General features: G+C 45.1%; 63 protein-coding genes and 1 other annotated feature (1 of these 64 running past the window's edge). Of the genes, 14 read left to right on the top strand and 49 right to left on the bottom strand.

The features are described from left to right. The first annotated feature begins 320 nt into the window (after positions 1–320). Together def and KNO96_RS04140 are read left to right on the top strand one after the other, a co-directional pair. On the top strand, positions 321–860 hold the full coding sequence (gene def, locus KNO96_RS04135; protein ID WP_026826371.1) for a peptide deformylase: 540 nt from the start codon (positions 321–323) through the stop codon (positions 858–860). A 1-nt stretch (position 861) separates the two neighbouring features. Beyond that, complete coding sequence (locus KNO96_RS04140) at positions 862–2,487, top strand: alpha/beta hydrolase (protein WP_214702304.1); 1,626 nt, start codon at positions 862–864, stop codon at positions 2,485–2,487. Between the two features lie 44 nt (positions 2,488–2,531). On the opposite strand, the gene KNO96_RS04145 is transcribed toward KNO96_RS04140, so the two are convergent. Further along, positions 2,532–3,989: a phospholipase D family protein gene (locus KNO96_RS04145; protein ID WP_214702305.1), complete on the bottom strand. Its 1,458-nt coding sequence runs from the start codon at positions 3,987–3,989 to the stop codon at positions 2,532–2,534. A 62-nt stretch (positions 3,990–4,051) separates the two neighbouring features. Next, on the bottom strand, positions 4,052–5,719 hold the full coding sequence (rnjA, locus tag KNO96_RS04150) for a ribonuclease J1 (protein ID WP_026826374.1): 1,668 nt from the start codon (positions 5,717–5,719) through the stop codon (positions 4,052–4,054). 199 nt (positions 5,720–5,918) lie between these two features. Between rnjA and KNO96_RS04155 the strand changes: the two genes are divergently transcribed. Further along, complete coding sequence (locus tag KNO96_RS04155; protein WP_200868284.1) at positions 5,919–6,707, top strand: Cof-type HAD-IIB family hydrolase; 789 nt, start codon at positions 5,919–5,921, stop codon at positions 6,705–6,707. A 78-nt stretch (positions 6,708–6,785) separates the two neighbouring features. Here KNO96_RS04155 and KNO96_RS04160 read toward each other — a convergent pair whose 3' ends face one another. From KNO96_RS04160 to KNO96_RS04180, 5 genes are all read right to left on the bottom strand, one after another. Beyond that, positions 6,786–7,448: a potassium channel family protein gene (locus KNO96_RS04160; RefSeq protein WP_026826376.1), complete on the bottom strand. Its 663-nt coding sequence runs from the start codon at positions 7,446–7,448 to the stop codon at positions 6,786–6,788. 130 nt (positions 7,449–7,578) lie between these two features. Continuing rightward, positions 7,579–8,610, bottom strand: coding sequence for a cytochrome d ubiquinol oxidase subunit II (locus KNO96_RS04165; RefSeq protein ID WP_026826377.1), 1,032 nt, complete (start codon positions 8,608–8,610; stop codon positions 7,579–7,581). A 14-nt stretch (positions 8,611–8,624) separates the two neighbouring features. Next, positions 8,625–10,013 (bottom strand): cytochrome ubiquinol oxidase subunit I, encoded by a 1,389-nt coding sequence (locus KNO96_RS04170; RefSeq protein WP_214702307.1) that lies wholly within the window; start codon positions 10,011–10,013, stop codon positions 8,625–8,627. Positions 10,014–10,271: 258 nt separating this feature from the next. Then, positions 10,272–11,393: an N-acetyldiaminopimelate deacetylase gene (locus KNO96_RS04175; protein ID WP_026826379.1), complete on the bottom strand. Its 1,122-nt coding sequence runs from the start codon at positions 11,391–11,393 to the stop codon at positions 10,272–10,274. After that, complete coding sequence (locus tag KNO96_RS04180) at positions 11,390–12,268, bottom strand: transcriptional regulator CcpC (RefSeq protein WP_026826380.1); 879 nt, start codon at positions 12,266–12,268, stop codon at positions 11,390–11,392. The genes KNO96_RS04175 and KNO96_RS04180 overlap by 4 nt, the downstream gene beginning before the upstream one ends. Before the next feature lie 108 nt (positions 12,269–12,376). Here KNO96_RS04180 and KNO96_RS04185 point away from each other — a divergent pair, with 108 nt between their 5' ends. Then, positions 12,377–12,763 carry a disulfide bond formation protein B gene (locus KNO96_RS04185; RefSeq protein WP_214702309.1) on the top strand — a complete coding sequence of 129 codons (387 nt, stop codon included), beginning with the start codon at positions 12,377–12,379 and terminating at the stop codon, positions 12,761–12,763. 44 nt (positions 12,764–12,807) lie between these two features. On the opposite strand, the gene nadE is transcribed toward KNO96_RS04185, so the two are convergent. From nadE to KNO96_RS04225, 8 genes are all read right to left on the bottom strand, one after another. Beyond that, positions 12,808–13,623, bottom strand: coding sequence for an ammonia-dependent NAD(+) synthetase (gene nadE, locus KNO96_RS04190; protein ID WP_214702311.1), 816 nt, complete (start codon positions 13,621–13,623; stop codon positions 12,808–12,810). A gap of 114 nt (positions 13,624–13,737) precedes the next feature. Next, positions 13,738–14,526 carry a BsuPI-related putative proteinase inhibitor gene (locus KNO96_RS04195; protein WP_214702313.1) on the bottom strand — a complete coding sequence of 263 codons (789 nt, stop codon included), beginning with the start codon at positions 14,524–14,526 and terminating at the stop codon, positions 13,738–13,740. A 99-nt stretch (positions 14,527–14,625) separates the two neighbouring features. Further along, on the bottom strand, positions 14,626–14,820 hold the full coding sequence (locus KNO96_RS04200) for a hypothetical protein (protein WP_015881244.1): 195 nt from the start codon (positions 14,818–14,820) through the stop codon (positions 14,626–14,628). Between the two features lie 246 nt (positions 14,821–15,066). Then, positions 15,067–16,158, bottom strand: coding sequence for a virulence factor (locus KNO96_RS04205; protein WP_214702315.1), 1,092 nt, complete (start codon positions 16,156–16,158; stop codon positions 15,067–15,069). An 84-nt stretch (positions 16,159–16,242) separates the two neighbouring features. Continuing rightward, complete coding sequence (locus KNO96_RS04210) at positions 16,243–16,482, bottom strand: hypothetical protein (RefSeq protein WP_026826385.1); 240 nt, start codon at positions 16,480–16,482, stop codon at positions 16,243–16,245. A gap of 68 nt (positions 16,483–16,550) precedes the next feature. Continuing rightward, positions 16,551–17,111 carry an NADPH-dependent FMN reductase gene (locus tag KNO96_RS04215; RefSeq protein WP_214702317.1) on the bottom strand — a complete coding sequence of 187 codons (561 nt, stop codon included), beginning with the start codon at positions 17,109–17,111 and terminating at the stop codon, positions 16,551–16,553. Beyond that, positions 17,098–17,817 carry an alpha/beta fold hydrolase gene (locus KNO96_RS04220; RefSeq protein ID WP_051545982.1) on the bottom strand — a complete coding sequence of 240 codons (720 nt, stop codon included), beginning with the start codon at positions 17,815–17,817 and terminating at the stop codon, positions 17,098–17,100. The genes KNO96_RS04215 and KNO96_RS04220 overlap by 14 nt, the downstream gene beginning before the upstream one ends. Beyond that, complete coding sequence (locus KNO96_RS04225) at positions 17,814–18,389, bottom strand: GNAT family N-acetyltransferase (RefSeq protein WP_026826388.1); 576 nt, start codon at positions 18,387–18,389, stop codon at positions 17,814–17,816. The genes KNO96_RS04220 and KNO96_RS04225 overlap by 4 nt, the downstream gene beginning before the upstream one ends. A 149-nt stretch (positions 18,390–18,538) precedes the next feature. On the opposite strand from KNO96_RS04225, the gene KNO96_RS04230 reads away from it, so the two are divergent. Together KNO96_RS04230 and KNO96_RS04235 are read left to right on the top strand one after the other, a co-directional pair. Further along, complete coding sequence (locus KNO96_RS04230; protein ID WP_214700743.1) at positions 18,539–19,270, top strand: hypothetical protein; 732 nt, start codon at positions 18,539–18,541, stop codon at positions 19,268–19,270. Positions 19,271–19,543: 273 nt separating this feature from the next. Continuing rightward, on the top strand, positions 19,544–19,831 hold the full coding sequence (locus KNO96_RS04235) for a hypothetical protein (protein WP_015881237.1): 288 nt from the start codon (positions 19,544–19,546) through the stop codon (positions 19,829–19,831). A gap of 83 nt (positions 19,832–19,914) precedes the next feature. Here KNO96_RS04235 and KNO96_RS04240 read toward each other — a convergent pair whose 3' ends face one another. From KNO96_RS04240 to KNO96_RS04255, 4 genes are read right to left on the bottom strand one after another with little or no spacing between them, the layout of a single operon-like run. After that, on the bottom strand, positions 19,915–20,106 hold the full coding sequence (locus KNO96_RS04240) for a hypothetical protein (protein WP_214702319.1): 192 nt from the start codon (positions 20,104–20,106) through the stop codon (positions 19,915–19,917). Beyond that, a complete protein-coding gene (locus tag KNO96_RS04245; RefSeq protein ID WP_214702320.1) occupies positions 20,099–20,635 on the bottom strand; it encodes a hypothetical protein in 537 nt (178 codons plus the stop codon). Before KNO96_RS04245 ends, KNO96_RS04240 begins: the two co-directional genes overlap by 8 nt. Further along, entirely contained in the window at positions 20,632–21,219 is a 588-nt protein-coding gene (locus KNO96_RS04250) for a phosphatase PAP2 family protein (RefSeq protein ID WP_214702321.1), read from the bottom strand. Before KNO96_RS04250 ends, KNO96_RS04245 begins: the two co-directional genes overlap by 4 nt. After that, on the bottom strand, positions 21,219–21,764 hold the full coding sequence (locus KNO96_RS04255; protein ID WP_214700764.1) for a phosphatidylglycerophosphatase A family protein: 546 nt from the start codon (positions 21,762–21,764) through the stop codon (positions 21,219–21,221). Before KNO96_RS04255 ends, KNO96_RS04250 begins: the two co-directional genes overlap by 1 nt. 176 nt (positions 21,765–21,940) lie before the next feature. Here KNO96_RS04255 and KNO96_RS04260 point away from each other — a divergent pair, with 176 nt between their 5' ends. Further along, on the top strand, positions 21,941–22,450 hold the full coding sequence (locus KNO96_RS04260) for a YjcG family protein (protein ID WP_214700736.1): 510 nt from the start codon (positions 21,941–21,943) through the stop codon (positions 22,448–22,450). 2 nt (positions 22,451–22,452) lie between these two features. Here KNO96_RS04260 and KNO96_RS04265 read toward each other — a convergent pair whose 3' ends face one another. Then, positions 22,453–22,641: a hypothetical protein gene (locus KNO96_RS04265; RefSeq protein WP_015881231.1), complete on the bottom strand. Its 189-nt coding sequence runs from the start codon at positions 22,639–22,641 to the stop codon at positions 22,453–22,455. A gap of 83 nt (positions 22,642–22,724) precedes the next feature. Then, the gene (gene fabI / locus KNO96_RS04270) at positions 22,725–23,498 is read right to left on the bottom strand and encodes an enoyl-ACP reductase FabI (RefSeq protein ID WP_026826395.1); all 774 of its coding nucleotides are present in this window, start codon (positions 23,496–23,498) and stop codon (positions 22,725–22,727) included. A 149-nt stretch (positions 23,499–23,647) separates the two neighbouring features. On the opposite strand from fabI, the gene KNO96_RS04275 reads away from it, so the two are divergent. After that, the gene (locus tag KNO96_RS04275) at positions 23,648–24,814 is read left to right on the top strand and encodes an FtsW/RodA/SpoVE family cell cycle protein (protein ID WP_026826396.1); all 1,167 of its coding nucleotides are present in this window, start codon (positions 23,648–23,650) and stop codon (positions 24,812–24,814) included. 36 nt (positions 24,815–24,850) lie between these two features. Here KNO96_RS04275 and KNO96_RS04280 read toward each other — a convergent pair whose 3' ends face one another. From KNO96_RS04280 to yjbM, 3 genes are read right to left on the bottom strand one after another with little or no spacing between them, the layout of a single operon-like run. Further along, the gene (locus KNO96_RS04280; RefSeq protein ID WP_214702322.1) at positions 24,851–25,714 is read right to left on the bottom strand and encodes an RluA family pseudouridine synthase; all 864 of its coding nucleotides are present in this window, start codon (positions 25,712–25,714) and stop codon (positions 24,851–24,853) included. A gap of 3 nt (positions 25,715–25,717) precedes the next feature. Next, a complete protein-coding gene (locus KNO96_RS04285) occupies positions 25,718–26,515 on the bottom strand; it encodes an NAD kinase (protein WP_026826398.1) in 798 nt (265 codons plus the stop codon). Between the two features lie 11 nt (positions 26,516–26,526). Next, complete coding sequence (gene yjbM, locus KNO96_RS04290; RefSeq protein WP_026826399.1) at positions 26,527–27,171, bottom strand: GTP diphosphokinase; 645 nt, start codon at positions 27,169–27,171, stop codon at positions 26,527–26,529. Positions 27,172–27,281: 110 nt separating this feature from the next. Between yjbM and KNO96_RS04295 the strand changes: the two genes are divergently transcribed. Further along, positions 27,282–27,863, top strand: coding sequence for a CYTH domain-containing protein (locus KNO96_RS04295; protein WP_026826400.1), 582 nt, complete (start codon positions 27,282–27,284; stop codon positions 27,861–27,863). 85 nt (positions 27,864–27,948) lie between these two features. Further along, positions 27,949–28,722, top strand: a complete 774-nt coding sequence (locus KNO96_RS04300) for a DsbA family protein (RefSeq protein WP_026826401.1) — start codon at positions 27,949–27,951, stop codon at positions 28,720–28,722. A 205-nt stretch (positions 28,723–28,927) separates the two neighbouring features. Here KNO96_RS04300 and pepF read toward each other — a convergent pair whose 3' ends face one another. The 3 genes from pepF to cls are packed head-to-tail and all read right to left on the bottom strand — an operon-like array spanning position 28,928 to position 33,336. Then, the gene (gene pepF, locus KNO96_RS04305) at positions 28,928–30,730 is read right to left on the bottom strand and encodes an oligoendopeptidase F (protein ID WP_214702323.1); all 1,803 of its coding nucleotides are present in this window, start codon (positions 30,728–30,730) and stop codon (positions 28,928–28,930) included. Between the two features lie 17 nt (positions 30,731–30,747). Continuing rightward, positions 30,748–31,809, bottom strand: a complete 1,062-nt coding sequence (locus KNO96_RS04310) for a competence protein CoiA (RefSeq protein WP_214702324.1) — start codon at positions 31,807–31,809, stop codon at positions 30,748–30,750. A gap of 15 nt (positions 31,810–31,824) precedes the next feature. Then, positions 31,825–33,336, bottom strand: a complete 1,512-nt coding sequence (gene cls, locus KNO96_RS04315) for a cardiolipin synthase (protein WP_214702325.1) — start codon at positions 33,334–33,336, stop codon at positions 31,825–31,827. A gap of 83 nt (positions 33,337–33,419) precedes the next feature. On the opposite strand from cls, the gene KNO96_RS04320 reads away from it, so the two are divergent. Beyond that, on the top strand, positions 33,420–34,145 hold the full coding sequence (locus KNO96_RS04320; RefSeq protein WP_214702327.1) for an SDR family NAD(P)-dependent oxidoreductase: 726 nt from the start codon (positions 33,420–33,422) through the stop codon (positions 34,143–34,145). 38 nt (positions 34,146–34,183) lie between these two features. Here the strand turns inward: KNO96_RS04320 and KNO96_RS04325 are convergent, their stop codons facing one another. From KNO96_RS04325 to KNO96_RS04340, 4 genes are all read right to left on the bottom strand, one after another. Continuing rightward, complete coding sequence (locus tag KNO96_RS04325) at positions 34,184–35,416, bottom strand: DUF2254 domain-containing protein (protein WP_214702328.1); 1,233 nt, start codon at positions 35,414–35,416, stop codon at positions 34,184–34,186. 63 nt (positions 35,417–35,479) lie between these two features. Further along, a complete protein-coding gene (gene mecA / locus KNO96_RS04330) occupies positions 35,480–36,136 on the bottom strand; it encodes an adaptor protein MecA (protein WP_026826407.1) in 657 nt (218 codons plus the stop codon). A gap of 175 nt (positions 36,137–36,311) precedes the next feature. Next, a complete protein-coding gene (gene spxA, locus KNO96_RS04335) occupies positions 36,312–36,710 on the bottom strand; it encodes a transcriptional regulator SpxA (RefSeq protein WP_015881217.1) in 399 nt (132 codons plus the stop codon). 177 nt (positions 36,711–36,887) lie between these two features. Then, entirely contained in the window at positions 36,888–37,025 is a 138-nt protein-coding gene (locus KNO96_RS04340) for a hypothetical protein (protein ID WP_015881216.1), read from the bottom strand. A gap of 222 nt (positions 37,026–37,247) precedes the next feature. Here KNO96_RS04340 and KNO96_RS04345 point away from each other — a divergent pair, with 222 nt between their 5' ends. Further along, positions 37,248–37,781 carry an HD domain-containing protein gene (locus KNO96_RS04345; RefSeq protein ID WP_026826408.1) on the top strand — a complete coding sequence of 178 codons (534 nt, stop codon included), beginning with the start codon at positions 37,248–37,250 and terminating at the stop codon, positions 37,779–37,781. Positions 37,782–37,857: 76 nt separating this feature from the next. Here KNO96_RS04345 and KNO96_RS04350 read toward each other — a convergent pair whose 3' ends face one another. From KNO96_RS04350 to KNO96_RS04370, 5 genes are all read right to left on the bottom strand, one after another. After that, the gene (locus tag KNO96_RS04350) at positions 37,858–38,808 is read right to left on the bottom strand and encodes an ABC transporter ATP-binding protein (RefSeq protein ID WP_214702329.1); all 951 of its coding nucleotides are present in this window, start codon (positions 38,806–38,808) and stop codon (positions 37,858–37,860) included. Beyond that, positions 38,808–39,881: an ABC transporter ATP-binding protein gene (locus KNO96_RS04355; protein WP_026826410.1), complete on the bottom strand. Its 1,074-nt coding sequence runs from the start codon at positions 39,879–39,881 to the stop codon at positions 38,808–38,810. The genes KNO96_RS04350 and KNO96_RS04355 overlap by 1 nt, the downstream gene beginning before the upstream one ends. A 23-nt stretch (positions 39,882–39,904) precedes the next feature. Next, positions 39,905–40,930 carry an oligopeptide ABC transporter permease gene (opp3C, locus tag KNO96_RS04360; protein ID WP_026826411.1) on the bottom strand — a complete coding sequence of 342 codons (1,026 nt, stop codon included), beginning with the start codon at positions 40,928–40,930 and terminating at the stop codon, positions 39,905–39,907. Continuing rightward, positions 40,930–41,856, bottom strand: a complete 927-nt coding sequence (opp3b, locus tag KNO96_RS04365; RefSeq protein ID WP_026826412.1) for an oligopeptide ABC transporter permease — start codon at positions 41,854–41,856, stop codon at positions 40,930–40,932. The genes opp3C and opp3b overlap by 1 nt, the downstream gene beginning before the upstream one ends. 308 nt (positions 41,857–42,164) lie before the next feature. Then, a complete protein-coding gene (locus tag KNO96_RS04370; protein WP_214702330.1) occupies positions 42,165–43,781 on the bottom strand; it encodes a peptide ABC transporter substrate-binding protein in 1,617 nt (538 codons plus the stop codon). Between the two features lie 269 nt (positions 43,782–44,050). Between KNO96_RS04370 and KNO96_RS04375 the strand changes: the two genes are divergently transcribed. Then, complete coding sequence (locus tag KNO96_RS04375) at positions 44,051–44,419, top strand: DUF3899 domain-containing protein (RefSeq protein ID WP_026826414.1); 369 nt, start codon at positions 44,051–44,053, stop codon at positions 44,417–44,419. A gap of 46 nt (positions 44,420–44,465) precedes the next feature. Then, positions 44,466–44,673 (top strand) — a binding site (T-box leader). A 50-nt stretch (positions 44,674–44,723) separates the two neighbouring features. Then, a complete protein-coding gene (trpS, locus tag KNO96_RS04380) occupies positions 44,724–45,725 on the top strand; it encodes a tryptophan--tRNA ligase (protein WP_214702331.1) in 1,002 nt (333 codons plus the stop codon). Between the two features lie 135 nt (positions 45,726–45,860). Here the strand turns inward: trpS and KNO96_RS04385 are convergent, their stop codons facing one another. The 13 genes from KNO96_RS04385 to alaS form a co-directional block, all read right to left on the bottom strand. Further along, positions 45,861–47,519, bottom strand: a complete 1,659-nt coding sequence (locus tag KNO96_RS04385; RefSeq protein WP_214702332.1) for a peptide ABC transporter substrate-binding protein — start codon at positions 47,517–47,519, stop codon at positions 45,861–45,863. A 202-nt stretch (positions 47,520–47,721) separates the two neighbouring features. Continuing rightward, on the bottom strand, positions 47,722–49,254 hold the full coding sequence (locus tag KNO96_RS04390) for a peptide ABC transporter substrate-binding protein (RefSeq protein ID WP_214702333.1): 1,533 nt from the start codon (positions 49,252–49,254) through the stop codon (positions 47,722–47,724). A 66-nt stretch (positions 49,255–49,320) separates the two neighbouring features. Further along, positions 49,321–50,553, bottom strand: coding sequence for a beta-ketoacyl-ACP synthase II (gene fabF, locus KNO96_RS04395; RefSeq protein ID WP_026826418.1), 1,233 nt, complete (start codon positions 50,551–50,553; stop codon positions 49,321–49,323). After that, positions 50,550–51,509, bottom strand: a complete 960-nt coding sequence (locus tag KNO96_RS04400) for a beta-ketoacyl-ACP synthase III (protein WP_214702335.1) — start codon at positions 51,507–51,509, stop codon at positions 50,550–50,552. Before KNO96_RS04400 ends, fabF begins: the two co-directional genes overlap by 4 nt. An 85-nt stretch (positions 51,510–51,594) precedes the next feature. Beyond that, positions 51,595–52,296: a 5'-methylthioadenosine/S-adenosylhomocysteine nucleosidase gene (gene mtnN / locus KNO96_RS04405; protein ID WP_214702337.1), complete on the bottom strand. Its 702-nt coding sequence runs from the start codon at positions 52,294–52,296 to the stop codon at positions 51,595–51,597. Between the two features lie 54 nt (positions 52,297–52,350). Next, complete coding sequence (gene greA, locus KNO96_RS04410) at positions 52,351–52,824, bottom strand: transcription elongation factor GreA (RefSeq protein WP_026826421.1); 474 nt, start codon at positions 52,822–52,824, stop codon at positions 52,351–52,353. A gap of 67 nt (positions 52,825–52,891) precedes the next feature. Continuing rightward, the gene (gene udk / locus KNO96_RS04415; protein ID WP_214702339.1) at positions 52,892–53,527 is read right to left on the bottom strand and encodes a uridine kinase; all 636 of its coding nucleotides are present in this window, start codon (positions 53,525–53,527) and stop codon (positions 52,892–52,894) included. Between the two features lie 16 nt (positions 53,528–53,543). Further along, positions 53,544–54,185, bottom strand: coding sequence for an O-methyltransferase (locus KNO96_RS04420; RefSeq protein ID WP_214700763.1), 642 nt, complete (start codon positions 54,183–54,185; stop codon positions 53,544–53,546). A gap of 62 nt (positions 54,186–54,247) precedes the next feature. Beyond that, positions 54,248–55,390: an endolytic transglycosylase MltG gene (gene mltG, locus KNO96_RS04425; RefSeq protein ID WP_214702340.1), complete on the bottom strand. Its 1,143-nt coding sequence runs from the start codon at positions 55,388–55,390 to the stop codon at positions 54,248–54,250. A 68-nt stretch (positions 55,391–55,458) separates the two neighbouring features. Next, positions 55,459–55,755, bottom strand: coding sequence for a DUF1292 domain-containing protein (locus KNO96_RS04430; protein WP_214702341.1), 297 nt, complete (start codon positions 55,753–55,755; stop codon positions 55,459–55,461). Between the two features lie 14 nt (positions 55,756–55,769). Next, positions 55,770–56,192 carry a Holliday junction resolvase RuvX gene (ruvX, locus tag KNO96_RS04435; RefSeq protein WP_026826426.1) on the bottom strand — a complete coding sequence of 141 codons (423 nt, stop codon included), beginning with the start codon at positions 56,190–56,192 and terminating at the stop codon, positions 55,770–55,772. Between the two features lies 1 nt (position 56,193). Then, positions 56,194–56,460, bottom strand: coding sequence for an IreB family regulatory phosphoprotein (locus KNO96_RS04440; RefSeq protein ID WP_026826427.1), 267 nt, complete (start codon positions 56,458–56,460; stop codon positions 56,194–56,196). A 37-nt stretch (positions 56,461–56,497) separates the two neighbouring features. Beyond that, on the bottom strand, positions 56,498–56,570 hold the final stretch of the coding sequence (alaS, locus tag KNO96_RS04445) for an alanine--tRNA ligase (protein ID WP_214702345.1). 2,570 nt of this gene lie beyond the right edge of the window; 73 of the gene's 2,643 nt are visible here — the last part of the coding sequence; its start codon lies off the right edge, out of view; it ends in the stop codon at positions 56,498–56,500.

Consider the following 56,570-nt stretch of genomic DNA (forward strand, 5'->3'; position numbering starts at 1 on the left):
CATCCTTTCAACTATGAGACAATTGTCTTTTTTGTGATCAAACACTATCTCAAATCTTACGTGTATCTGTCCAAAAAAGCAATCTGTATTAACGTGATTCAGGAAAGTTATTCTATCCTGCCGTTTCCTTGTTAGTATAAAACGGGTTGTTACAATAACGCAAAAAATATGCTCACTAAAATAAACCGCTTACATTGAAGGGTTATTACGTCTTTTTTACCGCTGTATTATTTTCATTTCACCTTCTGTACCATCCACATTACTTCCTGTTTAAATATGATATAATCAAACGTATACGTTTGATAGAAAGGAAGTTGTTTATGTTAACGATGAAAGATGTGATTCGCGAGGGAGATGAACGGCTTCGCGCTCGCTCAACTGAAGTACCGATTCCGCCAAAAGAAGAAGATTTGGCATTACTCGACGAGATGGAGACGTTCCTCGTCAATAGTCAAGATCCAGAAATGAGCGAAAAATATGAGCTGCGGGGCGGTGTCGGAATCGCTGCTCCACAACTCGGCGTGAACCGTCGTTTCTTCACGATACTGCTTCAAGAAGAGGAAGAGACATTCAAACTCTCCATCTTCAACCCTAAAATTACGAGCCATTCCGTCGAACAAACATTTTTAAATGGTGGGGAAGGCTGCTTATCGGTAGACCGCGTGGTCAAAGGAAATGTACCTCGTTTTCGTCGAATCACATTAGAAGGGTTCGACCGAGACGGGAAGCCGATTAAGCTTCGCTTACGCGGAATGCGCGCCATCGTCTGTCAGCACGAGCTCGACCATTTGGACGGAATTTTGTTTTATGACCGTATCAATACAGCGAACCCGTTAGAAACTTACGGCGAACCGATTTAACATGTTTAGTTCGAGAAAAAGGGCACTGTTGTTACTATTCCCATTTTTATTTCTTTTAATCGGGGGATGTGTACGTATTAATTATGACGCGACTGTAAACTACGATCAGTCCGTTTCTCTCGAAACGACATACGCCTTTCGGGAACATCCGGTCATGAAGTTGCTCAATCTCAGGCTCGATTGGGATACATGGAAAGAACAGGCTGAGGATAACGGGTATGAAACGGATGATTACTCGAGTACCGACGACTATGAAGGAATGGTTTTGAGGAAGACATTTAAAAATGTGGATGAGTTGCAACAGATTAAAGAAGAGTGGAAAACGGGTCCAGCTGGAATTTTGGTTCCTCCAGACATTCGATTCGACATCGAACAGCGAGAGGGTATCTGGTTCGATTCTTACACCCTTCAGACGAACCTCGACCTTCGACTTGATCAAGTCGACTTACCAGGAGTTGAACTGACAGGGTCTCCTAAAAAGTTAGCTGAGCGGTATATCCGTCAAGCCGATATCCGTTTCAACTTGAACGTGCCGACCGGCGTGTTTGTCGAGGACGGGACCGGTCTTGATCTCCGTTCTATGAAACATGTTGAGTGGCAAGTATATGGAGGACGCCAAAACAATTTGAAGCTCGTCGCCCACGTGCCAAACATCAAAGCGTGGATTGTGACGATCATCGTACTCATTGCGGCGGTAATCTTATCCTATTTTATTTGGCGTAAATATCGTCGAAATGTTGGCAATCCGAGAAAGACCTCGATTCGTTCACGACTGCTAGGACTTTTAATTGTCTCGCTATCGCTATCGCTCATCATTGTCACATTCCAACAAGAGTTAGCGAACGAGCGACAATCTGAGGCGGTTCGTCAAGCTTCACAAACGAATGAATTCATCCCTACTTTTGCAGTGCATGGTCTACTCGGTACAGATCGGACCTTCCTTCGCTTCTCTCAAGCTATGGAACAAAGTGGTCAAGCGACTGATGGCGCACTCTGCACTGTTACTGTAAAAGGAAAAGCCGATTGTGAAATTTATGATTATAGTTCGAATCGCCCTATTGTCCGAATCGAATTCGAAGATGCGGAGGCTTCTTTAAACAACCAGACGAAGTGGTTTAACGCTGCCATCGAAACGTATAAAAAAACAAGAAATCGTTCGTTTGATCGCATGTATATTATCGGTCACAGTATGGGTGGTGTTGCTGCTGCCAACTATATCCTGAATCAAGAGACTTACATCGTGGATAAGTTCGTCACGTTTGATAGTCCGTTCGGCGGCACACGACTTGCGAACTTCGGACTATCTGCAAGTAATTTCGGAATCAATACAGGTAGTCCCGCTATCCGTGACTTATCACCTAACTCGGATGGGTTGCAAGCATTCCAATCAAAACTTGAGACATGGCCACGCTCCGTACAAGTACTCTCATTTTCCGGACGAGGTGGCGAATTTAATCTTATCGAGAAATCCAGTTCTCTGCTACTAGAAGAGTATACGAATAATATTCAAACCGAAACCGTCCCGTATGACCACTTCTCGCTCCATCGAAAGAGCGATGTATTGGAAGAGACGGGGAAATTCTTGTACGAATACACGAATGAATTTAATCCCATTGAGACGAATTAACGTTAAAACAGCTATCCCCTTTTGACTGAGGATAGCTGTTTTTTTCAATATGTCATCGTCCACGTGACTTTTTGAAGCCAATAGATTGCGTACTTACCGAGTGGAATGTCTGTTTGTATTTCGTCATATGCTACCGCATATGTCCCGTTCTCGTTATTCCACAAACGATTAAAATACCCGTCCACTTCATCAAAGAATGCTGTATCCCCTTCCCCCTTCACTTCGACATCTGCCTCTAAATTATAGTCGTTCATATTTCGGGTCGTATAATTCCCAGAGCCTAACACGACCGTTTTCTCATCTCCATCGACATATAGAATTTTCGGGTGATACTGCTCTTTGCCAACGTCATACCAGCGAATCTCGATTCGTTCCGGGTTGACGGTATTTAGTTCGGCTGTCACCGGTAAGTTCGGTAATCCCGACTTTGAACGACCAAACGCATTCGTGTTTGGGTCGAGAATCAAATTAACGGTCACACCTCGTCCCGCGGCGTCCTCGATTGCCTGGATGATATTCCGATCAGCCAGGTAGAACATTCCGATCCAAACGGTATCTCCGTCGTCCGCTCCATTCATCGCGTCGAGCACCGACTCTTGAATCTTCCCTTCCGTGACATAACGAATTTTCATTGTCGCCTCAGACGGTTCGCTCTCAATGCTAGACAACGCCTCGTCATCCGGGAAGCGTCGTGCATCCCCTTTCGAGAACGTCGCAACCGCTTGCTCGCCTTCAATGATTTCTTTTAAAATCGGTCCTTTCAGATGGACACCGACGTTTGAATGATACCCACTGGCGTCATGCGGATTCGCAGATAACACGAACCCTTCATTTTCAGTGACCATGACCTTCCGGTGGTTCGCTTTGATGTTTAACAGCCTCAAATACGCACGAACAGTAATGTCCGGCGCAGATGAGGCCATCGGATTCGGTAACCAACCGTCCTGACTATTTCCGAACCATTGAATCGCCATCCGGTAAAACGAGGAGTATAAAATATTCGGGTCACGAAGTTCGTCAAGATTCGTGTAAACGACTTCTGCCCCTGCTTCCTCTAGTACGTCGAAATGGTCTGACACGTGACCGTTGTATGTTGTATTAATTTCATCTGTGATGAAGACGACTTTCAAGTCTGGATAGCGTTCCATTTGTTCAAGCAACGCGAAAGAGAGTCTTGAAGTAATATCTGGATATTGCCGATCTTCGTTCGAATAAGGATTAAATAAGAAGAAGTCCATGACGATATAATCTTTCGCCTCTCGAATGGCTCGTTCCACTTCATTAAAGATTTCTTGCTCGACAATTTCTGTATCCTCACCCTGATATGTCAGATCATGTAGAAAATCGATTTGGTCATCCGAAATCATATACGGTTCGGACTGACGTGACACCCCTTCCGGTAATGGTTTGATTTGATGATATACGAGCGTGATGAGAAAAATGACCGCAATGATTGCCGTCCCCCACTTCCACCACTTCTTTTTCCCAGTCTTATTAGCCATACTTTCCCCTCCTTAATTGCGGTGAAAAAAAACAGGCTGTAGTTTTCTACAGCCCGTTGAAATCACACTTCCATAATAATCGGTAGAACCATCGGGTGTCTCCGCGTCTTTTGTGCCAAATATGGTGTGAGCGTCTCAGACACAAGTTGCTTCATCTCCGACCACTTCATCTGCTTATTTGACAATCCTTGCTCGACCGTTTTCTTCAACAGACGTTCACCATCACGAATCAAGCTACCTGATTCACGCATATAGACAAATCCTCGTGAGATGATATCTGGTCCTGACACGAGTTTACGTGTCTTGCCGTCGATACTGATGACGACGACAACGAGTCCATCTTCAGACAAGATGCGTCGGTCTCTTAATACGATATTTCCGATGTCGCCAATTCCATTTCCATCAATATAAACAGCGTTCGCAGAAATTTTACCGGTGACAGCAGCCGAATCGGCATCGACGGCGAGCACTTCCCCGTTATCCATGACGAAGCTGTTCTCTTTCGGGATGCCAACGGATTCAGCAAGTTCCGCATGTTTCTTCAACATCCGATATTCACCGTGAATCGGCATAAAGAATTTTGGATTGAGAAGACGAATCATCAACAACTGTTCTTGTTGCGAACCGTGTCCTGATGTATGAATGTTCGTCAACTTCCCATAGACAACGTCCGCCCCTGCTTTATACAACTGATCAATCGTCTTCCCGACGGAAATGGCGTTACCAGGAATCGGAGAAGATGAGAAGATGACCGTATCTCCAGGAATAATCGACACTTGACGGTGTGTCCCGTTTGCGATGCGACTGAGCGCGGCCATCGGTTCACCTTGTGAGCCGGTACAAAGGATCGCAATCTCATTCGGGTCGTAATGACGCATTTGATTCGTCTCAATGATCATCCCTTTCGGAACGTTGATGAAACCGAGCTCTTGCCCGATCGTCATGACTTTTTCCATCGAGCGACCAAAAATCATCAGATGGCGTCCAGTCTCGGCACACGCATCGACCACTTGTTGTAATCGATAGATGTTTGATGCAAACGTTGCAAAGATGATACGACCGTCTGCCTTACGGAACGTCTCGCTAATGGTACCTCCGACAACACTTTCACTCATCGTGAAACCTTCGACTTCCGCATTGGTAGAGTCAGATAAAAGACAGAGCACACCTTCTTTTCCGATTTCCGCCATCTTAGCGAGGTCTGCTGGTTCACCGACCGGAGTGAAGTCAAACTTGAAGTCACCCGTATGGACGATATTCCCTTGTGGTGTTTTCACGACGACACCGAGTGAGTTCGGAATCGAGTGAGTCGTACGGAAGAACGAGATGCTCGTTTTTCGGAATTTAACGATTGCATCTTCATCAATTTCATGGAGCTCCGCTTCACGTAACAATCCGTGCTCTTCTAGTTTTACTTTAATCAAACCGAGGGCGAGTTTTGTCGCATAAATCGGTAACTGAACTTGCTTTAGTAAAAATGGAATCCCACCGATATGGTCTTCGTGACCGTGCGTGATAAATACCCCTTTTACTTTGTCCTTATTTTTAATCAAGTACGAGTAATCTGGAATCACATAGTCAATTCCAAGCAAGTCATCCTCTGGGAACATAATTCCCGCATCGATGACGATGATTTCATCTTGGAATTGAACAACGTATGTGTTCTTCCCGATTTCTCCTAGTCCGCCTAATGCGAACACAGCTGTTTGGTGGTTCTTAACAAACTTCATTTAATCTCTCCTTACTTTAATTATTAATACATCTATGTGAAACATAAGTGATTCTCGAATATGCCCGTAAGATTCTTTTTTCATTATAGCTCATATCATGCCAATATTTCACTAACGATGTGATATTCGTGGTAGTTTCCCTAATTCATGTTATCCTTTTAGTGGGTTCGAAAAACATATTTTTAGACAAAGAGAAAGAATGGTGAATCAAATGGAAGACCAAAAAGTTGTTTTTTTCGACATTGACGGAACGCTCTTACATGAAGGAAGTTATATTCCACCTTCAACGATTTCAGCAATTCAAGCTTTGCAGGCAAACGGTGTCGAAACATTTATCGCTACGGGGCGAGGACCAGCCATGCTCTCGGACATCCCGGAACGCGTCGGGATTGACAGCCTTGTATGTTACAACGGTCAAATCGTTGTGCATCAAGGCGAAATCGTGTATCGTAACACGCTCTCAAAAGACGCCTTAACCCGTTTGACGACTCACGCCACATCAAATGACCATACCCTCGTCTATTTAGGACAGGACAGTGGAGGCGCCTCAAAACCGAATGATACCATTGTCAATCAATCCCTCGGAGAGCTTGCCATGCCGATTCCTCGATTTGAACCGAACTTCCACGTGGAAGAGGATGTGTACCAGACACTCCTCTACTGTACGCCAGAAGATGAACATCACTATATCGGTACCTATCAGGAGTTCGATTTCATTCGTTGGCACCCTCATGCGATGGACGTGATCAATAAAGGGGCAAGTAAGGCCGATGGCATCCGTCACTTTATCGAAACGAACGGCTACCGCGTTGAAAATACGTACGCCTTCGGAGATGCTTTGAATGACCTAGCCATGCTCCAATATGTAGGGACAGGTATCGCCATGGGCAATGCTCGTTCTGAAGCGAAGGACGTTGCGGATTTTGTGACAAAATCAATCCTCGAAGATGGTATCGAACACGGTTTGAAGACCATGAAGCTAATCTAAAAAAAGACCTCTTTTGAGTCAAACCGTCGAGTTGGATCAAACGATTCAACAATCACGGTATCGCTCAAGAGGTCTTTTTTATTTCGAACGTAACGTCCGCTCGAGTCTATCTAGATCAGTATCTTTACCAATGATGATCAAAATATCTTCTGATAAAATCATTTCATCCGCCTGCGGAGAAATGAGGACATCATCATCGCGACGAACGGCAACAATGTTCACCCCGTATTTCGCCCGTAAGTCCAAATCAATAAGAGATTTGTTCGACAACTTATCAGACGCTTTGATTTCGACAATCGAGTGTTCATTCGATAACTCAAGATAGTCGAGAATACTTTGGCTCATCAATCCATTTGCAATTCGAACGCCCATATCGCGTTCTGGGTGGACGATGTTGTCTGCCCCAATTCGACGAAGGACTTTTTCATGGTAATCGTTTGTCGCTTTCACCGTGATGATTTGTACACCGAGCTCTTTTAATATTAACGTCGTCAAAATCGAAGCTTGAATGTTTTCTCCGATTGCGACAATGACATGTTCAAAGTTACGAATCCCCAAACTTTTCAATACGTTCTCATCGGTCGTATCGGCAATAACGGCATGAGTGGCCAACCCCATAAACTCGTTGACACGTTCTTCATCGGAATCGATGGCGAGGACGTCGTATCCGTTTGAAGACAATTCACGGACGATCGACCCACCGAACCGTCCTAATCCGATGACTGCAAATTCACCTGTCATGATGCTACATCCCTTTCCTACACATATTCTCTTCTTGATTCTTCGTTCAGTTTAACTGATTCCACTTCAAAACTCTATACAAAAAACAAAACGGGATTCCCTTCAAATAAAGGAAATCCCGTCTTTGACATTATGCTTTTCCACTCGAGCGTTTCCCTCGTACGTAGTCGTTGTCGAACAAGAACAAACGAAGCAAGAGATAGAGCGCCGGAACGAGAAGGAGCAATCCTAAGATGAATACGATGACGAGCGCCACCGCCATCGACTCGTTGACGACACTTCCATTGATATCGATGTACGGATACAAGATATACGGCAAGTGCGAATATCCGTATCCGAACCAAGCCATGAAAAATTGTCCCATAACCATCAGGAAAGCAATACCGTAGTTCCGTTTCATATAAACGAAGGAGACGGCGATGACGAAGAAGAGGAAGCTCATCGCGAACCACCACCAGTTTCCTCCTAGAATACTTTCATAGTGCCAAGCCGCCTGCGACTTCAAGCCGAAGAAGACAAGCCCTGAAGCAATAATCGTCGGTACACTCCAAAAGAGAGCCCATTTTCTGACGAGTTCTACCGCATCTCGATCACGTGCTTTGTCCGCATAGAACAAAAGGAACATGGCGCTAATATATAGGACCGAGACAATTGCTAAAATGACGACTGTCCACGAGTAGAAGTTGGTAAACAACTTCGCCGCGTCAAAGATGACTCCGTTTTCCGTTTCGGTGATAAAACCACCTTGACTGACCGTCAATACTGTCGACATCGAAGCTGGGATGAGTAACCCGGTCGCCCCGTAAAGGAATACATAAAGCGTACTTTCTTTCGACCCGTAGTTCGCAAACGCATAAAAGCTACCACGAATCGCAAGCAAGATTAAAACTACAGATGCCGGAACGAGTAATGCCGTCCCATAATAGTAAGCCGTGTCAGGGAAGAATCCAACAATTCCGACAAAGAAGAAGACAAAAAATACGTTCGTAACTTCCCATGTCGGGGACAAATACCGCTTGACGAGTCGGTTCACTAGATGGTCGCGTTTCGTATAGCGACTATAAAAGGCGAAGAATCCTGCACCGAAGTCAATCGATGCGACGATGAGATAGCCGTACAAGAACGTCCATAAGACGGCAATCCCTAATTCTTGAATTTGCATGTCATACCCTCCGATCACACTTCATCCGCAAACATCGCTTCACCACGATGTTCGGATTGTTTTAGTTCTTTCCCTACTGGGTTCTCTTTGAACAGGCGTGATAGAACCAATACTGTGACTGTTCCAAGTACCGCGTAGAGGATCGCGAAAGCGACAAGCATCCAACCGACATTTGCCGATGTCGTAGCTGCATCACTCGTGCGCATCAACTCATAAAGCGCCCAAGGTTGGCGACCAAACTCAGCGAAGAACCATCCAAATTCAATCGCTGCCATCGCAAGCGGTCCGCCGGCTGCAATCGCAAAGAGCATCGGTTTACTGAACTGATTCAATCGCTTAATATAGCGCCCTAGTACGAATAGGAAAGAGATGAGCGCGAGAAGCATCCCGATTCCGACCATCGCATCAAAAAAGTAGTGAACAAAGAGCGGCGGTTGGTCTTCTTTTGCGAATTCATCTAGACCTGTCACCTCATAGTTCGGGACACCACCAGCGAGAATAGAAAGTGCATAAGGAATCTTCAAAGCCCCTCGGACTTCATATCCGCCTTCACCGTCATCTTCTAACCAACCACCGAGAATCAATTCTGCCTCGGAGGAGGTTTCAAAGTGCCATTCAGCTGCCGCTAATTTATCCGGTTGGTATTGAGCCAAATATTTACCTGAGAAATCACCAACAAGCGCTGTCGCAATCGCAAAAATCAGTGCGACTGTCATCGTCAAACGAAGACCTTTTTTGTGGTACTCGATCGACATCTTGTCGAGTTGATTACGACGTTGACGCAACAATTGTACGGCTGCGATCGCTGCTAGGATGAACGCAGATGTTAAAATCGCAGACGTCAGCACATGAGCCATCTTCGTCGGCATCGCCGGACTGAACATCGCCTCAAGGGGACTAACGTTCGCCAAACGACCGTCGACAATATCAAACCCTACAGGTTGGTTCATAAAACTGTTTACCGTTGTGATGAAAAATCCTGAGAACAATGCACCTACCGCTACCGGAATGCCGAGAAGCATGTGGTGCCACGGATTTTTAAAGCGATCCCACGTGTACAAATAAATTCCGAGGAAAATCGCTTCAAAGAAGAACGCGAACGTCTCCATGAACAGCGGGAGCGCAATCGTTTGACCCGCGACGCGCATCAAATTCGGCCATAATAGAGAAAGCTGTAGACCGATTGCCGTACCCGTCACAACACCGACCGCTACCGTCACGACATAGCCACGTGACCATCGTCGAGCCATGAGCGTGTATTTCGGATCTTTTTTACGAATCCCTAAAAATTCTGCCAATAAGATTAAAAGTGGAACCCCGACGCCGAGTGTGGCAAAAATCACATGAAACCCTAATGTGAGTGCCGTCAATGCCCGGCTCATCAGGACAGGATCTTGAAACATCTATTGATTACCTCCTATCTCTCTCTATCGCTTCGAAACATGTATGAAGCGACAATCACAGATGAATACCCTTCGATACTTTCATCATAATGATTTTGTATTGCGCTGTAATGTCCTAATGCTTGAGTTCGCAAAATGTTCACATTTGAGCAATCGCCACAAAATCGTCGCTTTACATTCATTCACTTTTCCCTTTTCCACCAAGCTTCACTCCTATTTGAACACACTAAAAGCGGTCACAAACGCGACCGCTCCGAGTTATTGAATCATGACTGTACGGAAGTAGTGATCAAATAAATCAATGGCAACTTCTATCGCACGTTCATCCGGATTGAGTGTCGATTGATGGAGACCCGACCCCATGTCGTTTACCCCTAACCAAACCATGAAGCCCGGGACTTGCTTCAGCATATATCCGAAATCTTCGCCCGTCATGGCTGGTACGCAAGTCTTATACGAATAGCCCACCTCTTCGACCGCTTCTTCGAATTGATAGAGATAGCGCTCATCGTTGACGACCTCATGGTAGCGATTCCCGAATTCAAGATCAATTTGAACGTTATACGTCATCTCGACCCCGGCGATGACTTGACGAATCCGACTCTCGAGCACGACCATTTCTTTATCAGACAATGCTCGTACCGTCCCATCCAATTTAGCCGTATCAGCAATGATATTCTCTTTCGTCCCGGCCGCGACCTTTCCGATGCTGACGACCGCACTTCCCATCGGGTCGATGTTCCGTGACACGATTGTTTGCAGTTGCATGATGAGCGCAGCTTGAACGATGACAGCATCAATCCCAGCATGAGGAAAGGCGCCATGCCCTCCTTTACCATGAATCGTCATATGGAGCTCGCGCGCGCTTGCAAATAGCACACCGGGTCTTGAAGCTACCATCCCGACCGGATATTCAGGAGCGACATGTAAGCCGAATAACGCATCTGGACGAAAGTGATAGAACAACTCAGATTTCGCCATCGGTTCCGCTCCCCCCGGTCCTTCTTCAGCAGGTTGGAAGAAGATGACGAGATGATGATTAAACGGTACTTCGACGGCACGTTTAATCAATCCGAGCGCGATGGACATATGGACGTCATGACCGCACGCATGCATCATCCCTTCATGAATCGATGCAAATTCTAAATCTGTCTCTTCCGTAATGGGTAACCCATCCATATCAGCCCGATATCCAATCGTCTTTTCACCGACAAGTCCATCTACACGTACAAAGAGCCCCGTCCGCCAATGCGTGATCTGAACACGTGGTGAATCGAGCGAACGAATCAATTGTTCAAGAGTCGCTTGTGTTTTGAACTCTTCATACCCGACCTCTGGAATTAAATGTAGTTGTCTTCTCGCTTCGATTGCCCAATTCATGATTCAGTCTCCTTCGTTACTTCTTCAACAATATTCCAAAATGCTTGAACTTGCGCCAACTCTAACATCGATTCTGTCGAGAGCATCCAAGTGTCTCGAACAAGCGGCACCCCAGCTGATGAGGTCAATGGGATCTTATTCATCTCATTGACATCTTTGATGGTCGACTCCGGCAAAATTGCAAAGCCGATTCCATGTAACGCCATCTGTTTACACGTTTCAATCTGATCTACGACAAGCGTCGTGAGTGGCGGACTTGAAAACCGTTCTTGCCACCACTCTAATATTTCCTGGTAATAAGTCGAATCACTCTTAAACTGAATGAACGAGCGTTCGTTATTTTTCAGTTGGGAGAGTTCGGTCATCTTCAAATCGACCAAGTGTAAGGAGTCGGAGAACAACTTCATACGCTCGCCCCGCCAGTCCGGATTCCCTCGTATAATCCCTATATGATAATTTTCTTCAAGCATATAACGCATCATTTCACTCGACCATCCTGTGACCAACTTCACTCGAACGGACGGATATCGTTCCACAAACGTCTTTAATACTTTCGGTAGCCAATATTGCCCCATGATAGAGGCGACGGCGATTTTCAATGTCCCGTATACTTCTCCTTGGTTTGCTGTCAGCTCGCCTCTTAGTTCCTGTTCTTCACTGTACATCTTTTTGGCAAACTCGATGATTTTCTCGCCATCTGGTGTCAATGCGAGCCCTCGGGTCGAACGAACAAAAATCTTCTTCCCCCATTGATGCTCGATTGTCACGAGCCGCTGACTGAGAGCCGGTTGTGAGACGAACAATCGCTCTGCCGCTTTACGCATATTCAATTCTTCTGCAAGAATAATTAACACTTCTACTTCTGAAACTTGCATCACGTCACCTGTTTCTCTATCGTTTGAAAGATTGTATACTGAATAAGTATTTGTTTCAATGTATCATATCATGTTTATTCAATATTTTGAGTATTAGGAGGAATTCTGATGCAACGCCGTCATTTCGCCTTTATCTTCGCAGCTGTCGCGACACTCGGCAGCCTTTATTATTCTGAAGTTATGCTCTTTTTACCGTGTAAATTATGCTGGTTCCAGCGTATTTTTATGTATCCGCTGGCCATCTACTATCTGACCACCATGTTGACCGTTCGTGATGTCAACCGCTTGTTTGTCGGAATCATGGCCGGAGCAGGATGGTGTATTAGCCTATACCACGTGATTTTAGAACGCATCCCTAATGGAGAGGCTTTCTGTACGAACGACTGCCTGATTCGCTGGGTCAACTACTTTGGATTCGTCACAATTCCTTTACTCAGTTTCATCGCATTCACATGCATTCTGATTATTCAGTTCGCCCCTTTCAAGAAAGCGTGAAACAAATAAAGGAGAAGCTGTCATCGCGACAGCTTCTCCTATTTTCATTGCCACCACTCGTCGTACAAAGAGGCAGGCATATGATGCTTGTGACGTGAACGCTTGAAAATCGTCTCAATTCGTTCGGCAATCTCCGGGTCGATGGATTTCCCTTCTAAATAATCATCTAGTTGATCATACGTCATACCAAGCGCCACTTCGTCAGGAAGTCCAGGACGACCATCTTCAAGGTCTGCTGTCGGTACTTTATAAATGACACGTTCGTGAGCCTCCAATTCGTGGAGAAGTGCTTTTCCTTGACGCTTGTTCAAGCCAGTCAAAGGTGTGAGGTCACATGCACCGTCGCCATGTTTCGTATAAAATCCTGTCACATACTCTGCTGCATGGTCGGTACCAACGACGAGGGCACCGAAAGTTGCCGCGACGTCATATTGAGCTTTCATTCGTTCTCGCGCCTTCGTGTTTCCTTTATGGAAATCACTCAATTCAAGATCAGTCGCTTGTCGGAACGCCTCAAGTGATGCATCGACAGCAGGTTTGATGTTGATGGTCAATGCTTTGTCCGGGCGTATAAACTCAAGAGCAAGTTGCGCATCACCTTCATCATGTTGTTCACCATATGGTAATCTTATCGCGTAAAACGTATAGTTTCCATCCTCTTCCGATCGCAGCTCTTCCATCGCGAGTTGACATAGTTTTCCGGCCAAACTTGAGTCTTGTCCTCCTGAAATACCTAGGACGAGTCCTTTCGCACCAGCTCGTCTCACGTAAGTTTTCAAGAAGTCAATCCGCTGTCGAATCTCCTCTTTCGGATCGATGGTCGGTTTGACATGTGTTGATTCAATGATATGTTGTTGCATGGATGACCCTCCCACTATTCTCTCATTTTGCTTTATTGTCCGATAATCCTTATACCCCGTCAACTAGCACTCTAAAAAAAAGAAAGACGGAAACAATCGTTTCCGTCAAGAAAGTTATTGAATTTTAAATGATGTGACTTCTCCACCAATCGGTGTCATTTCTAAGAACAATTGTTGATCATCCGCTGGCGCTTCGTCGAGCAACACGCCAAACGAGAATCCGCCTCCTGTGACTTCAGCTGCTCCTTGTGCATACAGGTTATGCCCATCTGATACAGACCACTCGAACTCTACCTCGTCCGTGAAACCACTAACTTGAATCATCGTGTCATTCACATCAATTTGTACATCACGGAACGCACCATCTGATTGAGGTTCTGATGCAGATGGTTCTGAAGTATCTTCTTCAGGTTTTTCTGAAACAGATCGTTCAACTGTGAACTTCGTCTCATCCGTTACAGCAATTTCCGGAGCCCCGTCGACTTGAGCGAGCCCGACCACTTCGACTGAATATTCACCAGCCTCTAATTCATCTAACAGTAAGACCTCATCGAAGATCTTTTGTTCATCCGCTGCCCACTTTTCTTCAATAATCGATTCCGTGAACATAAATTCGCTACCATAATCAAATACGATTTTGTCACCTTGCTTGATAATCAACTGATAGCGCTGTGACGTATTGAATGTCACGTCCACGGCTTCTTCATTTGGGTTCGTCATTTTGATTGTTGCCGACAGTGTATTTGCAGATGAATCGTATGCCACTTCCGTGTCGAGCGTCAATGGAGCCGGTGGTTCAGACGAATCACTGTTCACTTGACTCGGTTTCGCCTCTTCTTTACCACACCCTGCTACGACTAATAAGATTGCCGTCACTACGGCGAGCAACCAAGTTTTCTTCATGGATCCCACTCTCCTCAACAAAATAAAAAAACGTCTATAGCACTAGTGTATACAAAGTGCAGACGTTTGTAATGATTTTCCTTATATTATTTACCTTTTTTACGAAACTTTAGTTTGTTCCATGTATTGCTGCCAGCCGGTCATGAACAATGAATCTGCGATATCGAGATCAGACCGGACTTGAGCCGTAATCGAGAACGTCTCACTGTGCATCGATTCAAACGTGACGACCATCGTTTCTCCTACTACTTCCTTATAAGCTACAAGTTCAGGCGTTTCTGCAAACAATATCATAAGTAAGGCTCCTTTGTTCATCTGTGATAAACCTAGTGTACCAATCTTAAACCGATATATATGTCCTATCGTTCGACAGTGAACCAATGACATTATACCTATTGTCGAAACGCTTACATCAAATGTTAAGCAATTGGGGAAATGTGCATATGATTTTATGAAAAAAGGAGCAATCCGCACTGCAGACGCTCCTCTTTACCTTAAATTGTAAATCAAATTGATTCAACACTTGTCGAACGAAACAAGTTATTTAGAGCGGTTAGAAATTTGTTGCCATACCGTTCCGAGTGCCGTTTCCCCGCTCGTGATCCGCTCTTTCGCAAGTCTTGCTTGTAATGAAACTTCAAATTCACGGTCTTCTTCGGCAATTGATAGGGCTTGGACAGCACGTTCATCTCCACAATCAAACAAGAATCGAGCCGCACGCCAACGGACAAGTTTGTTCTTATCTTTTAGCGCCTCAATCATCGATGGCTGTGATTGAGGTAACGCCCAGTCTGAGACTGTGTCCCCAGCTGTGCGCCTCACAATAGGAGAAGCGTCTACTAAGGCTTGTTCGATATATGTGACATATTCCTCACGTCGCTCTTCAAACATCCCGATCATCACGACAGCCTGTCGACGGATGGCCATCACTGAATCTTCTAGTGCACGACGGAAATATGGCATATTTTCATGATGGATTTCGAGTTCATCTAGGAATGCCATCCGATCTTTCCAGTTCTCCGATTGTAAATGATTCGCGTTCGTCTCAAAATCAGCCTCGCGTCCGAATGCCCGAGCTACAATGCGTTCGACACGTTCTTTTGGATACGCAGCCTCCAACTCTTCTTGAGCGACGGCACTGACTTCATCCAGTTGGCCATAACGTGGGGCTTGTTCCACCCAACGACGGTCTTGGATAACATTTTTCACCTGTGCTTGAACTTCCATCGCTGCATCAACGAATCGTTTCGACAGTCCGATTCGTTTTTCCTCGTCCCCTTTGACGAGTTTTAATTGCATCGGAACATCAAGTACAAACTGAACAGAAACGTGAACCGGTTCATAGTCCGTATCCATTTGGGCGGTCTCGACTTCCTCGACTTGTTCCCCAAAAACTCGACGAATCTCATTCATCACGTCGTGCCAATCATGTTTCGGATGACGTTCGACAGCGATAAAATCAGATACAGCATAGACTGATTTCACCCCTTGAAGTGCGACAATCTCCTGAATGATGACCGGAGCATCGGTATTCGCTTTGTCATACGTGGTGCCTCTTCCTTCAAATGGAGGTTCTACGATAATTTTCAAGTTATTTGGACTTGGTGTTGGTTCAATTGCTACTAGTTTCATTCTCATCACCTCACTCTTCATCGTGACGAAAATGACAAAAAAACGCAAGCGAGTCGCTTGCGTCAATCATTCGTCTATTTATGTTTAGAACAGCGCGATGAACTGTTGGAGCGAATACGTATCACCATCCACAGTAAACGTGTCGTCATCTGCAATCGGTTCAAGGAAGAAACGTTTTTCTCCGTCTTCTTTTACATAACCGAAAATATGATTGGATTGATAGAACAACTCTACAATCGTCATACGTCCAAACGTCATTCCATCGTTCATTACCGCCCGATCACCTAATTCGCCGCCATTGTACAGTTCGATGTAAGTTTCCATTTTGGTGTCGCTCCTCTTGTGTTTGTTTTCACAATTCCTTTCTATCAAACAACAAGAACGACTTCAAGTTAATTTTTTGCGCTACGCTTCCAAAATTCAATCCATTTATAATACTCAGATAACGTTTTTTTAATTTGTCTAATGGACTTTTCATCGTGAAGTCCTGATTCCCCGATTTTGTCTTTACAATGCGTTATAAAGATTTCATTTCCTGGTAAAACATTTGCTCGATTTGTGGCAAATACTTGTCGAAGATGAATCTGGCATCTGGCCGTTCCGAGCATACCTGGAGACGCTCCGGCAATCATGACCGATTTATCCCGAAGTGGGGTACCCGGTTCGAGCGAGAGCCAGTCAATCGCGTTCTTCAAGACACCTGGGATACTGTGATTATATTCCGGAGTGACGATCAGTAATCCATCCGCTTCCCGAACGGCTTGTTTCAAAGTTGCCACCACTTCCGGTTCATCCGGGTCAATCAAATCATCATTAAATAATGGGAGCTCGATTGAGACAACTTCAATGTCAAAATCGTCTCGAGCAAGTCCGATGATTGAGCGGAGAAGAGCCGTATTGAATGATTGTTTCCGAAGGCTGCCAGAAATCGCAATCAATTTATACTTTTTCATGAGAAGCCTCCTGTAGCCATTGATTAATAATCGCAGCCTCTTCCTGAGGTGCTTCCATCATTCCCATATGACTGTAAGGGACAACGGCGGTCGTGTGACGACTCGCACCTAAAAACGCCCGGTCCTCATTCATGTTCGGATCTTTCTCTCCATAAATGAATAATCCCGTAAGTTCAGTTGCCTCGACAGTGTTCACTTCATCTTCACGATCCCGAATCGCTCGTTGCGCATTCACAATTCCATCGACCGACATATGGTATCCAATCTTAATCGCATTTTCGACGAGCATAGGGTCTGAATCATTCGAGAAGACACTCGGAATCATCCCATCGATAAACGGCTTTACCCCTTCTTCGATGACTTTATTGATCGCCGCATTACGTTTTTCTTTAGCCTCTTCTGAATCTGATGCAGCGGTTGAATGAATCAGTCCAAACCCTGACAACTCGCTCTCATAACGACGAACGAGATTTGTAGTCACATACCCCCCGAATGAATGCCCGAACACGAGTGGTTTGTCAAGATTACGCAGTCGTATCTCTTCAATGACCCAGTCCGCGAACTGATCCATCGTTTCCGGTCCCACTTCCGTGCCTGCATGACCCGGTAATATGAATGCATGAACTTCCGCATCTAGCAAAGGTTCTAACTGTTCAAAGTACTGTGGCGAACCACATAACCCATGTAACAAGACAAGTGCTTTCATAAGATTGAATGCTCCTTTTCTTCCCATTCTGTTTTGAGTAATCGATACATCGTCAAATCCATAAAACGACCATGACTGTACGCATAATCTTTCAATAATCCTTCCTCGATAAACCCGAGTTTTTGTACGAGTCGATTCGAGCCTTCATTACCTGGTGCGACCAATGCGGAAATTCGGTGGAACTTGAACTCTTCAAATCCATGCTGGATGACAGCCGTAGCCGCTTCAAACGCCACACCTTGTCTCCAATAATGATGAGAGACCTCAAATCCAATCTCAGCACGATAGTATTGGGCGGTCCAATTGTGAAATCCAATCGTTCCGACCAAATCGTTCGTAAATCGATCGCAAATCGCCCAGCGGATGGCTTTCCCTTGCTGAAATTGATCTTTAAAATAAGCGATCACATTCTTCGCTTCATAGACGGCAAGCAACGGGTCCGACCCATAATATCGCATCACTTCTTCCGTGGATAAGATGGTATAAAGCGCTCTTGCATCACGCGGTTCAAGCTCCCTAAGGATAAACCGTGGCGTAGCGAGCTCAGGAAAACTACGTTTCAATCCCCACATATGGAACCCGCCTTTCCTATTCATTTCCTCAATTATACTTGTCTTTTCCCAAATGTATCGAACTCAATCCTCAGTAATCGTCTCAAGATGGCAGAAACCAAGTGTTTTTGCTACTATGAATGTAGTATGTCAAACTGAGGGGATACCATATGTCAAAACAACTCTTTTATTTGAAACTAGACCGAGACGTCCAACGATTCACGCTTCATGGTGTAACATTGGCCGATGTAACAGAGGCTTTTTCCGTAAGGAGACCGATGATCATTTGTCGAACCGATATTAAAGGGATGAGGCAATCATCACGGTCACGTTTTCGCTATATCGAAGCGCATGAGCTTTCTTCGTTCTCGTCAAAGTATTTGAATAACCAAACGACATTCACAGCAATCGACTTTCCAGATTACAACACACTTGAAACGTTGTCTGATCATGAGATTGCAGAGATCCTGTTTTTAAGTCATATGGAACGTGGGATTAAAAAACCATTTTTGGATTCGCTCGATAATGAGATTGCTTTTTTCAACGAAGCGAACGATCGGCACAGTAGCCTCTACATTCGAGACTGGTCGACCATCAATCGATTTGTTCAAAACATGTTGCAAAGTAAACTCGACCGAGACATTCGCAACATTAGTTTTGTCCCGATCCCACTTCCTGTAATTGATGAATTGCTCGACTTGGCACCTCAAGGGCTAATCATCGACTTCGATCATACAAAACGAAGTTTATTCAATCGACAAATTGTTATTTCTTTCTATGTGGCTGGCCGCTATGAGGACATGTCCGTCCTCGAAGAAGACTTCGACGCCAAGAAAGAGTCCATCGCACTTAAAGGACAGTTGATGTATCGCCGTCGTACTTGGCAAATCGAACGGTTATAAGGTCACACATGTAACTAACGTATCTGAACCTCTGGACAAGAGGTTCTTTTTTGTTATTTTCAGACTGATTATTTCAAGCAATTTCCCTTCATAACCGGGCTTGAACGCTATCCTTAAAAATTGATAACAAATTGTCTTAATTTTTTGTTAAATTAACACTTTTCTTTTCTGAATGAGGCGTTATACTAGGAATAACCTTCTGGAGGAATGGAAGGCAATATAGAGAAAGCGAGGTGAAAATCTATTCATCACGCGGATGGATAGATACACGAAATGGAACAACTGAAAGTACAAGGAGTCTCTTCGTTCACCAAGTTTGCGACGAATGGAAAAATGCTGAAATTAAAAGATGCTCATGCAGGGGAACAACGCATTTCACTACAGGATGCGACCGACATTCAAGTCTCTCTGCTCGACGAGGACCATTCGCGCTTCACTATATTTGGTCATGCTCACCCTCTTGTGGAGCTGACCCTTCCTCACAACTCTTGTGAAGTCCTTTATGCATGGTTACTACACAAGATGAAACGACAAAAAATCAAATTAGCTTCAAACGCTTAAACAAAACAAGGTCTTGTCTCCGTGTGGGAGAAAGACCTTGTTTCTTTATCTAAAATCAGAACTTTCCTTCGTTTCTCTTTATATTATGAAGTCGGCGTGATCGAATTTTTCCGATAGATGGTTATTCCCCCATGCTTGGCTTCCCCTACAACTTCGAAAAGCCAACCATTCTCAATTAACATAGTTCGAACAAATAAGAAGTCTTCTTTCGGCACTTTCACTTCCTCTACTTGTCCCTCTAACAATTGCTGAAACGTTGTCTCCCAATCAGTCATGTCCATTCTCCTTACGTGAGTCTTCTTCGCTCATCCACTCAAAAAGGCGACGGCCGGAATCGAGTCGGTTAGTCGCATCCCATAATTCGTTTGGAACGACTCGAGATACGTCAATCGTACCATTTCCCGCAAACACGACATCTTCGCCTGTCGCCTGTTCAATATAGTGAAGCGCGAACGACAAGACGGATTCTTCCGATTCATGCCCACTTTTCTGCAAGGCGAGATCGTAAGTCTCGTCACGTTGGTTGTTCACAAGTAACGTCCGTCCTCCATCGAGTAACGTCATCGGTGGGACGGCATCGACATGAAACACTTCATACGAATGATACGTCCCTTCATTATAAGATAAAAGCGGGATAAACTGGCGTTGACTCGCCCATTTTTTCAATTGGAACAAAATTCTCATCGAAGTGAACCACGTTGCCCCCTCAATATCTTTTTCCACTAAAATCGTAGGAATTGATGCTTCATCCGCTTCTTTTTTGTGAACAAACAGCCATTTTTCTACATCTACGACGATGATCAAACTGTCTTCCTCCTTATGAACCATTCAGAGAGTGCAATCATGGTCAGTGCAACGAACCATCCACCGAGCACATCACTAAAGTAATGAACATTTAAGATGACCCGACTTAGCGACACTGCAACCACAAGACAGACGAGTATTGCAATAGCGACCTTCGACTGTCTCTTTTGATACAGTACATACGCCATCAATCCATACAGCGCAAACGAACCGGAAGCGTGTCCGCTCGGAAAACTGTACGTCGTCGCATCAAGAGACGCATCGATGAGGGGTCGGTCAATTCCATAGATGAGTTTTAACACTTGGGTCAACAGAAGTGTCCCGATTCCCACGAGCGCTAGGCGCCATGCCTCGACACGATTCCCTCGCCATAACCAAAACAACAATCCTAAAATCGAGAGTCCAACGATTACTTGAGCGCTCCCTAATTCTGTTACGTATGAAAATATACGATTCGGTAACGGTTGTAACCATTCATATACGATTGTGTTCATCGGATCGACCGCCCCTAAAACGACAAACACCGACACGATCACATAAGCGACCGTCCCGGCTATCATCACCTTCTTCGGTGTCCACGCCATCAATATAACCCTTTTCGTTCACGTATCTCTTCTTCTCCGAAATCGACCATATCGCGTAACCGGTGTGCCAAACGCCCTGAAGCGTTTGCCGCAATCGCGCCGACGAGGTCATCCATGAACGTATGCACTTGACCGTCGTCCATCTTCGTATCAAGTTGCTTGATGATACCTATTTTTGCCTTGTCTAAGTATCCGAATGTGGTCACGGCAATCGAACCATATGTGTTGACGGCACCAATCGCAATCGTTTCATCCACACCAAATAATCCCTCATCAGATGCGATAATTGATAAGAGTGGTTCTGATAACTGACCTTTCTCTGCCAACATATCAAGCTCTGAGCCGACAAGAATTGCATGTTGTAATTCACGTTTGTCGAGAACCGCCTCGACAGAATCCATGCAGTCTTTTAATGAAAGATGCGGTGAGTAAGGTGCTTGCATCTGATAGACAATCTCCGCAATCGATTCGATCGTGACGCCGCGCTCGAATAGACGAGCACGAGCCGCGTCTCGGACGTCTCGTGAGTGTGGTACGTGTTTCATTGTATGCGCAGGATCGGAATCCTGCTTCACATCCCTTCGTTCAGAGAGTTATAATCTCTCTATATGATATAACCATTATACTGAAAAATCGAAAAAAAGACGAACCCTGCTTTGACTTCGCTTATTAAATCGTTCATCATAAACATGTAGTGTAAACGATTAAAGGGGGAAGAGGAATGAAGATTGGGGTAGTCTTATTTCCGTCAAAACAAGTGCAAGATTTTGCGAACTCTTATCGAAAACGTTATGACACGAAATATGCGTTAATTTCACCTCATGTGACAATTAAAGCACGTACAGAAGTGTCAGAAGAAGAGTTGCCGAAAGTACTAGAATATTTACAGCAAGTCGCAGATTCGACTAAACCGCTTCATCTAAAAGTCGATGGTGTCCGGTCTTTCGCACCAACAAACAATGTATTGTATTTGAAGGTACTCCCGACACGTGAACTATCCACGCTTCACCAGCGGTTACATGAAGGTCTCCTCAATCAACCGCCGAAATATGAATTTTTGCCGCACATCACCATCGGTCAAGATTTGACCGATGCGGAACTGTTCGATGTACTCGAGCGGTTGCGTATGGAACAAGTTCATTTTGAAGAGACCATCACACGGATGGCCGTCATGTACGAACTCGAAAACGAAACGTGGAACGTCTATGAGACGTTCCGTTTCCGTGGTTAAACTTATATGCTCCGGTCGACATAGCGACCGGGGTTTTTTTCTTGCTCTTCTTCTAGCCATTCTTCCCGCCGAGGCCGGATACGTTGAACACGTTTGATGCGTGTCACCGGTTCGATGCTCGCTCGACCTGATGGCTGGACTTGACGATTGACATATTGCACGACTGTGAAATCAATTTGATAAGGACCCATGATCTGACCTCCTTCATAGGTCCTTACCCGATTCTTTCATGTGGTAATACAAAAATGGCGCATCACTGCGCCATTGCCCAAACTTATAAAATATGGTACCCGCTATCCACGTGAATGACTTCACCGGTAACGCCGCTCCCCATTCCCGAAAGAAGAAAGAGTCCTGTCGAAGCCACTTCATCTGCAGATACGTTTCGACGTAACGGTGCCTTCTGTTCAAGTTCAGAAAGGATACTGTTAAAATCACCGACCCCTTTAGCCGACAACGTGCGAATCGGGCCTGCTGAAATTGCATTGACACGAACCCCGTGAGGTCCATACTCGTTCGCCAAGTATTTGACACTTGAGTCAAGTGCCGCTTTTGCAACGCCCATCAAGTTGTAGTTCGGGACGACACGCTCTCCACCGAGATACGTGAGCGTGATCACTGAAGCATCAGATGCGAAATATGGTTTCGCTGCTTTCACAACGGCTGTCAAACTGTAAGCTGAAATGTCTAACGCCTGCGCGAATTGACCTCGTGTCATCTCAGAGAACTCACCGCGGAGCGCTTCTTTGTCAGCAAACGCGATTGAATGAGCGATTCCTTGAATCTCCCCTGCTTCTTCGTGGATTGAGCGGAACGTCATTTCAATCGCTTCGTCGTTCGTCACATCGCACTCAAGTAAAATCGCTTCCTGCTTTAACTCACCCGCAAGTGATTCTAATCCTGATTTGAATCGTTCTGCTGCATAAGTCAATACGAGCTTCGCTCCCGCTTCATCAAGCGTTTTGGCGATGGCCCAGGCGATCGAGCGCTTGTTGGCAATCCCCATGACGACATAAGTTTTATCTGTTAACGTTGGAAAAATTGACATCATAAACTCCCCTTTTTAGTACCTGGTGATAATATCTGTTATCAGATTACAGAAAGGTTTCTCTTTTGTCAACCGGCTCGTTTCGTATTGCGATTTTTTTAAGTTGCGGTAAGATAAAATACGTATAGAAAGGGTGACTCGACTCCATTATGAACCGCATTCAATCATATTTTAAAAGTTTAGACACGACGCTGTTGACCATCGTCTTCCTGTTAATGATCATCAGCCTCGGTGCAATCTATACGGCACAGCCGATGTTGCCGACACGCCTTCAGCATATCAACTTCGCTCTCGAGCAAGGCATTCGTTACGTTATTGGCTTTTTTGCGATGTTTGCCATCATGACGATTGAATATGAACAACTACGGAAAATCCATTGGTATTTGTACGCATTCGGCCTGCTCCTTCTCGTAGGGTTAATCCCTCTCCGAGATACAACGCTCGTTCCAAATATTAATGGGGCGTATGGGTGGTATAACGTTCCAGGTTTCAGTTTCCAACCTGCCGAGTTCATGAAATTGTTCCTGCTAATTTCGATGTCGACGATTGTGTATGAACACAACAAACGATATGGCTCATCTCAACTCGATACGTGGCTCTTGGTCAAACTGATTTTAGTCGCCCTCCCTCCACTCGGACTGATTGTAACGCAACCCGATTTGGGAACAGGGCTCGTCTTAATAACGATGCTCGGCGCCGTCATTATCGTCTCGGGAATTGGCTGGAAGTGGTTGCTCGGTCTCTTCAGTGCGGCCGCTCTGACAATCGGAACATTTATGTATTTGTTCTTCTCCCATTTTGAGTTGTTGCAAGCGTTCGTACCGGGCCATGCCCTCAACCGATTTCAAGCATGGATTTATCCATACGAGTATTCAGACGATTTAGCATTCCAGTTAATCAAGTCGTTACAAGCAATCGGGTCCGGACAAATGTTCGGGACAGGATACGGACAAGGTCTCGTCTATTTGCCGGAATCGCAGACAGACTTTATTTTCGCAGTGATCGCCGAACATTATGGTTTCATTGGTGCAGCGCTCGTTATCATCGTCTTTTTCCTGTTCCTCTATCGCATGATTCATATTGCATTAGAGTCAAGTAGCGCTTTTGGAAGTTACATCGTCACCGGCGTTATCGCTATGTTCACATTCCAGGTTTTCCAAAACATCGGGATGACGATCGGTGTTTTGCCAATCACGGGTCTCACACTTCCATTCGTCAGTTACGGGGGAACGGGAATCATCATGAACATGATTGCAATCGGTCTCGTGATGAACGTGGCATCCAAATCAAAAACATATATGTTTGATGACGATTGACAAAAGCCCTCAAGGAATTGAACTTGAGGGCTTTGTTCACGCTCGGATAAAATCTTCTGGGATCGGCGCCTCGATAAAGATTTCTTCTCCTGTTAGCGGATGAATAAATCGTGCAGACGCGCTGTGAAGGGCATGACGGTCCATTCGGTTGACTCCACCATACATAGAGTCCCCAATGAGAGGATGTCCAATATGGCGCAAATGAACGCGAATCTGATGGGTCCGTCCTGTCTCAAGACGTATGGTCAATAAAAAGTCACTTCCGAATTTCTGGCAAGCGAGAACATGTGTGACGGCACGTTGCCCATCTTCTGTCACGACCCGTTCCATGATTGAGCCCTCAGCACGCCCAATCGGCGCATCAATTGTGTGGGGCAACACTTCTTCTTCGACGAGTGCCATGTACGAGCGCATCAATTTATTCGCCTTTTGAAGTTCGCTGAATCGATGATGAACAAAACCAAACTTCGCAAATAAAACCACCCCGCTCGTATCGCGGTCGAGTCGGTTGACGACATGAATCGCAGAAGGAAGACCGATTTGCTTATAATATCCGAGTACTGCGTTCGCGAGCGTATCGGTCGGGTGTAATCTTGATGGAATCGTCGCGATTCCTGCAGGTTTGTCAACCGCTAACAAAGCGTCATCTTCGTATAAAATACGAAGCAATCGGTTTGAAGCGACCATTTCTGTTGAAGGAGATTCTTCTGGGAACGTGACCTCCACTTCATCACCCTGTTCGAGATTATGACGCACGGTTCGAGCTACTCCGTTTACTTCAATCTTCCCTTCATACTTCACGAGCGTGAGCATTTTTCGGGAAATGCCCATATCTTGCATTAAAAAATCGCGAAGTGGGCTTTCTTTTTCCACAACGCGACGAATTGTAAATCCTTGCATCCGTTACTTTCCTTCCTCAATGAACGATTCGCGCACCCGGCGCCAAAACGGGAAAGGCCGAAATCGAGCGAACGTCACTTTTTCTTTTGCAACCGCACATCGAATCGAGACGACGTCAGACCAAGACAAAGCTTCTTGATGGTCAAACGCCAATTCGAATTCGGTTTTCGTATGCGGCTTGATTTTCACTTGATGATGTTTCGGTAAAAGAAGCGGCGCCCCGATTGTTCGATAAACCAAGTTGTTAATCGAGGCCATTTCCGTCACTTGAATTGCTTCGATTGACGGATGAACGATTGCCCCGCCGAGCGCTTTATTATAAGCAGTCGAACCGGATGGGGTCGAGATACACAGTCCATCTCCACGAAACGTCTCAAAATAATCATCTCGTATCGATAAATCACAAACGAGAGTTCGCTTGTAATTTTTAATCGTACAATCATTCATCGCTAATTGACGATCGGTCTTTCCGTTCTCGTAGTCGATCAGAACTTCTAATAGTGGGTACGAGACCGGCTCGAACGACTCACTCGTAATCATTTCCGTCAATTCGTCCAATTCATCCGGTTGCCAATCGGCATAAAAGCCTAAATGTCCAGTATGAATGCCGACGAGAAGCGTTTCATCGAGTCGGTCAATGTATTTATGGAACGCCTGCAACATCGTGCCATCTCCCCCGACCGATACCACGATTCGCGGCTCCTCAGATCGCGTATGCCCGGCAGCTTGAAGTTTACCAGTCAGTTCCTGGGCAATCTCCGCTGATCGCGTATCCCCTCTCGAAACAATCGCAAACTGCATATCAATTCCCCCTAGTCCTCATCCGTTTTCACGTTCATCTCTTTATCCCGAAACACTTGCTGGGCGTCTTGAATTTCGACGCGGAGTTGACTCATTTCTGCATCGAGAAGAAATGCCGCCTCGGCCGCACGTCTCAAACGCTCTTGTACTTCTAAAGGCATATCGTCATCGTATTTATAGTTTAATGAATGCTCGATCGTAGCCCAAAAGTTCATCGCAAGCGTGCGGATTTGTACTTCGACTAGCGTCGGGATTTCTCCATGAATCGTTTGAACCGGGTATTCGATGATGACATGATACGATCGATAACCAGAATCTTTTTGGTGAGTAATGTAATTCCGTTCCTCCACTATTTTAAAATCTGTTCGACGATGAAGCAAATCCAAGACGTGAACGATATCATCTACAAATTGGCACATAATTCGTAATCCAGCAATGTCCTGCATATCTGTCGCCAATTCGTGTTTAGCGATATTTTTTCGTTTCGCTTTTTCAAGTATGCTCCCGATCGGTTTCACTCGACCAGTGACAAACTCTATCGGAGAATGGTCATTTTGAGACTTAAATTGCTTACGAACTGCTTTTAATTTCACTTTCAACTCGTCTACCGCGATTTGGTACGGTACTAAAAACTGATCCCAGTTTATTGATTGCATACGCTGTCACCACTTTCGTTCTTTTCCGGAAAAAAACGTGTCCTTTCCGTATGTATCCGTTTGTATGGTATCATAAACGAACAATTGTTCATAGAATGGAGCGATGATTCATGACCCAAGAAGTGGAAATTGAATTTAAATCAATGTTGACGAAAAAAGAATACGAGACGCTACTTCAAACCTACAAGTTAGAGGATCAAGTTCGCTGGCAAGCGAATGACTATTTTGACACACCATCGTTCCAGTTAAAAGAAAAGGGTGCAGCACTCCGCATTCGCGAGAAGAAACAAGGTCAAGTATTGACGCTAAAACAGCCGAATGATGTCGGATTGCTTGAAACACACGCAACTATCACAGAGGCAGAGGCTGAAGATTTATTTAAATACGGCATTATTCACGATGACCAAATGAAACAAGCACTTGCACCATTTCAGTTGAGCGCCCCACTCGAACACCTCGGTCGTCTCGAAACGCACCGGGCAGAACATCAAATGAAAGATGGACTACTCGTCCTAGATGAAAGCCATTATTTGGAGACAACAGACTACGAAATAGAATTTGAAGTAACGAACGAAGAAGCCGGTCGACGCGCCTTTGAACGACTCTTAGCAGAACACGGACTTCCTTACCGTCCCGCCAAAAATAAAATCGTTCGATTCATGGAGTTAAAAATGAATCCTCTTGAAGGTTGAGCAGATACATTGCCAACCTTTTTTTTTCGTTGCTACAATAAGCATACAAAGTTAAAAGAATTTTTAACGAGAGGAGGCGACACAAATGGAACGTGATCATTGTAATGGGTCATCTTGTTCACTGGAAGAAACTCCTATTCAAGTAACTTATAAGCCATTGGAGCTATTCTATTTCATGGACATTTCGAGCCCTGAAAACTTTCATGTGATGACATTAATCAAAAAGTTAGAGATTGAATACGGACATGTCATTCGTTTCCGCATGGTCTCTACTGTTCCTAGCTGTGTTGGCGGATGTCAGGAAGAGGTTCGCCTTCTCACCATGATCAAAGCGCTAGAATTACAAGGAAAGCGTCATGCAATGCGTTTCTTGCGACATTTGCATGTGAATGATTTATTTTCCAGTAAACAACCCGACCCCATCGATCTATGGGAACTCGCACGATCTTTCGAAGAGTATGGTCTTGATTTAAGTGAACTCGAAGCCGATCTTCAATCGAACCAGCTCTTGAATGCGTTAGCGGTCGACCATCAAGTGTTGAAAGATTGGGAGATTGAGTCATTGCCCGCACTCACTTTTGTGACTCGTGATGAGGCGTTGAAGATTGAAGGCGTGTATCCGTACGATGTGTATCAATCGGTCATGACAGAGTTGTTAGGCTATGCCCCTAGCCGTTCAACCGATTGGGACGTAGCCAAAGTATTGGCTCGTTATGATGCATCGACGATTACCGAACTTTCATACATTCTAGACATGGAGAAAACTGTGATTGAACGCGAACTGAAAAAGCTATCTTTGCAGCAACGTTGTCGTCCTGTACCGGGATGTAGCGGGGAAGCATGGGCTCAAACGAAATAAAAAAAGAACCCCACGGCCGGGGAGCCGTGGGGTTTTTGACGTTTCAAGCGGGGACAAGAAACGTCGAACCTTGAGGCCCGGGGAAGGCCTACAAGATGGGAGAAAGTTTACGGTCAATAAAGGGGTTTGTGATTGATTTCACACTTATAATATACCTAGCCCAACTTCATCTGACAACCTCTTTGTGTATATTGTCACATATTGTTCACGAGAACAATAATGATTCCATTTCATCGAGAACCATTTCGAACTGATTGAGCGCTTTGAGTACCGGCTCTTTCGTTGTCATATCTACACCCGCCGCTTTTAATACTTCAATTGGATAGTCGCTAGAACCCGCCTTTAAGAAGTTGTCGATGTAGCGACGGACAGCCGCCTCCCCTTCTTCCATGATCTGTTGCGACAATGCAGCTGATGCTGAAATACCGGTCGCGTATTGATAGACGTAATAATTGTAGTAAAAGTGTGGGATACGCGCCCATTCATATGAAATCTCTTCATCGATGACAATGCCGTCTCCGAAATATCGTTTATTCAACTCTAAATACGTCTCGTTTAAATATTCTGGCGTGAGCGAGACACCCTCTTGTGCCGCCTTGTGAATCAAATGTTCGAATTCAGCAAACATCGTCTGTCGGAACAATGTCCCACGGAACGTTTCAAGTTGATTGTTCAACAAATAGAGACGTTCTTCTTTTGCCGTTCTCGTCTTCAATAAATGATCATTCAACAAGGCTTCATTTGTCGTTGACGCAACTTCCGCCACAAAAATGGAGTAGTCACCGTATGGATACGGCTGTGACGTACGCGTGTAATGACTGTGCACAGAGTGTCCAAACTCGTGTGCGAGCGTGAACAAATTGTTGACGTTGTCTTGCCAGTTCATGAGGATGAACGGTTGTGTATCATACGCGCCTGACGAATAGGCGCCACTGCGTTTGCCTCGTGTTTCCCGTACATCTACCCAACGCGAGTCGAGCCCGTCTTTCACAATTTGAACGTACTCTTCACCAAGCGGCGCTAAACCGTCGACCATCAATTGTTTTGCCTCTTCATATGACACTTTCATCTCTACGTCTTTGACGAGCGGCGTGTATAAATCATACATATGCAACTCATCTAAGCCGAGTGCACGTTTACGTAGCGCGACGTAACGATGCAACAAATCAAGACGTTCGTTCACTGCCTCAACGAGACCATCATAGACAGACTCCGGAATCGCATTATTGTGAAGTGCTGATTGTCTTGCACTTTCAAACTTGCGGACAGTCGCATAGAAGTTATCCTTCTTTACGCTTCCTGACAACGTAGAAGCAAACGTATTCAAGTATTGCTCATACGTCCCGTACATCGCTTTAAATGCGCCCTCACGGACGGTTCTGTCAGCCGACTCGAGGAACGTAATGTAACGGCCGTGTGTCAACTCGACCTCTTCCCCGTTTTCATTCTTCACTTTCGGGAATTTTAAATCCGCGTTGTTGAGCATACCGAACGTCGAACTCGATTGTCCGAGTACGTCCCCTGCTTGAGCGAGGATCGCTTCTTCCGCTTCCGTCAACACATGAGGACGTTCTTGCGCTAGTTCATCGAATGCATGACGATATACACGAAGTGCATCGTGTTGATCCATGTAGGCTTCAATCTGAGCTTCATCAATCGATAGAAGTTCAGGCGTCATAAACGCGAGCTGAGCCGAAATTTGAGACGCGAGTGAGCCTGCACGGTCATTCAATGCTTGGTAATGGCTATTTGCCGTATCTTCGTCATAACGCATGTGTGCGTATGTGTACAGCTTATGTAACTTACGAGATAGTTCATCTCGAAGCTGTAATGCCTCGTGTAGAACCTCTGCCGATTCTCCAAGGCGGCCTTTAAATCCAATTAAAGCTGGTACTTGTTCTTTCAGCGCTTGAAAGTCTGCTTCCCAAGCTTGATCGTCGTTGTAGATGGTCTCTAAGTTCCATGTTTCTTCCACTGGAACTTGCTGTCTTGTTAATACCTCTGACATACGTCCACTCCCTTTTCTTATCGATTGGTCGACTGTAACATCAATCGTTGAAATCCTTGAAACAAACGTGTATCGTGATGTCTCGCCTCTTCATATGTAATCGGCAACGACCATGACCTGACATCACAAGATAGACGACATGCATTCAAGAGTTGTTTCCATTGTACATGAAATGACTCCGAAAAGTCGCTTGTCGGTGTTACTCCAAACTGACGACACGTCTTTTCAATGCTCCATTCTATCGAATCATTCGGTGACTCGTACCGATTTAAATAAAGGACGGTCTGAAAATCTACCGGATGTACACGTATTCCCCATAGCGATGTGAGCGGAAGATAACAGCCTGTCGGTAAAAGTGCCGGCAATAAACCGAGTGGATAGAGACGATTGAAGATCAATCGGCGATTCTTTGGGGAAGGATAGGGCGGAGCCATTCGCTTCCGACGAATCATTTCCGTCCATTCCATCGCGTTGAACCGATAGTATGCTTCAAACGGCGACGTCTTTGCTGAAGAAGAGGCTTCCCAATTGCCTATTCCATACTTGATCGAAATCGGAAACCCATTGAAACGAACTATAGAACCGCTATTCACCGTCATCAACATATGACGTCTCGAGAGTTCAAGACGCATCCACGGTTGGAAAGATTGGTTCATCCTCAAGTCGAGACCACTTGCGAGCCAAATGACATCAAGATTTGCTTTCTCATAGTCGCTCGTCCGCTCGACATATTCTTCCGGGCGTAATGAAGATGCCTGAATCTCAATAACCGTCGACTTTCCATCGATTTTAGTTAAAATGTCCGCACGTCGCGCTCCAATCGTTACTTCTTGGTCGACCGGATACCCTCTTTCTTGTAACCACTGACTCACCGCCCATTTGTCTTGATGGTGTGGAACCGATTCTGCGCTTCCACACGTATGGATATGAGCAAAATGGAGGCGCCGCTTCACGCCCTGCTTCAGGATGAGCACTTCTTGACAAGTTGGACATCGAAAAGGAGCAAGCTGCTCCGCCTGCATTCGATTTAGGGTAAAAGAATCAACAATGTCCCCTTCCCGACCGATTGCAAATCGCATCTTGCTCCCCCCTTTTTATAGTAGTGGTGAAAACATTCTAGCCAATGACTCCACGAGTTTGATAAAGAATGAGCGTTTCACAAACTCTTCTAACACTAACTCGTGAGATCCTTCAAAATCATGATATAAGTCTTGTTTCAGTTGGTTGACTGAATTCGTGTTATACAAGAGGGCATTCACTTCAAAGTTCAAGTGGAAGCTACGAAAATCCATATTTGCCGTTCCAATCGTAGCTAGTCCGTCATCAACGACGATAACTTTTGAATGCATGAAGCCCTCCTCATATAAATAGATTTTCACCCCAGCTAGTAGTAGCTCTTCATAATAGGAGCGGCTCGCATAAAATACAATCTTATGGTCGGCATAACTCGGCAGCACAATCCGTACATCAATCCCTGACAAAGATGCCGTCTTCAATGCACTCATAATATCTTCATCAGGAATTAAATAGGGTGAAGAGATATAAACAGACTTTTTCGCGGCATTAATCAGCGAAAAATAAATCGATTTCATCGTTTCATATGGTTCATCTGGTCCACTCGCCACAATTTGGACGCCTCCACTCGCACTTCGAACCGTTTCAAGTGGCTCTAAATAAAACGGAGTGAAAAGACGCTCACCGGTCATGTAATACCAGTCTTGTAGGAAAATTAGCTGTAATTCAGACACTCCTTCTCCTCTGACGTACAGATGCGTGTCTCGCCAAAATCCAAATTTAGAATGTTCACCCAAGTACTCATCCCCAACGTTCAAGCCTCCAGTGAATGCCTCGGTCCCATCGATTACTACAATTTTTCTATGGTTACGATAGTTGGTCTTGCTCGAGACGAGTGGAAGTACGACTGGGAAAAACGCCTGTACTTGAACGCCAGCCTGTTTCATTTCTTCAAAAAAGTTGCCACTCGTATGAATCGAGCCGACCGCATCATATAAAAATCGGACTTCGATCCCCTCTTTCGCTTTCTCGATGAGGATCCGCTGAATTTCCCGAGAAATACGATCATCCCGAAAAATGTAATATTCGAGATGGATGTGTCTTGTCGCCCCTTTCAAAGCAGGTAACAGTTTCGAGAATTTTTCACGACCATTCGTCAAGATTTGTGTATACGTATTCGAGGAGACCGGAAGCTGATTTAACGAAGAAGTGAGATGCATCAACTTCTCATAATCGTCGTGTGTGAACATAAGCGATGGGGATAGCGTCATCGCCTTTTGGCGATAAGCTAAGTAAGTTTCTTCGTCGAGCATCGCTTTTTCTGTAAACATTCGCTTTCGTCGATAGTTCTGACCGAACACAAAGTACGCGAACAATCCAATGACAGGAAATCCAATCATGACAATCGCCCAAATCAATGTTCGTTGCGGATTTCGATTTTCGAGCAGAATCACTAGCAAAATGCTGAACGTTGTCAAAAAGACAAGAATCGAGAAGAGTCCAATCACTTGTGAGCTCCAGTAATACGATAATATCGCAATGAGTCCCGCGAGCAAAATAAGGGAAAAGAGTACTTGTATGCGTCGCAACATATTATAACCTGACCTCGTTTCTGTCATGTATTATCATTAATTATACATCGTAACGCTAAATTTTTGAGGGGAGCGAACAAACTATGGGGACTTTTCTAATAACAGGTGCGACTAGCGGAATTGGACGCGCCGTCGCATTGCAGTTAACAACGAATGGACATCGTGTGATCGGGATTGGTCGTGATGAAACAAGGGGGGCTTCCCTTGAATCTGATTCGGACGGACGGGCCACCTTCATTCGTTGTGACCTTCAGTCTGCAGAAGACCTCGACCATCTCTTCAGACATTTGAAAGAGCAGGGCGTGACGTTAAACGGCTTGTTCAACAACGCGGCGACTTTTGGCAGACCCGGTACGCCAGAACGTCTCACGCATGATGCCTATACCGAAGTATTCGACGTCAACCTATATGCACTTAACACGGTCACACAACGCGCAATCCCGTTATTTGAACAAGGTGCCAGCGTTGTTAACAATGCCGCCATCGTTGGCCACGTCAAATTTCCACCGATGCTCGCACATTATGCTGCTTCAAAAGCGGCCGTCGTCGCCTTGACCAAAACGTTTGCACACCGAATGAAAGGAAAAGTACGATTCAATGCTGTCTGTTTCGGTCCTGTTGATACGCCGCTAAGCCACAAACTGTATGGAGGTGAGGCGAAGTTCAAAGATGCCATGAGCCATCATTTCCGTGGACATGCAGCCTTACCTGAAGAAGTTGCTCCTGTTGTCGAATTTTTATTGACTGACGCTTCGACTTATATAAATGGACAAGCCCTTACCGTCGACGGCGGTTATACCCTCTCTTGAACAAAGACCACCTCTTCTTTTGAAAAGGTGGTCTCTGTTCATGCTGTCAGCTTTTTCGCACGATTCATCTTATTCCGCAAATAGTGTTGCTCTTTTGAATGAAAATGATCCCAATTAATTACGTCTTCAAAGTAATCAACCATACCATCAAACGTTGAATCCAATGTTTCATGGGCTTCGAGACGAGCCATTCGAATCGCTTCAAATACAGAACCCATCACGAAAATATCTTGATTTGCGTATGTTTGCATCGGTGACAACGATTCAAATAAAATCGTGTCCAGTGTCTTACGTTTCACGTGCCAATCGCACTTCCCATTTGAATAGAGGAAATCACCATCCGGCAGTTCACATAATTCCCTTAATATATCTCCGATGTAATGGATCGCGTGGATGGCCGTATTCGGATCATTAACCCCCGGCGAAATCCCGCGTAACGCAATCTCACTCAATTTTTCAATTGCAAAAGACGGGTCTTGCATCGAAGAACGAACTTCTCCGATTTCAAACAACTCGACATCTGGAGTTTCTTCACTCTTCCAAAATCCAACGAGGTCCCCTTTTGCAACAAAATCTCCCACGGCTACAACTGATTCAAAGTCCGTTTCATGATCTCCTTGCTTTTCTCTTAAAAACAAACGGACGTATCCCGTTCGTGGTGCCCGGACTGCAGTCCCTTCGAATGAATGAACAGATCTTGACAGAACGAGATTCACCTTTTCCGACTCGATTGCATCTTTTTGCTCACTGATGACCGACAAAGCCTCTTTATGTAATGTTGATAAGAGACGCTCCGCCTGAATCGAGACACTGACTGTTTGAATGAATTTTACGAAAGCCCAAATTGATCCAATCACCAAGATTACACTAATTCCAGATGACAGCACAACACCTTCATCCGCAGTGCGAACGAGGAATAAGTTCGAAATCCCGTAAATTGTGGTCATGATGAAAAGGCCGAGCGTATGCTTAGCCGCAGTATTCGTTAAGAAGTTATTTACTGTCCGTGGAGAAAATTGAGACGAATAGGTCGTCAAAACCACTAAAATGGTGGAAAAGCTGAATGTCATCATCGTCATAAGGCTCGTAAACGTCGAAGATAAAACAGATGCAGCTGAGTCCAAATCTAAATATATGAAATTCGGGAGTAAATCTCGAAAGAATTCACTAAACAGTTGAGTCAAAATCGTTAGTAAAATTCCGCCCGCTCCGTATAAGAAGGGGACAAACCAAGCACTTTCATTGAGTAATAAACGTATTCGTCTCACCATACCAACACCTCTTTGCCATTGATTTGAAAAAATCGCCTGTCCAACTGAACAGGCGATGCACCGTTAAAAGTAGTGACGTACTTTCGCAAAGACGTCTCCTTCGAGAATGGTTTTTCCATACTCCTCAAGCATAGGTTGCGTCTGTGTACTGAATGATAGATATTCCGCTAAGAGACTGAGTGCATTCTCTTCGTCTTCAGGTTCCATTTCATCCGGGAACTCAATCCACAAGTAGTAACGGTCTTGATAATGATATAGTTTCAAATCAAGATCACTGAAAGTGTCACCTGCACGCTTACTCAGTGAAATGATTGCCTCGAAATCATTTGTTTCCATCGCAAGTGGGGCCCAAGCATCTGTTTCAGCTTCAAGTTCATCTAACTCACTCAATTGATCGAGTACTGACTGCTGATCCCGTGCTTCATCAATTGCCGAGCGGAGAAGCGAACCGAGTTCAGAATCATCTTCGGAATCCATCACATTTTTCGCGATTGTCACCGTCACTTCTAGACCTTTTTCAAAAGCCTGGACTTGAATCCATAGTGGACCATCAAACGAGATATCTTCACGTTCGTTAGCCTCGTCCATCATTTGCCAGAACAGCTGCTCGCCACGTTCTCGGTTGTACCAAATTTCATCACGTGCGAAACCACGCTTTTCAATATCCACATATGTGATGAAAAATTTGACGGTATTATCGTTGATGCGCTCAATTTTCACGATTGTCCACTCCCTTCTCACCTCGCTCCCAATTCACATAAGGAGGAGAGGGGAAATTCTCTTTTTATCATTGTACCCTTTTTGACATCATTCAATCTGGATGACGGGTTATATCTTTATTTTATAGGAAATAATCAATAATAAAAAGCACACTGCTTAAACAGTATGCTTTCATTCATTCATTCACAAGTCGCTGTGCTTCCTGCAACTGGAACGTCCGAACTTTCCGTGGCAAGAATCGACGAATCTCATCTTCGTTATATCCAACTTGCAAACGTTTCTCATCAATAAGAATCGGACGACGTAATAAACCCGGATATTCTTGAATCAAATCATAAAGTTGTTGAAGTGATAAGGCATCAACAGATACATCGATTTTAGAAAAGACTTTTGAACGTGTCGAAATGATTTCATCTGTCCCATCTTCAGTCATACGTAAAATTTGCTTAATCTCATTAAGTGAGAGCGGTTCTGAAAATATGTTTCTTTCTGTAAAAGGGATATCGTGTTCTTCGAGCCAAGCCCGTGCCTTTCGGCAAGATGTACAGCTTGGAGACGTATATAGTGTGACCATTTTTCTTCCTCCCTGATCGAGTATGCGTCCATCTTTTTAAGTGACTCTATTTGTATACCCAAATTCGCATCCACTTAATTATAATAATTCTTAATTGTTGAAACTTCAATGATATTCTTTATCAGTCGGATAAGAAAAGAGGGCGCATTCGTTGAATGCGACCTTGAATGACCTATATCAAGATGCAGGGATTCGAGAAACCGGTTGAGACACCGTCTCTTTCCCTGGCTTTACTTGTAAGTCTTTCAACTTTTTCTTCAGCACTTCTTTTAAAAGTCTTTTTTTCTCTCGTAAAACTTTATCACGTTCTTTCATGGCCTCTCACCCCCATACAGCGTAAGGAACATGCAGAGCATTACCGATTCTGAAAATCTTAAAGTTGCACTAAATCTACAATTAAATTATAGCACATTTGTTTGTGAATTGTGAATCATTCTTAAAGGTTCATGATTTCTTTACATAGTTGAAATTTGCAACTACCCAATAAAACCTGTATAGTTAATAGAAATAACCTTTTTATTTTTAAGGAGGAGAGCGATGATGAGAATCACATTAGAAACAATTATGAAACATCCCATCACCCAAAAATATTTGACTCGATCAGGCTTAAAGCATGCAATCGACGTATGTGAACGCGCTCTCGAGATGGCAACAAAGCGAGGGCTCGACACCGATTTAGCGACAAAGGCCGCTTTACTTCATGATATCGGTCATTATGAATGGTATACGGAAGGTAAATGGAATTATGATTTGTATCGTCAAAATGATATTCATGCGATCAAAGGTGCTGAACGTGCCCATAAACTATTGATTCGATTAGGGGAAGACCCCGCTCGGGCAAAAGAGATATCTGTGATGATTCTCTTACACACCGATTCATATTTACCACCGAGCCGCATTCAGCGCACACCTCTTCAACAGCTCGTCCATGACGCCGATACATTCGTCGAGCAGCCAGGCGGTCTGCATCATTATGAAACAATGGAAGTCGAAGATGCGTTAGCTCGCGTTCGCCAGATTGATGCAATCGTTGAACGATTATCAAACTTGCCTCGCATTTCAAATGGATAACCAGTCACCTAGTTCGATAGGTGATTTTTTTGTGTAAAAAGATCCTGACTCAACGAGTGAGTCAGGATCTTTTTCATTAAACGAGTTGTGCTTTGTACGCTTCGTACTCTTCGTCTGTAAGTGAGACATAGTGTCCTGGCTCAACTTCGCGAAGTGGTGGAATGCTTGAATCCTCATCCGAACGTCCAACTGGACCTTTTGAAGTTGATTCATACACAATCCGCTTACGTGTGCGTTCATGCTCCGGGTCCGGAAGCGGAATCGCTGAAAGAAGCGATTTCGTATACGCATGAATTGGGTTCTCGTAGAGACGATCGGCTGTCGCAAGCTCAACGAGGTGACCTTGATACATAACACCGATGCGGTCAGAGATGTATTTAACCATCGACAAGTCATGGGCGATGAACAAATACGTTAAATCGCGATCGCGTTGCAATTCTTTCATCAAGTTGACGACCTGCGCTTGAATCGATACGTCAAGAGCAGAAATCGGCTCATCTGCAATGATGAAGTCTGGTTCAACGGCTAGGGCACGGGCAATCCCGATACGCTGGCGTTGACCACCCGAGAATTCGTGTGGGTAACGGCTCGCGTGCTCTTTCGTCAATCCAACTGTTTCAAGAAGATCATACACACGGTTCATGCGATCTTCTTTCGTCTTCGCAAGACCGTGAATGTCGATCCCTTCCGCAATAATATCTGCAACGGTCATACGCGGGTTAAGAGATGCGTATGGATCTTGGAAAATCATTTGCATTGCACGGTTGAATTTCAACTTGTCTGCTTTTGACTTTTTATCGTGGACGTTTTCGCCTTTGAAGACAACATCACCATCCGTCGCATCATAAAGACCGATGATTGTACGTCCTGTCGTCGACTTTCCACAACCAGACTCACCTACGAGTCCGAGCACTTCACCTTTGTAAATATCAAACGTGATGCCATCGACCGCTTTAACGACACGACCACGGCCAATTTTAAAGTGCTGCTTCAGGTTTTTTACCTCGAGTAATTTCTCGCTTTCCATTATTCAGCACCACCTTTCGTAAACGATTTAGCGAACGCACTGTCCGGACGATATTTGAGAGCGAGTTCACGAATCGCACGTGGAGGATTCACCACTGGTGCTTGCGGGTGTAATAACCAGCTTGACGCAAAGTGTGTATCACTTACCTGGAACATCGGCGGCTCTTTCTCAAAATCAATCTTCATCGCGTATGGATTACGCGGTGCGAATGCATCTCCTTTCGGAGGATCGAGCAAGTTCGGAGGCGTACCCGGGATTGCTGGTAACGCTTCATTTCGGTCGTCTGTCGGACGCGGCATTGAACCAAGAAGTCCCCATGTATATGGATGACGTGGCTCATAGAAAATTTCATCAACCGTTCCTTTTTCGACGAGACGACCTGCATACATAACAGCAACGCGGTCAGCCATATTCGCGACAACACCTAGGTCGTGCGTGATGAAGATAATTGCTGTACCCGTCTTTTGTTGAATGTCTTTTAACAGTTCAAGAATCTGTGCTTGAATCGTAACGTCAAGTGCCGTTGTCGGTTCATCGGCAATTAACACTTTCGGGTTACATGCGAGTGCAATCGCGATTACAATCCGCTGACGCATCCCACCAGAAAGTTGGTGTGGATATTGCTTCAAACGCGCTTCAGGGTTTGGAATCCCTACAAGTGTCAACAGTTCAAGGGTACGTTTCTTCGCATCCTCACCTGTCAATCCTTGGTGCTGCTTTAGCCCTTCCGCGATCTGTTTGTAAATCGTCATTGTTGGGTTAAGTGATGTCATCGGGTCTTGGAAAATCATTGCGATGTCGCGACCACGAATTTTGAGCATTTCTTTTTCCGATAATTTCGCCAAGTCTTTCCCTTCGAACATGATTTCTCCGTTCGTGATTTCACCTGGAGGGTTCGGAATGAGACGCATGATTGCCTTCGAAGTAACGGATTTACCTGAACCCGATTCTCCTACGATGGCGAGCGTCTCGCCTTTTTTCAAATCAAACGATACACCACGAACAGCTTGAACTGTTCCGGCATATGTGTGGAACGAGACCTCTAAGTCTCGTACTGATAAAATCGTTTCCATGCACGAGTCCCCCTCTTTCTGTATTATTTACGCATTTTCGGATCGAACGCATCACGCAAGCCATCGGCAAGCAAGTTGAAGCTAACCATGAGCAAGACGATGATGACCGATGGGATAACAAGAAGGAACGGGAATGTCCGTAATTCTTTGTATCCATCGTTGATCAACGTACCAAGTGATGCTTGTGGCGGTTGAAGTCCGATTCCGATAAAGCTGAGGAATGCCTCGAAAAAGATGGCAGATGGAATCGTGAACATGAGTGTGATGATAATCGCACCCAACGTGTTAGGAATCAAGTGTTTGAAAATTAAACGGGTACTTGATGCGCCTAATGTACGAGCGGCCAAGACGAACTCTTGGTTCTTCAATTTCAAAATCTGACCTCGAACGAGTCGACTCATCCCAATCCATCCTGTGATCGCCATGGCTAAAATGATAGTGAAGACACCCGGGTCAAAGATCAAGATGAATAGAATGATTAAGATTAAGTTTGGTACACCTGTCAAAATTTCAACGATCCGTTGCATGATATTATCGGTACGTCCACCGAAGTAGGCAGAGATTCCACCGTATGCGACTCCGATGACCGTATCGATAATCGCTGCCATCAAACCGATGAAGAGGGAAATACGCGTCCCTTCCCAAATACGCGACCAAAGATCACGTCCGAGATAGTCCGTACCGAACCAGAAGTTCTCTTCTACACTCTTTTGTTCATAAAAATCGATGTCGCGTCCTCCGAGTGTCGCCATCCCGTCAAAGCCTGCCCATTCGAGACCAGTGACTTTAGGCGGAAGCTTTGCTTGTGAAATATTTTGTTCGTATGCGTCACGCCCTGAAAGCATAGGACCAAAGAGCGAGAGCAACACGAGAAGTAAAATAATCGAAAGCGATACGATTGCCGCTTTGTTTTTCTTTAGACGCATCCAAGCATCTTGCCAAAAGTTTAAGCTTTTTCCTGCAATTCTTTCACCAAGCTGTTCATTCATTTTTACGGGTGCGAACATGTCTTGGTCGAACTGTTCGAAATTCTTTTTGTTTTCAATCATCAGTTATTCCCCCCAAGACGAATACGTGGGTCAACAACGCCGTATAGCAAGTCGACAAGTAAGATAATTAAAATGAAGACAGCCGAGAAAAATAGTGTCGTCCCCATGATTACGGTATAGTCGTTCAACGTGATTGACGTGACGAACAATTCTCCGAGTCCAGGTACAGCAAAGATTTTCTCAATAACGAATGTACCTGTCAAAAGAGCCGCTGTTAACGGACCTAAAATTGTAATAGCTGGAATCATTGCGTTACGCACCATGTGTTTCCACACAATTGCGTTACCACTAAGTCCTTTAGCCTTGGCAAGCGTGACATAGTCCTGTCCCGTAACCTCAAGCATCTCGGTACGGACAAAACGAGCAATCGATGCCGTGACTCCAAGAGATAATGAAATCGTCGGCAAAATCGTATGTGCTGGCGAATCCCAGAATGCGACTGGGAGCAACTGCAATTTGACCCCAACATAGTACTGAAGAAGGGCTGCGAAGACGAAAGATGGGACAGAAATACCGATTACCGATATGAACATCGCACCATAGTCGATCACCGTGTTGTGACGAATTGCCGCGACAACACCTAACAATATACCTACAAGAGTTCCGAGAACTAATGCTTGGAGCCCTAGTTGTGCTGAAGGACCGATTCGTTCCATAATCAATTCAGTTACTGGACGGTTTGCTGTACGGAATGATACACCAAGGTCACCTTGAAGCATGTTTCCGATGTACGTCGCGTAGCGGACCGGCAGCGGATCATTGAGTCCGTAGCGGTCATTCAATAATTGAATTTGTGATTCTGTCAGTTTTTCCTGGTTTTGATACGGAGAACCTGGGAGCAGGTCCATCAGGAAGAACGTAAACGTGGCAATCAAAAAGAACGTAATGACGCCGTAAGTCAGCCGTTGTAGGATATAACGTCCCATGAATAAAAACCCCCTGTGTTTTGTCTAATTCTTTCTACTACTTGCACCAACAGCTTTACTATGACATATGACCCATTTTTCAAATTCACAAAATGAAAGGAATTTTCTGAAAGAATAGATTACACCTCATCTCAAGGCTCTTAGTACAGTGGCTGAAAACAAAGAATATTCTTTTCAAAGATTATTCTGAATTTTCACTGTTACTACATTATACTTTACCAACAAAACATTTGAACAGTATTTTCTCTTACTTTAGTAGAATTTTTTAGAAAATTGGGGACATGCGGTTCGCATGCCCCCTCATTCCATTACTTGATATCAACGTATTTGTACTGGTAATCAGCACCAAATAATTGACGGTTAAAGTTTTCGATGTTTGGACGAATCAAGTATGCCACACCAGCTTGATAAATCGGCATGATTGCTTGATCTTGTTCAATCAAGAGCGCTTCTGCTTCTTTGAACAAGTCATAACGTGCATCAATGTTTGTTTCAGCAGATGCTTCGTTAATCAACTTGTCATATTCAGATGACTTGTACTTGATATCATTTTGGCCGTTATTTGATGTGAAGATACCAAGGTTTGTAAGTGGATCTTGATAGTCAGGTCCCCATAATGCGAACGACATTTGGTAGTCCCCGTTTGCTTCACGCTCGAGTTTGTTGTTGAAAGGCTGTTGCGCGATCTCAACCGTTACGTTCGGCAAGTTCGACTCGATTTGACCTTTCATGTACTCAGAGATTTGTTTCGATACTTCGCTATCGAATGAGAGAAGTTCGATCGTTGTCGCTTCTCCGCCTGTTGCATCTTCCCAAAGTGAAGCTGCTTCTTCAGCGTTCGTTTCGAAGTATTTGACGCCTTCAGTATAATCCGTTCCATCTTCATATTTGATGAAGTCTTTCGGGATGAATGAAGTTGTTGCCATTGAACCGTTGTTCAAGAGCTGATCGATGATTCCTGATGGGTCAACTGCACGTGCGATTGCCTTACGTGCATTTACATCAGAGAAAATCTCATCTTCATGATTGAACTTGAAGTAGCCGATTGACGAACGAAGACCTGTGTTGTAGTCTTCATCTTCTTGGAATGCTGCGACTTGTTCAGATGCAAGGCCAGCGTAATCCACATCACCAGCTTCATACAAGTTCACGACTGTAGATGTTTCTTTAACAACTTTTACGTCAACAGAATCAAGTGCGACGTTTTCTTTATCCCAGTACGTGTCATTTTTCGTTAAGACATATCCTTGTTCACGATCCCAATTAGTCCATGTGAACGGTCCATTGTAAAGAAGGTTTTCAGGGTTTGTTGAGAAATCTTCTCCCGCTTCGGTTGCAAATGCTTCATTGATTGGTGTGAACGTACCGAATGAAGTAAGCGAAAGGAATGATGGGTCTGGACGCTCAAGAGTGACTTCGAGTGTCTTCTCGTCAATTGCTTTTACGCCAAGCTCTTCTTTCGGCGTGTCACCTGTGTTGATCGCCTCAGCGTTTTTAATTGTGTTCATGATGTAAGCGTACTGTGAACCTGTCGCAGGATCGACAGCACGTTGCCATGCATAAACGAAGTCATTTGCTGTGACCGGTTCTCCGTTTGACCATTCAGCATCACGAAGTTTGAACGTATAAACAGTTCCGTCTTCGCTTACTTCCGGCTCACTTTCTGCGAGTGCCGGAACGGCATTTCCATCTTTATCAAGACGGTAAAGACCTTCCATCGTGTTTGCGATCAAGTTGAATGCGACCGCATCTGTAGCAAGCGCCGGGTCGGCTGTTGTGATATCTGACGTATCCGTCAAACGAAGAACTTTTTCTCCATTTGAAGAACCGTCGCCATCAGAGTCTCCGCCTGTCGAACAAGCTGCGAGTACTGAACCGAGTGCTAAGATGAGTGTCATCATGAGCAGAATCGATTTTTTCTTCATTGCGATTTCCCCTTTCGATTTGAAAAGCTAGCCGTTCGTCGAATGAACATCTTACTTTTTCTTTAATTTTCTGAATATTTCATAAAGTATTCGACGAAAGAACGTTAGGGCTATTGTAAGAAATTTTTAATCAAACTGTCAACTATGGAATAAAACGCTATCATAAAATCTACCTTTCACACTCGCTTTCCCCCCCGTCTTACTAGTATCATAGAAGAAACATAGAATGGCGACTCATACCTTCTACGGTTTGAAAGGAGATTACAGCGTTGAAAAAGTTTCGAAATATATTTTTTGTTTGGGGAATTGTCACAATCGTCTACACCATTTGGTCCTTTTCCGCCTATTATCGAAGTGAATCTTTTCTCTTTCATTTGAGTGGCGGATTATTCGTTTCAGGAATTCTCACGTTTGCGATCGGAATGTTTTCACATATGAGCGCGACCGGTCTGTTCGATGGCTTCATGTATGGTTTCAAACGAAATCGACGGGCGAAACTTAAAGAAATCGATTCAGACTATGAAGAGGACGAGGAAGAAGATCCTGAAGATCGTCTTCTTCGCAAACAATCAGCGTGGAGCTGGGTGTATGTGGGAGTCGGGAGTACCGTACTCTCATTCCTCATTGCGTTGATTTAATTCATCTTTTAGTTAGCCGGATCCTGTGCTAAACTTAATGCAGAATAAGAACACATGGAAGAAGACAAGTAGTTCAAATTTCCTTTTCTCCAGAGAGTCTACGGTGCTGCGAGTAGATGATAAGGCTTTGAACGAATGGACTTTGGAGTGGCTCGCTTGAACTTGAGTATGGCGAGACGGTTCACGCTCGTTATTGCGTTCAAGTGGCATATTTCATGCAAATTTGGGTGGCACCGCGGTTATTCGTCCCGATTTTTTCGGGCGGACGACTGCGGTTTTTTATATTTTACGGAGGTGTATACACATGGCAACTATTTTTTCAGGTATTAAACCGACCGGCGTCGTGACGCTCGGAAACTACCTTGGCGCGATGAAGCAATTCGTCGACCTACAAGACGATCACAATGCATATTATTGTATCGTCGATTTACATTCAATCACAGTTCAACTTGACCGCATCGAGCTCATGAACAACACAAGGAAACTAGCAGCACTTTATCTTGCATCGGGTCTCGATCCAGAGAAAGCAACCATTTTCGTACAGTCTGAAGTAAAAGCGCACGCCCAACTTGGATGGATGTTAACATGTATCGCCGGCATGGGTGAACTCGGACGCATGACGCAATACAAAGATAAGTCGCGAGGCAACGAAAACGTTGGCGCAGGGTTGTTTGTTTATCCGACCCTCATGGCCTCTGATATCTTGTTATACAATACAGAACTCGTTCCTGTCGGGGATGACCAAAAGCAACACATCGAATTAACGCGTGATTTGGCAGAACGTTTCAATAAACGCTACTACGAGACGTTCACGTTGCCAGAACCACTCATTCAAAAAGAAGGCGCACGCATTATGTCTCTTACGAATCCGACGAAGAAGATGTCAAAATCGGATACAAACGCAAAAGGGTATATTTCAATGCTCGATGAACCAAATGTCATTCGTAAGAAGATTAAGAGTGCCGTCACGGACTCGAGCGGTGTCATCTCGTTCGATCGTGAGAACAAACCAGGTATTTCAAACTTATTGGAAATTTATTCACTCTCGACAGGGACATCGATTGACGACCTCGTCAAACAATATGAGAACTCCAATTATGGAACGTTCAAGCAAGATGTGGCGGAAGCTGTCGTCGCTTTACTTGAACCGATTCAAGCGCGTTTCCACGAACTGATCGATTCTACAGAACTCGATGAAATTCTCGATGCTGGCCGCGCGAAAGCAGAAGCCGTCGCCAATAAAAATCTCGCGAAGATTGAAAAAGCGATGGGTCTTAGTCGCAAACGGGCAAAAGTGAAAAAGTAATTTAACCTATTAAAAAACTGCACCCCAATTGTTAGATGTGTCTAACAATTGGGGTGCAGTTCATTTTTTGAGAGTCTTTTTAATACACAAAAAAGAGAGACAGGCGTCCCTGTCTCTCTTAGTAAAGATGATTGATTATTCTTTGCCTTCGATTGAAGCCCACTTGTAAGAGTAGTCCGCACCGAATGCATGCTCGACGATATCCTTAACGTATGGTTTCGTAAGGCGAGCTGAACCACGTTGGTAAACTGGTGAGATTGCGTTCTCTTCAAGAACAATTTTCTCAGCATCTTGCATTTGAGTCCAACGCTCAGCAGGGTCTGTGCTTGATTTCGCATCAGCGATGAGTTTATCGAATTCTTCGTTCGACCATTTACCACGGTTGTATGGTCCGTCAGTGACGAAGAGGTCAACGAATGTCATTGGATCTTGGTAGTCAGGACCCCAACCAGCGAACGTGAACTCGAAGTCTCCGTTGTTCTCAAGGTCAAGTTTGTTATTGAACGGCTGTTGCTTGATAGTAACCGTCATACCTGGAAGGTTTTTCTCTAGTTCACCTTTAATGAACTCACCGATTTGCTTCGCAGATTCTGAGTCATAGTTGAGAAGTTCAAGTTCAATTTCTTCTGTTCCGAGCTCAGAAAGCCCTTCTTCCCAAAGTTTTTGAGCTTCTTCAACGTTGTATCCGCCGATATCTCCATTACCTTCACGGAAGTCTTTTCCGTCAGGACCTGATGCGAAGTCTTTTGGAACGAAGAAGTTCGCAGGGATTGAACCGTTCGCAAGAAGTGTTTCTGCAATCGCAGACTTGTCGTAAGCGCGGTCAATCGCATTACGAATTTTTTGGTTGTTAAGCTCTTCCACTTCTGTGTTGAATTGGAGATAGAAAATCGTCGGTTCTACGACTGTTGAGAAGTCTTCGTTATCTTGATATTGGGCTACGAGCTCCGAAGTCAAGCCTGTGCGGTCAACGTCACCATTTTCGTACAAGTTAACACCTGTCGAAACTTCTTTAACGACTTTAACGTTGATTTCTTCAAGTTTAACTGCTTCTGCATCCCAATAGTCTTCGTTCTTGACCATCTTCCAACCTTGTTCGCGCTCCCAGCTATCGAGTTTGAACGGTCCGTTGTAAAGAGTCGTCTCTGCAGATGTACCGAAGTTTTCGCCTTGCTCTGTGTCGAATGATTCAAGTTTTGGCATGAAGACACCAAAGCTTGTCAATCCGAGGAAGTAGTCAGCTGGTGCTGTCAATTTAACTTCAAGTGTTTGATCGTCGATTGCTTTAACGCCTACTGCATCGCGTTCGCCTTCGCCTGTATTGTACGCATCTGCGCCTTCGATGACAGACATAACGTATGCATATTGTGAAGCGTTATCTGGGTTGAGTACTTCTTTCCAAGCGTATTCGAAGTCGTTCGCTGTGACAGGCTCCCCGTTTGACCAAGTCGCGCCTTCACGAAGCTTGAATGTGTAAGTCTTCCCGTCTTCTGAAACTTCGTGAGATTCAGCCATACCCGGAGTTGGCTCATCGTTCTCATCCATACGGTAAAGACCTTCGTTAACGTTGTTCAACACGTTGAACGATACAGCATCCGTTGCGAGTGTAGGGTTAAGTGAAGGAATATCCGAGCTGTCGAGCAAGTTGAGGACTTGCGCTTCATCTGCAGAACCTTCCGAACCTGATCCGTTTGAAGACCCTGTGTCTTCATCCCCTGTCGAACATGCAGCTAGGAATGCACTAGATAAAAGTGTAACCGAAGATGCTAAAGCAAAACCTTTTTTCTTATTCATTGCGATGACCCCCTGATTTTTTCGTTTTAACGAATTGAATGATGGTAGAAAATTCAGTCATTTGTTCTGACAGTATTTGTTACCAAAATCCCGTTGATGCAATAATACAATATTCTGATAATTTTGCAAAGTGTTTATTTTGATTTTTCTAAAAAATTTTCTCTATAGGCTAAAAGCCCGCCTACAGCGGCGGGCTTTTAGCTCAATTTTCATATTTTTTTGTAAACGTTAGGACATATGAAGGACCGATGACCGGATAACCGACATGTTCATAACTTTTATCAATCATATATGAACGTCCTGCTTGATAGATTGGCATAACAACTGCTTCTTCTAACAACTGTGCTTCTGCCTGTCGTAAGATCTTGTTTCGTTCATCTAAATTCTCTGTCACGCGCGCCTGATCTAGCAACTCATCATACGACTCACTTGCATATCGACTCGAATTCAACACATTTTCTGTCTCAAATTGAGTCAAATAGGCTGATAACATTGGATAGTCTGGTTGCCAACCCGACAAGGAGAATGCGTAATCACCTGAGACTTCTTTCCTAACTTTATCTCCTAAGGGAAGCTCGATGACTTTGACTGTTAATCCGTCCAACTGTTCTAAATTCTCTTTCAACTTTGTTGAAATTTGGCGTGCTTCCTCATCAACAAAACTAAGCAGTTCAATCTCCACTTCGTCCTTCTTGAGACGTTGTTTTACATCCTCAAATAATTGACTGGGGTCTCCTTCTAGCTCTTTGACAGCTGACTTTTCGTCCATGACGAGCAATCGTTCCGTTGTTTGCTCCGCTCGTGCGAGAGAATCTTCAATCGCCGTCCGTTCTAATGTCAACGCGAGGGCTTGTCGAAACGCTACATCATTAAACGGTGCTTTTTCAACATTCGGTTTTAAGTAAAATACACCACTCCGTGGTACGTCCCGAATCGTCATGACCTCTTCGTTAACAGTAGACATGTCAAAATCATATGGAACCGGATGCATCCCGGATGTTTCGGACAAGTTCGGCTCACTACGGATAGAAACGGTTTCGAGCATGACGCTCTCCGCCTCACGATACGTTTCGTTTTTATGTATCGAGACAGTTGTATCATCAATTGAATTGATTTCAAACGGACCGTTTGTTTCTAGTTCATCCCACGCCTTCGCCGATAGTTGTGGTAAAAATGCGGGCATCGCTAGTACCTTCTCGAATCCTTCCATCGGTCGGATGAGGGTCAGCTCGAGCGTTTGATCATCGATTGCCTTAACTCCTAACGTACTGGGCTCTTTTTGCCCCAAACCAATTTCTTTTGCCGATTTGACATCTGCGAGTAAAAAACTGAATGGTGAATTCGTGTCATCATCGACAAGTTTACGAAAATGGTCGATGAACGTTTGCGCCGTAATCGCGTTTCCTTCTGTTGTCGTACTCTCTTTTAACGTAAACGTATATACCGTCCCGTCTTCTGAACGCTCCAATTTTTCGACAAGGGCCGGCTCGATGGACCCATCTTCACCAAAGCGATACAGTCCTTCATATAGATGCGACAATATTGTTTGTGATGCCGGATCAATCGCTAACATGACATCCGGTTGTGTTGGAAGTGACTCTCCGTAAATCGTCAAGGTTTGCTCTTCTGGCGGTAATAGTTCACGTGACTGCTCTCGTTGTTCGTTCCAAATAAATAAAAAAAGGATAAGGACTGAACCTAACAAGGCGGTCACGATGAATGATTTCTTTTTCATTCGTTGTGCTCCTTTCTGTTAGACCAACCCTTATACCCTAACCTTTTTTGAATGATATTTCTACCGTCAGTTCGTCACTTTCGCAAATGCGAGTGTCGCATTGTGGCCCCCGAAGCCGAGTGAGTTACTAAGTGCATACTGGATTTCAAGTTCCCGATTTCCTTCTCGTACATAGTCTAAATCACAATCCGCTGCAGGTGATTCGCAGTTAATCGTCGGATGAATTTTACCTTCATGAATCGAAAGCGCTGTGATGACGGCCTCGACGCCACCTGCACCACCAAGGAGGTGTCCAATCATCGATTTCGAGGAGTTCACTGCGAGCTTGTCGGCATGTTCTCCGAACACACGACGAATCGCTTTTGTTTCGAGCATATCGTTGAGCGGCGTGCTCGTTCCATGCGCGTTGATGTATTGAACTTCTTCCGGTTTAATCCCGGCATCACGAATCGCTTCACTCATCGCCTTCGAGCCACCTTCTGCCTCTGGTGACGGTGCTGTGATGTGATAAGCATCTGAACTCATGCCGTATCCGACGACTTCTGCATACATTTTCGCACCTCGTGCTAATGCATGCTCATATTCTTCTAAGACGAGCACACCTGCTCCTTCTCCCATGACAAACCCGTCACGATTCTCGTCAAACGGACGGCACGCCGTACTTGGATCCGGATTCGTTGACAATGCTTTGTTAGAACAGAACCCTGCGAACGAGAGTGGTGTGATCGGTGCTTCCGCCCCACCAGCGAACATCGCAATCGCATCTCCACGTTGAATAACGCGGAACGCTTCCCCGATAGAGTTCGTCCCTGATGCACAAGCTGTCACGGAACAGTTACTCGGTCCTTTTGCGCCAAGATAAATAGACACTTGTCCGCTAGCCATATTCGGAATCATCATTGGAATGAAGAATGGACTGACACGACGTGGTCCACGTTCGTGTAGGATGGCAGATTGTTTATCAATCGTTTCGACGCCACCGATTCCGCTCCCAATCCAAGTACCGACATCATCCGCCATCGCTTTCACATCGAGCCCACTGTCTTTATGCGCAGCATCTGCTGCTAAAAGTGAATATTGAATGAAAGAGTCCATCTTACGTGCTTCTTTCGGTTCAACTAAGTGTTCAATGCTCCATTCTTTCACTTCTGCCCCAACCTTCGCCGGATACTGACTGATGTCAATCTTCGTCAACGTATCAATCGCATTGTCCCCTTTTAAAAGGCGATCCCACATTGTCGACACGTCGTTTCCTAACGGTGATACGACTCCTAACCCTGTTACTACTACTCGTTTCATAGATGATTCCCCTCCGTAATTGTTGCCTGATTCCATGTCAAACAGCTAGCACCCCATGTGAGACCGGCACCGAACCCTGCGATGACGACCGTTTGTCCATCTTGGATTTTACCTGATTTTACCGCTTCGGCTAAAGCGAGCGGAATGGATGCTGCCGATGTGTTTGCATGGTCCTGAATGGTCATGACGACTTTCTCTTCTTCTAAACTCAACCGTTCCATCGCAGCATCGATGATTCTGCGGTTCGCCTGATGCGGTACGAGAACATCGAGGTCATTCAGTGATTTATCCGCTTTATTAAGCGCTTCAAGTACGATTTCCGGCATTTTACGTACCGCAAACTTGAAGACTTCACGACCATTCATGACGATTTTACCCTCTTCATTCTCATATAGGTATTTACCACCCGTACCGTCACTTCCGAGTACGAATGAGTCAATCGAAGCGACCTCATCTTCTCCAAGTACGACGGCACCTGCCCCGTCCCCAAACAAAACGGCGGTCGATCGATCATCCCAATCAATCAGACTTCCCATCTTTTCTGCCCCGATAACGAGCGTCTTTTTAAACCCTTTTGAATCCATCAAGCTCTTCGCAGTGTCCATCGCAAAGATGAATCCGCTACATGCTGCACTCACGTCAAACGCCACAGCCCGCTTTGCACCGAGATTCGCCTGCACGAGGCATGCTGTTGCCGGGAAAGATGGTGCTGTAGCCGTCGCACAAACGATTGCCTCAATCTCATCAATCGTGACTCCTGCGCTCTGTAGAGCACGCTCTGCGGCACGTGTTGCCATATCTGCAACCGACGTCCCTGTTTCTGCTAAATGTCGTGCCTCGATGCCTGTACGCGTACGAATCCATTCATCGCTCGTATCCATTCGCTTTTCTAAATCGATATTTGTCACCCGATTGTCCGGTAAGAACGATCCGATGCCGATGATTCCAATATTCATATCGTCGACCCCTATTCTTAGTATCTGGTACTAATATAAGGGAATAAAAAGAGGATGTCAATGCATCCTCTTCGGTATAACTCGGTTATGCCTTTTCTAGTCGCTTCGTAACAGCCATGACCATCTTCGCAGAATTAATCGAAGCCGTTTCTAAAAATTCATCGAATGACAAGTTCGCCTCTTCATCCGCACTATCCGAGATGGAACGTGTCACGACGAACGGTACGCCGAACTGATAACATGTTTGTGCAATTGGTGCAGCTTCCATCTCGACAGCAGCGACCTCGTCGAAATGTCCAAGAATGTCTGCTACACGTTTCGAGTCATTGATGAATGAATCTCCTGTGACGATCAACCCTTGGTGGACATTCACATCAGGCAAGCTTTCAATCACATCTTTACAGACACTGACGAGTTTGGCATCTGCCTCATACGCCGGCGGCATCCCTGGAACTTGCCCGTATTCATACCCGAAAGCAGTCACGTCGACATCGTGGTGACGGACTTCCGTCGAGACGACGACGTCGCCGACCTTCATTCCTTTTTTAAAGCCGCCGGCAGAGCCTGTATTGATGACAACGTCCGGCTTGAACTTATCAATCAAGAGTGTCGTCCCGATTGCCGCATTGACTTTGCCGATGCCCGACTTCAAGATGACGACTTGCATGTTTCCAAGATAGCCTTCATAAAAATGATAGTTTGCGATTTCCGTATCTTTCCGTTCCGTCAACTCATTCCGAAGCAAATTCACTTCTTCTTCCATCGCGCCGATGATGCCTACTTTCATTCCGGTTCCTCCTCATAAAGAGAGCGACTTCCGAATAGGAGGTCGCTCTTCGCATTATTTGATTTCTTTTATTTCGACGACCATGTCGCCACCCGGTGTTTGAACCGTAACCACGTCTCCGATTGTACGTCCAAGCAACGCCTTGGCAATCGGTGATTCATTCGAAATCTTCCCTGTGAACGGGTCCGCTTCGGCTCCACCAACGATTGTATACGTCTCGTCTTCATTGTCTTCTTGAATGAAGAACGTCACTGTCTTACCGATAGAGACAACCGAGTTATCCCCTGCGTCATCTTGAATGATGACCGCATTGCGGAGCATCTCTTCTAGTTGTGCGATTCGTCCCTCGACCATCGCTTGTTCTTCTTTTGCCGCGTCATATTCCGCGTTCTCTGACAAATCACCGAAATCACGAGCAATCTTAATATTTTCAACGACTTCTTTACGGCGCACCGTCTTCAGTTCGTTTAATTCATTCTCGATTTTCGCTTTTCCGTCTAACGTCATATAGTGTTGTTTTTCAGCCATTTCTGTCACTCCTTCATTGTCTCCTAGTATATTACAGCTAGGGGTGAATTGAAAACGATTTATTTCCTCACGCGCGATTGCGCTCAGTGAGCACCCAACGGATTTTTGTCACGAGTAAATCAATCGCGACAAAGTTTTCTCCGCCTTCAGGAACGATGATGTCCGCGTACCGCTTCGTCGGTTCACAGAATTGCAAATGCATCGGACGTACGACGTTCGTATACTGTGCCACGACTGAATCAATCGAGCGTCCACGTTCATTAATATCACGTTGCATTCGTCTTAAAATTCGAACGTCCGCATCTGTGTCCACGAAGACTTTAATATCCATTAAATCACGTAAACGGGCATCTTCGAGCGCCAATATGCCTTCTACGATGACGACATCGACCGGCTCGATCAAAATCGTCTCGTCCGACCGTGTATGGGCCGCATAATCATATACTGGTTTCTCGACTGCCTGATGCTGTTGTAACTGTTGGATATGTTCGATTAACAAATCGTTATCAAAGGCGAAGGGGTGGTCGTAGTTCGTTTTGTACCGTTCCTCCATTGTCATCTCTGATTGATCCTTATAATACGCGTCTTGCTCAATCATGACGACCGATTGACCTTGAAACGAATCGACGAGCGCGCGGGCCACGGTCGTTTTTCCAGATCCGGTCCCCCCGGCCACGCCAATAATGACGGGTTTATGTTGCATCAAAGTTAAGTCCTCCTCATCGTAATTTACGACTGATTGCTAGGCCATCACCAAGGGGCAAAATTGCAGTATGATAATCGGTCCGTGCCATCAATTGCTCAGTAAATTGTTTTACAAGACGGACAAGCCGGCGTCTTCGACGATCAAGTACTGATACGTCTTCAAGCAGGACGTCTCCTCTCAAAAACAAATTATCGCTGTAAATCGTACCACCAATTGGTACTAAAGCGCCATACCCATCAAAAAATTTTTGATATTGTCCTTTCGCCGCATCAATAAATACCGCATCGAACTTCCCTTCAATCGAACCGATCAATTCGACAGCATCACCATGAATGAGCGTGATACGATCACGAACATCTGATCGCTTGATGAAGCCCGTCGCTTCTTCAAACCGGCGAGCATTCCGCTCAATTGTGACGATTTCCGCATCCGGCAACAACTCCGCCATGCGAATGGCACTATAGCCGATCGCCGTCCCTACTTCGAGGATTCGAGCCGGTCGTTGCATCGCCAGTAACGAGAGAAGCACTTCAGAACCTGTCAGATCCATAATCGGAACATGGTGAACGCGCGCGAATGCCTCCATCTCCGTCAACAGCGGGGAGCGGTCATTAATCAATTTTTCTACATATCCTTCATAGGATGCATGGTCCACTCGTTCCACCTCTTCACTCTCTTCATTCAAACGACCGGAAGCAGATGCTTCCGGTCGTCCCATCAATTACTGTTTGCTTCTTCAAACGCTTCCCATTCGGAACGGTACTTATTGACGTTTTGTTGATGGTCCTCATAGTTGACTTCGAACAAGACTTCACCATTCGGGAACCCTTCACGTGGAGGGCGTGCGTAGAAGTAAATGTTCTCTGTATCGTTCGGGTTGAGCACTGCCTCAAAGGCGTCACGGCTCACGGCCGCAATCGGTCCAACTGGAATGCCTTCATAACGATACGTATTATATAAGGAATCGTTCTCCAAGTCAGCGAACGAAGTGAAAATTGATGTTTCTCCTGTACCGTACCAAACGGTCGGGTCAGATTGTAATCTCATTCCGTCGTTTAAACGATTCTCGAAGACACCGGCGATTTCTTTTCTGTCTTCCGTCGACACGGCCTCTTTCTCGACAACGGATGCAAGAGAGAGCGTCTCGTGGAACGTACGTCCTGAATCAGCTAAACGACCTTTGTATTCTTGATACATACTTTCAGTCGGCAATAACATCTCATCGATAATTTCGTTGAGTGTTACCCCTTTATTAAATTCATACGTGGCTGGGAACAGGTATCCTTCAAGCGGATGATAGATGCCGTCCTGCAACACTTCCTCCGTCAACATTTCGTGCTCATTCACGAGAGACTGAATGTATTCACGGTCACTCAATTGTTCTGAAATTTCTTCTTTCGGAATCTCGGCGACTTTCGCAAGTCGCGCAATCACCTGGTCGATTGTGAACCCTTCCGGAATGACAAGCTTGATATCAGGGACCACAATGACTTTACCTGTTTGCAACGTTTCAATCAACTCATCGATTGATTGTGACGGAGATAGTGTATACGTCCCCGCCTGAAACGAAGATTCATTTTTAAAGCGTGTATAGAAACGGAAAATCGTGCTACTCCTTACAAGCCCATTCTCTTCAAGTAATTCACCAATGTATCCCGAACCAGCTCCGAGTGGGACTTCGACCTCGACCGTTTCCGTCGATGTCGGGTCAATCGGTTCGACAGAGCGCTTCACAAATACATATGCGAGAGCAGATCCTGTGGCGATGACGAGAAGGAAGATCGCAAGGATGACAACCGTGATACGGCGAACGATTCGGTTGCGGGCACGTTTCTCATCTGACATAGATGGATGATTCATGCATTTCTCCCCTGTTCTTTTTAAAAAGAGAGGCGACGAGGGATGATCCCTAGCCGCCCGTCCCCTATTTAGTCTAGACCGACTTCGTCGCTGACGACATCGAATGCTTCCATAACCTCGTCAAAGTCTTCATCGTCTTCGACAAGCTTCAAGATGAATTCGCCATCTTCAAGTTCTTCAATTTCAAATGCATATACTTCGATTGTGTCTTCATCTTCTGTTTCCGGAGCGCCGACCGGCTCAAGCACGACGAATGTCTTTTTCGTGCGATCGCTTGTCATACGGAAAATTTCTGCAAATAAATGCTCGTCTCCATTTTCATCTGGAATACGGTACATTTCTTCTTCACGACGGATTTCTGCCATGAGAGATTCCTCCTTTAATTCCCGGAACGATCCAGGTAGTTTTGTAAAATCATCACGGCCGCCATTTTGTCGATGACCGCTTTTCTCTTTTTGCGGCTGACATCTGCTGAAATGAGCATCCGTTCCGCCTGCATCGTCGTCAATCGTTCGTCCACCAACACACTCGGAAGACCAGTCTGTTCAGTGAGGGCTTCAGCAAATGCTTCTGATGCCTCTCCACGAGGACCGATTGTTCCGTTCATGTTTTTCGGGTGACCGACAACAACTTCTTTCACATCGTACTGTTCGATAATCGGACGAAGGAGACGAACGGCCTCTTCAAAGTCAGGTTCAGTCCAGTAGACTGTCTCCACACCTTGTGCCGTCCATCCCATTAGGTCACTTACCGCGACACCAATTGTTTTCGAACCGACATCGAGTCCCATGACTCGCTTCATATTAACCCTCTCTACGATCGTTCAAATACGATTTGACCAACTCTTCGAGTAGTTCGTCCCGCTCAATTTTGCGAATCAAGTTTCGCGCATCATTATGACGTGGAATGTAGGCAGGGTCACCTGACAATAAGTATCCCACGATTTGATTGATCGGTTGATATCCTTTTTCCTCGAGTGCTTGATATACCGTAATCAGCGTTTCGCGTGTGTTAGCACGTTGATCATCTTCTGGAAAATTGAATTGCATCGTGCGATCCATTTGGCTCACAAGAATCCACCTCTTTCCGTTTGCACTTCACACTCTATTATGCCAGTGATTGGACATAATGTGAAGCAAACTTCAATGCTTCATCTAGTTTTGTTACATCGCGCCCTCCG

This window comes from Exiguobacterium sp. s89, assembly GCF_018617735.1.
GTDB classification, from domain to species: Bacteria; Bacillota; Bacilli; order Exiguobacteriales; family Exiguobacteriaceae; genus Exiguobacterium; species Exiguobacterium marinum.

What these genes read in the sequence shown, in the direction of transcription:
- KNO96_RS04140 (WP_214702304.1), top strand. Translation starts at nt 862, where the DNA reads ATGTTTAGTTCGAGAAAAAGGGCACTGTTGTTACTATTCCCATTTTTA.
- KNO96_RS04400 (WP_214702335.1), bottom strand. Translation starts at nt 51,509, where the DNA reads ATGAATATTGGAATCATCGGCATCGGATCGTTCTTACCGGACAATCGG.
- KNO96_RS04355 (WP_026826410.1), bottom strand. Translation starts at nt 39,881, where the DNA reads ATGGAAACGATTTTATCAGTACGAGACTTAGAGGTCTCGTTCCACACA.
- KNO96_RS04185 (WP_214702309.1), top strand. Translation starts at nt 12,377, where the DNA reads ATGCAACGCCGTCATTTCGCCTTTATCTTCGCAGCTGTCGCGACACTC.
- KNO96_RS04215 (WP_214702317.1), bottom strand. Translation starts at nt 17,111, where the DNA reads ATGAAAAAGTATAAATTGATTGCGATTTCTGGCAGCCTTCGGAAACAA.
- KNO96_RS04205 (WP_214702315.1), bottom strand. Translation starts at nt 16,158, where the DNA reads ATGAAACTAGTAGCAATTGAACCAACACCAAGTCCAAATAACTTGAAA.
- KNO96_RS04275 (WP_026826396.1), top strand. Translation starts at nt 23,648, where the DNA reads ATGAACCGCATTCAATCATATTTTAAAAGTTTAGACACGACGCTGTTG.
- KNO96_RS04240 (WP_214702319.1), bottom strand. Translation starts at nt 20,106, where the DNA reads ATGACTGATTGGGAGACAACGTTTCAGCAATTGTTAGAGGGACAAGTA.
- KNO96_RS04160 (WP_026826376.1), bottom strand. Translation starts at nt 7,448, where the DNA reads ATGACAGGTGAATTTGCAGTCATCGGATTAGGACGGTTCGGTGGGTCG.
- KNO96_RS04235 (WP_015881237.1), top strand. Translation starts at nt 19,544, where the DNA reads ATGGAACAACTGAAAGTACAAGGAGTCTCTTCGTTCACCAAGTTTGCG.
- KNO96_RS04145 (WP_214702305.1), bottom strand. Translation starts at nt 3,989, where the DNA reads ATGGCTAATAAGACTGGGAAAAAGAAGTGGTGGAAGTGGGGGACGGCA.
- greA (WP_026826421.1), bottom strand. Translation starts at nt 52,824, where the DNA reads ATGGCTGAAAAACAACACTATATGACGTTAGACGGAAAAGCGAAAATC.
- KNO96_RS04180 (WP_026826380.1), bottom strand. Translation starts at nt 12,268, where the DNA reads ATGCAAGTTTCAGAAGTAGAAGTGTTAATTATTCTTGCAGAAGAATTG.
- KNO96_RS04285 (WP_026826398.1), bottom strand. Translation starts at nt 26,515, where the DNA reads ATGCAGTTTGCGATTGTTTCGAGAGGGGATACGCGATCAGCGGAGATT.
- opp3C (WP_026826411.1), bottom strand. Translation starts at nt 40,930, where the DNA reads ATGATTGAAAACAAAAAGAATTTCGAACAGTTCGACCAAGACATGTTC.
- KNO96_RS04170 (WP_214702307.1), bottom strand. Translation starts at nt 10,013, where the DNA reads ATGTTTCAAGATCCTGTCCTGATGAGCCGGGCATTGACGGCACTCACA.
- spxA (WP_015881217.1), bottom strand. Translation starts at nt 36,710, where the DNA reads ATGGTCACACTATATACGTCTCCAAGCTGTACATCTTGCCGAAAGGCA.
- pepF (WP_214702323.1), bottom strand. Translation starts at nt 30,730, where the DNA reads ATGTCAGAGGTATTAACAAGACAGCAAGTTCCAGTGGAAGAAACATGG.
- KNO96_RS04175 (WP_026826379.1), bottom strand. Translation starts at nt 11,393, where the DNA reads ATGAATTGGGCAATCGAAGCGAGAAGACAACTACATTTAATTCCAGAG.
- KNO96_RS04155 (WP_200868284.1), top strand. Translation starts at nt 5,919, where the DNA reads ATGGTGAATCAAATGGAAGACCAAAAAGTTGTTTTTTTCGACATTGAC.
- cls (WP_214702325.1), bottom strand. Translation starts at nt 33,336, where the DNA reads ATGTTGCGACGCATACAAGTACTCTTTTCCCTTATTTTGCTCGCGGGA.
- KNO96_RS04340 (WP_015881216.1), bottom strand. Translation starts at nt 37,025, where the DNA reads ATGAAAGAACGTGATAAAGTTTTACGAGAGAAAAAAAGACTTTTAAAA.
- KNO96_RS04195 (WP_214702313.1), bottom strand. Translation starts at nt 14,526, where the DNA reads ATGAAGAAAACTTGGTTGCTCGCCGTAGTGACGGCAATCTTATTAGTC.
- KNO96_RS04345 (WP_026826408.1), top strand. Translation starts at nt 37,248, where the DNA reads ATGATGAGAATCACATTAGAAACAATTATGAAACATCCCATCACCCAA.
- nadE (WP_214702311.1), bottom strand. Translation starts at nt 13,623, where the DNA reads ATGCAACAACATATCATTGAATCAACACATGTCAAACCGACCATCGAT.
- trpS (WP_214702331.1), top strand. Translation starts at nt 44,724, where the DNA reads ATGGCAACTATTTTTTCAGGTATTAAACCGACCGGCGTCGTGACGCTC.
- mtnN (WP_214702337.1), bottom strand. Translation starts at nt 52,296, where the DNA reads ATGAAAGTAGGCATCATCGGCGCGATGGAAGAAGAAGTGAATTTGCTT.
- KNO96_RS04300 (WP_026826401.1), top strand. Translation starts at nt 27,949, where the DNA reads ATGGAACGTGATCATTGTAATGGGTCATCTTGTTCACTGGAAGAAACT.
- udk (WP_214702339.1), bottom strand. Translation starts at nt 53,527, where the DNA reads ATGCAACATAAACCCGTCATTATTGGCGTGGCCGGGGGGACCGGATCT.
- fabF (WP_026826418.1), bottom strand. Translation starts at nt 50,553, where the DNA reads ATGAAACGAGTAGTAGTAACAGGGTTAGGAGTCGTATCACCGTTAGGA.
- KNO96_RS04370 (WP_214702330.1), bottom strand. Translation starts at nt 43,781, where the DNA reads ATGAAGAAAAAATCGATTCTGCTCATGATGACACTCATCTTAGCACTC.
- KNO96_RS04210 (WP_026826385.1), bottom strand. Translation starts at nt 16,482, where the DNA reads ATGGAAACTTACATCGAACTGTACAATGGCGGCGAATTAGGTGATCGG.
- KNO96_RS04325 (WP_214702328.1), bottom strand. Translation starts at nt 35,416, where the DNA reads ATGGTGAGACGAATACGTTTATTACTCAATGAAAGTGCTTGGTTTGTC.
- yjbM (WP_026826399.1), bottom strand. Translation starts at nt 27,171, where the DNA reads ATGCAATCAATAAACTGGGATCAGTTTTTAGTACCGTACCAAATCGCG.
- KNO96_RS04250 (WP_214702321.1), bottom strand. Translation starts at nt 21,219, where the DNA reads ATGGCGTGGACACCGAAGAAGGTGATGATAGCCGGGACGGTCGCTTAT.
- fabI (WP_026826395.1), bottom strand. Translation starts at nt 23,498, where the DNA reads ATGTCAATTTTTCCAACGTTAACAGATAAAACTTATGTCGTCATGGGG.
- KNO96_RS04230 (WP_214700743.1), top strand. Translation starts at nt 18,539, where the DNA reads ATGTCAAAACAACTCTTTTATTTGAAACTAGACCGAGACGTCCAACGA.
- KNO96_RS04430 (WP_214702341.1), bottom strand. Translation starts at nt 55,755, where the DNA reads ATGGCAGAAATCCGTCGTGAAGAAGAAATGTACCGTATTCCAGATGAA.
- KNO96_RS04200 (WP_015881244.1), bottom strand. Translation starts at nt 14,820, where the DNA reads ATGATATTGTTTGCAGAAACGCCTGAACTTGTAGCTTATAAGGAAGTA.
- mltG (WP_214702340.1), bottom strand. Translation starts at nt 55,390, where the DNA reads ATGAATCATCCATCTATGTCAGATGAGAAACGTGCCCGCAACCGAATC.
- KNO96_RS04265 (WP_015881231.1), bottom strand. Translation starts at nt 22,641, where the DNA reads ATGGGTCCTTATCAAATTGATTTCACAGTCGTGCAATATGTCAATCGT.
- KNO96_RS04320 (WP_214702327.1), top strand. Translation starts at nt 33,420, where the DNA reads ATGGGGACTTTTCTAATAACAGGTGCGACTAGCGGAATTGGACGCGCC.
- def (WP_026826371.1), top strand. Translation starts at nt 321, where the DNA reads ATGTTAACGATGAAAGATGTGATTCGCGAGGGAGATGAACGGCTTCGC.
- KNO96_RS04225 (WP_026826388.1), bottom strand. Translation starts at nt 18,389, where the DNA reads ATGTGGGGATTGAAACGTAGTTTTCCTGAGCTCGCTACGCCACGGTTT.
- KNO96_RS04390 (WP_214702333.1), bottom strand. Translation starts at nt 49,254, where the DNA reads ATGAAAAAGAAATCATTCATCGTGACCGCCTTGTTAGGTTCAGTCCTT.
- KNO96_RS04165 (WP_026826377.1), bottom strand. Translation starts at nt 8,610, where the DNA reads ATGCAAATTCAAGAATTAGGGATTGCCGTCTTATGGACGTTCTTGTAC.
- opp3b (WP_026826412.1), bottom strand. Translation starts at nt 41,856, where the DNA reads ATGGGACGTTATATCCTACAACGGCTGACTTACGGCGTCATTACGTTC.
- rnjA (WP_026826374.1), bottom strand. Translation starts at nt 5,719, where the DNA reads ATGAAGTTTGTTAAGAACCACCAAACAGCTGTGTTCGCATTAGGCGGA.
- KNO96_RS04350 (WP_214702329.1), bottom strand. Translation starts at nt 38,808, where the DNA reads ATGGAAAGCGAGAAATTACTCGAGGTAAAAAACCTGAAGCAGCACTTT.
- KNO96_RS04310 (WP_214702324.1), bottom strand. Translation starts at nt 31,809, where the DNA reads ATGCGATTTGCAATCGGTCGGGAAGGGGACATTGTTGATTCTTTTACC.
- KNO96_RS04280 (WP_214702322.1), bottom strand. Translation starts at nt 25,714, where the DNA reads ATGCAAGGATTTACAATTCGTCGCGTTGTGGAAAAAGAAAGCCCACTT.
- KNO96_RS04385 (WP_214702332.1), bottom strand. Translation starts at nt 47,519, where the DNA reads ATGAATAAGAAAAAAGGTTTTGCTTTAGCATCTTCGGTTACACTTTTA.
- KNO96_RS04220 (WP_051545982.1), bottom strand. Translation starts at nt 17,817, where the DNA reads ATGAAAGCACTTGTCTTGTTACATGGGTTATGTGGTTCGCCACAGTAC.
- KNO96_RS04295 (WP_026826400.1), top strand. Translation starts at nt 27,282, where the DNA reads ATGACCCAAGAAGTGGAAATTGAATTTAAATCAATGTTGACGAAAAAA.
- KNO96_RS04260 (WP_214700736.1), top strand. Translation starts at nt 21,941, where the DNA reads ATGAAGATTGGGGTAGTCTTATTTCCGTCAAAACAAGTGCAAGATTTT.
- KNO96_RS04255 (WP_214700764.1), bottom strand. Translation starts at nt 21,764, where the DNA reads ATGAAACACGTACCACACTCACGAGACGTCCGAGACGCGGCTCGTGCT.
- ruvX (WP_026826426.1), bottom strand. Translation starts at nt 56,192, where the DNA reads ATGAAGCGAGTCATGGGACTCGATGTCGGTTCGAAAACAATTGGTGTC.